This window comes from Streptomyces sp. NPDC039736 (assembly GCF_055596485.1).
In genome coordinates this window covers 1-56953 of the sequence record NZ_JBVIUQ010000020.1, presented here as the reverse complement: position 1 = coordinate 56953, position 56953 = coordinate 1, and the positions used below count along the sequence as shown (strand labels likewise).

Sequence of the window (56953 nt, the reverse complement as noted above, 5' to 3'; positions counted from 1 at the left end):
CCGCGGTCGTCCACCCCACCGCCCTCATCGGAGACGACGTCATCATCGGCCCCCACGTCCGTGTCCACGAGTTCTCTGCCGTCCGCGGACATACTGTCCTTGCGGCCGGTGTCTCCGTCGGCTTCAACTGTGAAGTCACCGCCTCCTACCTCGGCGAGAACACCGTCCTGGGGCACCGCATCGGCTGCAACCGCACCCTCCTCGGCTCCGACGTCCACCTCTCCGCGAACGTCACCATCGCCGCGATCAACCTGTGCACCGACATGCGCCGCCCCGACCGCGAAGTCCTCATGCGCCACCCCGACGGCCTCTACCGGTGCCGCACCGCTCAGTTCGGTGCGCTCATCGGCAACAACGTCCAGAGCGGCAACCACATCAGCATCGGCCCCGGCGCCGCGCTCGGAGAAGGCTGCCGGATCGACAGCGGCGTCACCCTCGCCGCCCGCACCGTTCCCGCCCACCACACCCTCAGCGCACCTCGCACCACCGAACTCCGCATCCGCCGACAACGCCCCCACTCCACCAGCCCGCCCCGCTGAGCAGACATTCACCAGTCGGCCTGCGCAACCTCGCCAGACGACTGGGAAACGGCGTTGGGCTGTTTCGTGGCTGCGGGGGCCGTAGCAGACCAGGTCGATGTCCGAGCGGGCGCCCGCGACGCCGGCCAGGAAGGAGCCGGTGACGCCGAGGACGTCGTCGGCTTTCTGATCGATGATCCAGTCGATGATGGCCAGTAGGTCCTTTCGCCGTCACCTGTGCCAATGCACCGGGAGGTGTCACGTTCGCCTGCTGATGCTCCACCCACTCGGCCCAGCAGCCCCTGTCGGGGAGAGCCGGCTCGGTCAGGACAGCCGGCTCAGGACCGACCCGCACAGACGCAGCAGTTCCCGGTTGGCGGACGCGCTCCTGAAGTAGCTGTGCTGCGGCCGGGACACTTCGTCGCGGATGCGCGGGAGTGCCGGTGCGGCCGCCGGTCCCATCCGGTCGAGGCAGGCCACGACGAGGGTCGCGGTGCAGTCGTTCTCCTCCCACGCCGCCAGGAGCGCGTCGACGACCACGGCCGCCTCGTTCTCACCCCCGACGTCCCACAGGGCGGCAGCCGCATGCACGCGGGGCCACTCGGAGCTTCGCGTCGTGATCTCCCTCAGGCGCGGCAGCGCGGGCGCGGCGGCCGGTCCGATCCGCCCGAGCACGTCGGCGGCGTCGGTTGCCATGTGGGTGCTGAGCAGGTCGAGGAGCCGTGGGACGACGTCGGCCGCGTCGCCTTCGAGCGCCCACAGTGCTGCCGTCGCGGCCATGCGGACGGAGAGGTCCTGCGCGTCGGCCAACGGCCGTACCGTCCTGAGCGCGGGTGCGGCCGCAGGCCCGAGTGCGGTGAGCGCCTCCAGGGCCGAGACGGCGGTGCGCCACTGTTCGTGTCGTACGGACTCGGTGAGCGCATGAACGAGCGCGGGCACGGCTCCCGGATCTCCCAGCCGGCCGAGCGCGGACGCCAGGGCGTGCGGGTTCGTCACGGGCCACTCCTGCGAGAAGTCGACACCGGTCAGGTAGTGCGAAAGCAGGGGAACCAACTGCCCGGCGCCATCGCTGATGCCGTCCGCGATCAGCACGACCCGCCAGGAGTCGACACCGCTGTCCAGCCCCACCAGGACGCACGGCAGCGCACGCGGGTCACCGAGGCCCGCCAGCGCCAGGACGGCCTCCTGGTGGGCGTGGCGCAACAGCGCTTTCGGGGCGGCCCACACCCCGGGGCCGTGGGTGTCGCGTTGTGCGCCGACGTACGAGGCGAGGGCCTCGCGGGCCGGTTCGGCAGCGGCGCCCAGGGCATCGAGGCACTTGGCCGCAGCGGCGGAGGTGTACGCGTCCTTGGGGTCGAGGCAGTCCGCCACCAGCAGGACGAGCGCGGTGTGGTCGCCCCGCACAGTGTTGATCAGCCGTAGGGCCATGCCGATCGCGTCGTAGCGGGTGCCGGCGTCGGGACTGCTGAGCTGTTCGGTGAGAAGCGCGGTGCGCTCGGGCACACGGCTGCCCAGCGCCTCGTGGAAGGTGCTCAGCAGGGCAGTGGTCGGTGCGTGGGTGCGGCCGTGCCGGGCCAGGTCCGTGAAGGCGGCGGCTATGTGCGGGGGTGCGCCCTGGGCCACGGCCTCCTGCTGCTCCTGCGCCGCCCGCTCGGCGTCGGAGCACGGGCAGGTACCGGATGAGGAGTGGCAGGTACCTGCCGGCCCCGCCTCCGGTTTCGGCGCCGGGATGAGACGGCGCAGCAGCTCGATCGCCGTGGGCACGGCGTCGGCGCCGATGGCCCCGGGGTCGCAGTGCGCGCGCTGTACGAGGGCGCCGAGCCGGATCGCGGTGTCCGCGGTCGGGTCGTCAGCCAGGGCGTCGAACCGGGCCACGACGGCGTCCTTCGCGGCGGGCAGCCGGAGGGCGAGGGTGGCCATGGTCTCGACGACCAGCAGCCGTTCTGCCACCTCCGGGGCCGCTTTGAGCCGCTCGCCCAGGACATCCACGGCCCGCCCGGCGTCGTCGAGGAAGAGCCCCAGCCCTTCCATGGCTGCCTGTCGCACCAGAGGGTCCGGCTCCGACGCGTAGGCGATGAAGGAGTCGGCGTGTGCGCGCATGATCGCCGCGCAGTCCGCGTACGCCGTCGCCACCTCGCCGTCCGGCCCGAACCGGAGGCCGCCGTCGTCCTGTTCGACCGCCGAGCTTCCAAGGGTGAGCAGCAGGGCAATTGTCCCGGCACGGTCCGGGGTCGCGGGGTCGTCCGCCAGGGCGAAGAGGAACGGCAGGGCGGCGGTTGTGCAGTCGTACAGGTCTCCCTGATGACTGACCGCGTGGAAGAACGCGGTGCGCGCTTCCTTCCGGGCCGAGGGTTCGGCCGAGGTCATGGCCCGCAGCAGGGAGGGGATGTGCTCGCCGTCGTCCAGGGACGCCCAGTCGACGCCGTCCAGTTCAAGATCGTTGATCATGTGCGGACTATGGCACCGGGCACTGACAACGGAGGCCTCAAGCCGACGGACCGCTTCGGCTGCCGCGCCCCTGTTTGCCGCTCCGGCGTCGTACACCGCGGCGGTCGAGCGGTGCCTTACCAGCGCGGGCATTGCGAAGTCCTCCGCCCGGATCTGCCGGATCTCGCTGACGACATGGGGATGATGTTCGCCGGTGAACCCGCGCCGACCGGGCCCGCCCGCCGCGGCGCGAAGCCGCCCGCCTTCCCCATCGCCCCGATCGACGACCCGGCTCTCCCGGAGGTCCTGGCCGAGCTAGCGGCGGCGCAGACGGACGAGATGGACGCCGGCACCGTCACCCGGATAGGCGTGGGCAGACTGATCACGGCGGTGGCACAACGCGCGGGCCCGGCACCCCCTTCCTTCCCGGCACCCCCCTCCTTGAAGGGCAGCGGGCCCGCACCTTTCCCTCAACCTGGAGCGCGCATGACAGTGGACGACCTGACAGATGCACCTCCCCCCGCCCTTGACTCCCCGATGCTGGGTGCGCCGTCGGCCCTCGGCGGCATATGGGCCGTCCGGCACGCGCAGAGCACCGCGAACGTCGCTTTCGCGACCGCGGTGCGGCCGCTGGGCGGACGGGACAGCGACGTCCCGCTCTCCGGGCGCGGCCGCAAGCAGGCGCGGGCGGCGGGCCGTTGGCTCGCCGGCGTCGCCGACGGACCGGACCTCGTTGTCTGCTCCCCCTATCTGCGGGCCCGGGAGATGGGCATCTTCGAGCTGCACCCGCCGGCCGCGATCCACGCACGCGCCCCCGAGGAGACCGCCCGCCGTGCCCTGCTGGGCGAATGGGCCTACCGGCCACCCGGCGGTGAAGCCCTGACCCACGTCGTACTGTGCGTGCGCGACCTCGTCGGCGAACTGGAACGTACAGCCACAGGACGGCGGGTGCTCGTCGTGGCCCACGACGCCGTCCCCCGATCGCCGCCCGCCGCCCTCAGGCCCAGGCGGGGATCCTCCACTGAGGGCCCGACGGTCACCGAAACCAACGATCTCGACCGCGCCTTGTTAACATCCTTACACCCTAGGTTTTAGTGAGGAAATTACAATGGTGCTTTCTAATCCAGAAATTAAACCTGCCGAGAGTCGTGCCAATTGGCGACTTGAGCCATTCAGGAAGATCGGTCCTCTCGAATTCGGGATGAGGCCGGAGATAGTAGCCTCGGCGCTATCGGAACAAAATGATTACTCAGGGGGGTGCAGCATTTTCTGGGATTCAGGGTTGACGGCCTACTTCGACGAGGGAGAACTAGCTTGTGTTGCCATCCACCCCTTCAATGGGCCGCATATAGCGGTGTCTGGGTTTCAAGTTACATGCCGCCTTCCCTCTGAAGTGGAGGGCTGGATTGATTCGGGAGGTCCTGGCGGGGACCTAAGGATTAACGCAAAGGGTGAACCTTGGTTTGACGAGTTCGGCCTACTGATTCGTGGAGAATCCGGGGGTGATTACGTTCGCACTCGGCCAGTCTTCGTCGGAAGAATATGGGAAGGTGATTTCGGGAATCCAGGAGAGGGGAGGATCCCGTTGGAAGAGTGGAATATGCACTGAGCCATTAACCCTCTGGGTGGCCACCGGTTTAGGGTGGCCACCCAGAGGATCTCTGCTTCTATGAGCTACCTACTTGTTTGCCTCTCCCCAGAGCTCAGGGAGCCCTCTAATTGTTCCGTCCTTCTCGCGCAGCCAAATCTTGAGACTAGATCCCTTCGGAAGGATTTGAGGTATCAGAACCTTGCATCCATACTTGTCTCTACAGACGTAATCCTGGTTAATTACGACTTCTGCGTGTTCTATTTTTTCGTTCCGCATGTAGGCTGCCAATTTGACTTCGGCATGATGCGAACTTCCGACCTGCTTTGCCCCCGTGTTCGCCATTCTTCTAATTGCGGCGTTAGGGGCATTCTTCAAGTAGCTCACGGCGTCAGCGTGAAGAGCACGCGAGAATGCGCTTATGTCGCTGCTCTCTGTGATAACATCCGTGATTCCGTCAGCGTCGGCACGCTTAAGCGGAGTCCCCCCCTTCCCAAAAAGCTTGCCGCTCGTTTCGTACTCTCCGTCCAGATCCACTAGGGCCTTAGCCACGTAATCCGGGCAAGAGGAATTATGGGTAAGGATCGGTGTCTTCCCTGCGAGCACGTAGAAGGTGTGCAGGTCGTCAACGGTGAGGTTGTACGTGCGGGCAAACTTGGCGAATGAGATGTTCTTGCGAACGGCGACGGTTTTCCCGTCGTATGTCCGTAGAGTCATCCCTGCTTTGAGGTCTGCTGCTTTTACCCAGTCTTTTTGAGACGGTGACCAGAAGGGATGCTCGTATGTGGCGGTGAGGGTTTCCTCACCGCTAGCGGTCTGAATGGTGAGGGTGTTAAAACGCTTGTCGTGATTGGAGACGATGAGGTTAGTGACCGCACGGGCGCCGGTGACTCCCGATATGGGGTCGGTAGCGGCTACCTGATCCCCTTCCTTGACAGACTCGATATTTTTCGTCGAGTTGTCTGCCATGAGGACCTTGGTCCCAGGGAGGAAGCACTGGATACATCCAGTCAGCTGTTCGTAGCGCGACCCCTTGAGCGCCTGCTTGAGCCCCTCTGCCCCCTTCTTGATGGCCTTGCCAGCCAGTTTGGCCAGCTTCCCCTGCGGGAGGAGTCCGGCCACTGCCATGGCGCATCCGCCGAAGCTGGGGTCCTTGATGCACGCGATGGCATCATTGACCCCGAAGAGTTCAAATACGCCCTCTTTGAGAAGTTTCAGGTCATCCAAGTCTGCGTTGATGGACTGGATTCTGTACTTGTCGGAACCCCGGGCGATTTCATACATGCACGGTGGGACGCTGTCGTGTGCGCCGTAATAGGGAGGGCAGGGAATCTTCTTCTTCTCAGCCTGCTCCTTCTTGAGTTTTTCAGCGGCTATGCGACGTGCTTCGGCCTCTTCGGCCTTGCGCTTCTTGACGACTTCGTTCCATGCCTGGCTGGCGAGTTCCTTGGCCTCGGAGGCACTCTTGTCGGCAAGCTCGGCCTTAACCTTGGCGTCGTCGGCTGCCTGGTTTGCCTTGTCGGCGGAGTCGCGTGCGTAGCTGGCGGAGAAGGCGGCCTGGGCCGCGGAGGCTTCGGCGTCGTCGGCGTCTTGCAGGGCGCGGTTGGCCGCGGCGCGGGCGGTGGTTGCGGACTTGGCAGCCTTGGCGGCGCTGGCGCTGGCCTTGTCGGCTGACTGCTTGGCGTCAGCGGCGAAGCCGTTGGCCTGCGTTTCGGCGGCCTTGGCGTCGCGTTCCGCGTCGAGTGCTTCCTGCTCCGCGCCCTTTGCGCGGGCGGCTGCCTTGGCCGCGGTCAGGCTGTTCTTGCGTGCCGTTGCAGCGACGGCATCAGCCCGCTGGAGCAGGCCTTGGACCTGGGCGATGTGTGTGTCGGCCAGTTGGTCCTTGCGGTCGGCTGTGTGCTGGCCGAGCTCGATGAAAGTGTGCAGGCGTTCTTCAGTGCCGAAGAGGGCCACCTTGGCGGCGGCTTTGACCTGGGGGCCGCCGTCGTTGAGGAGCTTGGTGGCGGCCACGCGTTCGTCGACGTTGCGGGCCCTGTGCTGCCCGTAGGTGAGGAAGGCCCTCATCGCTGCGGGTGTGCCGTCCCGGAGAGCGTTCTGGGCGGCCTCTTGAACGCTGGTGCCACCCTCGTTGATCATCTTCGTGACCAGGACGCGGTACTCGACGGCTGCGACCTGGTACTGGCCGGTGAGGTAGAAGTCCCGGATCTGTTCGGGGGTCCCCTCCAGCGCCTTCGCGGCACCCGTTCGCACTGCTTCGTAGGGGCTTTCGGCGATCAGGTCGGAGACCTGCTGGCGCACTTCCTCCTCGGTCGCTTCCTTCCACTCGCTGCGAAGGTAGTCCAGGACGCCCTCGTCGTCACCGGACAGGGCCCGCCTGGCGGCTTCCTGGCGCCAGGAACCGAAGTGCTTGAGCGCACGCACGGCCACCGCGCGGCCCCGGGGCGCCAGGGCTGCGGCGTCGGCATCCGGCTTGACGGCCTCCGCGCTCAGGGCTGCGGTGTCCTTGTCGATGGCCTGACCCTCAAGGACGGTGTTGGCCAGTTCCTTGGTGATCTCGTCGCGGGATTCCTTCTGGGTCCGGGCGATCTCGATGGCGGTGTTGGTCTGGGCTGTGAGTTCCTCGGCCTCGGTCGCCCGGGCGACCTCGTACACACTTTTAGCTGCCACGGCCGCGTTGGTGGCGACCGTCGCTGCGGCCTTTGCGGCGTTGGCGTGCTTGGTCGACTCGGCCGCCGCGGTGGATGTGTTGCCGGCCTGCCGTACCGCCTCATCGGCTGCGTCCCCGGCGTTGTCGGCGTGCGTGGCGGCAGAGTTGGCCAGATCGCGGGCCTGGCGGGCTGCGGTCGCTGACTTGCGTGCCAGCCCTTCGCTCGCGGTCGCGGCACGCTTGGCCTCGCCGGCGTGGCGGCGCGTCTGCGCGGCTGCGGTCTTCGCCTCACCGCTGTGGACTCCTGCGGCTACGGCGTATCCGTCCGCCTCGTCGGCGGCGCTCGCAGCGAGCAGGGCGTTGTCTCCGGCGCTGCCCGCCGCAGAAGCCGCCTCCGCGGACTTCAGCGAGGCGACCGCGGCCTTTTCCGCTGCCGCGGAGGCCTTCTTTGCCAACGCTGCCTCGGACTTGGCCCGCGCACCGGCCTGACGGGCCTCCTCGGCCTTGGTCGCGTCCTTGGCCGCAGCGTTGTAGGCGTTGCGGGCTTCTGTGGCGGCGTTGGCCGCGCCGACGGAGGCGGCGGCGGCCTGGGAAGCTGCCAGGGCAGCTACCCGGGCTGTGCGGTTGGCCGCATCGGCCGCGCCGACTGCTTCCAGGGATGCCTGGGCGGCAGCTGACGCCGCGTCGGCCGCCTGCTTCTGCTTGGTGCGGGCCTTGGCCGCGTCCTTGCCGGCGGCTTGCGCCTCCCGGGCTGCGTCCTGCGCGGCGTTCTTTGCCAGCGCCGAAGAAGCGACAGCCTTGTCCTTGGCCTCGATCGCGTTCTCGGTGGCGTCCTCTGCCTGCTGGCTGGCCTTCTCCGCCTGTGCAGTGAGCTGTGCGACAGACGCGTGCTCCTGATCACGGGCACGCGCTACGTGCTGACCGATCTCCAGGAACTCCGCGATGTCGTCCGGGGTCCCCCCAAGGGCCAGCCGCGCGGCCGCTTTCACATTGGTGCCGCCCGTGTTGAAGACCTTGAATACCTCAACACGGTTGTCCGACTGTTGCGCTGTGTACTGGCCCTTCTCCAAGAACTCGGCTACAGCTTCGGGGCCAGCGTTGAGAGCGGCAGTCGCCCCGTCCTTGACACCGTTGCCGGCCTTGTTGATGAGCTTGACAACCTCCACACGCTGATCGGCCTGAAGCGGCTGCTTCCACCCCTCTCGGAGGAAGCTCCGCAGAGTCTGCGGGTCGTTGACCCGCATGGCTTCGGTAGCGGCTGCGCGTACCGCAGGCCCGCCTGCGTTGATGATCTTCGCAGCCTGGATGCGGTCATCCACGCGGCGGATGCCATCGGCGTCCTTGAGGAACGCAATGATGTCGGCGTCAGTCCCCTTGAGGGCCGACTCCGCAGCCTCACGGATACCGCTGCCCCCGTCCATCCACAGGCTGACAGCGAAGCTGCGGTCGGCGTAGTCCTCGGTTCCAGGAGCCTCGTCCGCGAACGCGGGAGTGCCTCCCAGCAGCGTCGAAACCAGTGCTGTGCAGAGAGCCAAGGAACTGAATCCGTATGATACGGATCTCCCTCTACTCCGCTTTTGCCCCCCGAGGGAACGCGATTTGATTTTCATTTCTCTTTCCTCGTTCGTAGAACACCCGGCAGGTCGAGCCGAGGTGTCTAGGTCATTGCAAAAGAGGGGCGTGTCGACGGCACTCTGGCGGTCGGCACGCCCCGAAAAGGCAAACAGTCCGTGGACTGCGAGGTCTGACAGTGCTGCCGGTCACAGGCCCGAACGGTCAGGAGGCGTGTGTCGCACCACCCGCTCCTGGCGGGCGGATGGCACGTATGGCGTCAAGATCCGGTCTTCTGGAGCAATGCCAGTGCTTCGAGAGCGAACGTCAGACGATCTGTCGGACGTTGGCCCAGTTGAGGGTGCCGACCTTGGTGCTGGCGACGACGTCGCTCTTGCCGTTGCCCTTGTACAGGCGCATGCTGCCGTCGTTCCAGACGGCCATCAGGTCGGCGATGCCGTCACCGCTGAAGTCGCCCCCAGACACGAGGCGGACGGTTGTCCAGGTGCTGCCGCCGTACCCGACCGTGCTCTCCAGGACGCTGCCCTTGCCGTTGCCGTTGTAGATGTGCAGGGAGTTGTCGGTGCTCCAGACCGTGGCGAGGTCAGCGATGCCGTCGCCGTTGAAGTCGCCCGCGGTCATCTTGCCGATGCGCCACCAGCCGGCTTCGCCCATGGTGGGCTGGCCGTCCGCGAGCTGGCCCTTGCCGTCGCCCTTGTAGAAGTTCAGCTCGTTGTTGGAACGGATGCCCATCAGGTCGGCATTGCCGTCACCGTCGAAGTCGCCGGCAGCGATGTGCTTCACGCCGCCCCACGACGTACCGCCGTAGGTGATAGGCGTCTGCTCACCGAACTTGCCCGCTCCGTCACCCTTGTACAGGTGCAGGGTGCCGTCGGCCCAGATCGCCACCAGGTCGGCGATGCCGTCATTGGTGAAGTCGCCCTTGGCAAAGCGGGTCAGGCCCTTCCAACTGGTGCCGCCGAGCTGCGCGATGCGGTTGCCCGTCAAGCCGTTGGTCTTGTCGCCCGGGTAGACCTGGAGGGTGTCATCACCGACGACTGCGGCCAGGTCGGCGATGCCGTCGCTGGTGAGGTCGTCCTGGACGCGGAAGGTGGTCTTCTTCACCCATGCGCCGAGGTCGTCGGTGCGGGAGGCGACGGCGGAGGTACGGGTCTCTGCTTTGTCGGTGCCCAGGCAACCGCCCTGCCAGGATCGGCTGTTGACCCCGAGGAGCTCGGGCACACCGTCCTTGACGCGGAACGTGGGGCCGCCGGTGTCGCCCTTGCACAGCACGGACTTGCCGACACCCTTGAGGCCGAGCGCGACGCCGTCCGCGTAGTCCACGGTGAAGTCGCCGGTGTGGAGATAGTCGGGGACCCATTCGTCGTTGGTGCGGCCGAAGCCGGCGGCCTTGAGAGTCTCGCCCGCTACCGGAGGGGTGGAGCTGACCTTTACCGGCGCGATGCCCTGTACCCGCGTGGAGAGCTTGGCGAGGACGACATTGCGGTCCTCGCTCGTCGTGAGGTGCACGACTTCGCGTGTCTGCACGCCACTGCTCGCGAGATCGGAACCGCCCACGCGCACCGTCGTCTTGAGGGCGGGCTTGCCGTCTGTGAGGCCTCCGCCGGGGGTGGTGACAAAGCAGGTGCTGGCCGTGATGATCCACTGCGGATCCACGAGTGCTCCGGTGCAGCCCTGCTGGCCGCCGATGTCAACCTGGGCGGCGAAAGGGTAGGCCTTGGCCGCAGCGGGAGTGCCTTCGAGTGCGGTCGCCTGGACTGCGGCAAGCGGGATTGTCAGCGCGGCTATGAGACCGGCCGTCAAGGCGGTGCGGGTGTTTCTGCCGGACACGTTGTTCCTTCGATTCTTCTGAAAAGTTCGTGGGGGTGGTGGCAGGGGCGGTCAGGCCGCTGCCGGAGCGCGATGCTGGACGCAGGTCAGCCGGTGACGCGCAGTTCAACGAGGACTGAGCGCTTGCCCGTGTCGCCGGTCTCGCCCACTGGCGTCATGACCTCGGGCTCCCCCGGCTTCTGGGCGGGGAGGTTGACCACCGTGGTCTCCCCTTCGGCGGTCAGCTTGGCCTGTGCGGTGTGGTCCTTGTTCCAGATGCCGTACGTGTCCGGCACTTCCATCGTGAGGTAGCCGCGGTTTCCCTTGACGGTGAAGCAGGACTCCTTGAGCTGCGTGTTGATGCGGGATTCCACCTTCAGGTCGAAGCCGTTCGCGCAGTCGGTAAGGACGATGCGGCCGTCTCCGCGCTTCAGGGTGATCTTCTGCTCCGCCAGGATCTGCTCGGCGTTGGGATACGTGAAGTCTTCGATTGCGGGGGGCATCGGTACGTCGGCGCGAGCGCCCACGGCGTCTGGGACCGGCTTAGGGCCAGGTGCGGCCTGGGCCATCGTCAGCGTGGTCAGTGCGGCGAATGCCGCTGTCACTGCTACGGCACCGCCGTAGAGCATCTTGCGAGTACGGAGGAGAGGCACGAAACCACCAAAGGGCAGGAGAGATGTGCAGACTTTCTGCACATGTTATTCACGTGAGTAAAGCACATGTAAGTGCCATGTGAGTAGGCGTCAGTCGCCTGACCTGCGCAGCGAGTTGTCACGGACGAAGCGGTAAAGGTGGGTACCACGCGGGCATTTGCTGTAGGAAATAGTCGAAAGATATCCAAGAGGGTCCAGCTGATTGATCGTTCGCATATCGGACACATTTTTCGGCGTCTGAGATCAGTGCAAATGGGATGCATGTGTGAAAGGGGCATGAAAGGCCCCCGGGGTGCGCGGATGAAGGCACCTCTCGCACCTGCGGGGCATTGGGCATGCGGGTGAACTGCCAGGTTGCGGTGATGTGTACGCGGCTGCCGATGCTGCGCCCTGCCTGCTGGAGTGGGAGCTTTCCTACCCGAGGAGTGGGGCGGCGGTGAGGGCAGGCGTCGGCGGGCCGGGGCCCCGGACAGCGTTGGGCAGGGTTGAGCGCATACCCGTCGCCCGGAGATGCCCTTGTGCTTGACCCTCTCCCTATGCCTCACTATCTGTGATCACGCGAATACGGCCGATGCGGGGGGGGGCGGTGATGTCGTCGGGAACGGGTGGGGAGTACTGGGCGGACAAGGCGTTGCCCAGTGTGTTCAAGCATGATCTGTTGCGGCGGTATCTGCCGCAGTTTGGCGGGATGACGGGCACCCAGTCGCACGACAGTCGCGTCGTGTATCTGGATGGCTACGCAGGTGAAGGGCGGTACGAGAACGGAGAGCCCGCCTCGGGGGAAATCGCTCTGCGGGTGGCCTCGCACCTGCGGGCCAGGGCGGGGCTGACTCTGGAATGCTTCTTCTCCGAGGCGCAGGGGAAGTCCTACCACCGGCTGCACGAGGTGGTCCAGCAGTACCAGGCTCGAGGGGTGCGGGCCCATGCCCACCGCGGCGAGGTCGACGGCGTCCTGGACCAGGTTGTCGAGAGCGCCCTACGGGAGCCTTTGTTCCTGTTCCTGGACCCGTGCGGGCTCGTTCTGCCGCAGGAGCGCCTGGTGGAGGTCCTCGCACGCAAGCGCCCGCACAAGCGGCCTGCGACGGAGCTGCTGATGAACTTCAGCATGATGGCGGTGTGGCGCCTGGGCGGACACGTCCGCTCCCCGAAGGGGAACGAGAGGTCGCTGCAACGGTTCGACGATGTGTGCGGCGGCTCTTGGTGGCGGGAGTACTTCGCCGACGCGGTGGCCTCCCGCGGCCGCAACGGTGCGGCCGAAGACGCCATCGAGGCCGTGGCGGCCGAGTACGCCCGTCGGCTGGAACAGCGCACCGGGATGCTGGTGCAGTCGGTTCCGGTGTCGCATTCGCCGCGCCAGCGCGCCGTGTACCGGCTGGTGTTCGCGACCCGGAGCCAGTACGGACTGTGGGTGTTCGGTGATGCCGTCGCCCGGGCGAGGGCCGAGTGGTGGAAAGAGCTGGAGGACCGCGAAGAGGAAGCCCTGTTCTCCCTGGCTCCCGACCCAGAGGAAGTCGAGGCGAGGGCTTTGCCACAGATCGCCGCCAACCTGGAGAAACTGCTGGCCAGGACCCAGCGGCCGGTGAAACTGGTCGACCACACCCTGGAAATCTTCGGCTCGTTCTACGGACAGGTCACCGAAAAGGTGGCACGCCAGGCGGTGAAGGCCCTGAACGCCGAGGGCAAAACGCCCAGCAACGGAGTCGGCGTGAAGCGGATCCGGGAGATCACCGTGGCCCCCGGCTCCCTGCTTGCCTGAGATACCCGTGGCCGGGCCCTGCCTGCGGACCCGGCCACACGTGCGTCGCCCCTGCTGGTCAGACGGCGATCGGCAGCGGCATCTCGTCCCAGGTGCGGCCTTCGAGAAGTCGGCCGCCCGCCTTCGGGGTACGCCCGCCCCACTGCTTGAAGAAGAAAGCCACATCGGCTTCCTGGCAGGTGTCACGGATCGAAGTCACCCAAGCCTGGTCCAGCATCCGGTGGTTGGGCCCGGACTCACCGCCCGCGATCACCCAGTGCATGCCGTCCAGGTCGAGGCCGGGGAGCGGGCCCAGCAGCGGCTCACAGGACAGGAACCGGACGGCAGCAGGCACCTGGCGCAGGTCGTCGATACGCGGCAGCTCGGCCTGCGACTCGACAGAAACGCCCATCCAGAGGTTCGACGGCCAGTCCAGCTTCGGTGCGATCTGCCGCAGCCGCCGTGCCCGCTTGGTCAGGACTTGGTAGGTGTGCTGCGGGGTACGGGCCATGACTTCGAAGACCTGGCGAACGAAGTCCAGCGGCACACGGGCATGGAAAAGATCCGACATCGAGTTGACGAACACCACGCGCGGCGCCTTCCACCCGTACGGAACCTCAAGCGCATCCGGGTGGAGCGTCACATCGAACCCCGGCCCGGACGTACGTGGGTCCCCGTCCCTCTGATACTTCGCCGCGCCCATCGCCTTGAGCCGTTTCGCCAGCGCCAGGGCGTAACAGTTGTCGCAGCCGGACGAGACCCGGTCACACCCGGTGCTGGGGTTCCAGGTTGCCTCGGTCCACTCGATGGCGCTGCGGTCACTCACCGGTTTCCTCCTGCCATGCACGACTCCCGCACCGCCGCGATACCGCCGACGCGCTGTGCTGCCCAACGATGCCCGCCCACACAGGGAACCGGGCCCCGCAGCTCGATATTCGTAAGCTTCCAGTCACCTTTTGCCACAACAAAATTCGAACCTCCATTCGGAAATGTAATGGCCAAACCCGACACGGTCGACACCGGCACCCACCCCGCCGCCACAGGCCAGCACCTCTTCTTCCGCCGGCAACACCTACCTAAGGTGCTGCCTCCGGACGCCTGCGGCAGGGCAGGCCCCCCGTGGGCGGTCCGCATCTTCGCGGGCCCCGGCATCACTGAGCTGCCTTCAAAGAGGACCGGACTGCCTGGCGATGCGCTGCGATCGCACGGTGATACCCCTCAGGCGGCCTGCGGCGTTCCACCGCAACGGCAGGCACAGTCTGCTGCGGGCCCGGGGCGGTGGCCGATCGAACAGGGCCCGCCTTCGATGGCGCAGGAGCCAGGACGTGCAGGGTGCGGACGCTCGCGCCCTGCACCCGCTCGTTGGCCGATGCGATCAGCTTCAGGGCGCTCCAGCGCAGCTTCGTGCCGACGGCTGGGGCGTCGGGGACGACGTCCAGGCGGCCGGTGTCCGCGTCGAACGCCGTCGCCTGCACACGCCCGGCGAGCTCGGGGACGGCTGCGGCGAGGATGGCATCGAACTGGGCGAGGACGGATCCGCCGGCGGCCGGGGCAGCCATGGGCTGTCAGTGGTACCTGACATCCTCAGGAGTGGTCCGGTGGTGCCCATCTCCTGAAGCCGATGCTGCCGCCGGACCACACACGCCCAGCGGCTGTGGTCTGACCCGGGTTACCGGCTGGCCAACCCTTTTGATTCGCCCGGCGGGAAGGGGCTGCCGCAAATTACCGTCGTGCTGCAATCCCGCCATAGCAGAAAACGATGACTGATCGCCCCTACCCCTTCCCGCCGGACGAACCAGCGAATCAGACATTCCTTACTTAATCGAAACGCCCGATTTGCTTGGAGCGCTCCCACCTCGTGTCATCGATGGCAGGAGCATCCCGCCCGCATGATGATGCCGCACCCCCTTGACCATTTCTTCGTACAGATCCTCGGAACAATTCCTGTACGAATAAATAGACTGCACCCCACACCGAACTCGCCAGCGGGGGAAACCGCATGACCAACAAGAAGGCCCTGAAAGCACTCCTGAAAGCACGCAGGGAACGCATCGACCCCGAAACTATGGGGTTCATGCACATCGCCAAACGCCAGGGTCAGCGCGCCCGTGGCCTCTCCCAGTCCCAGGTCGACCGGCTCATCAACCGCGCCGACGGCGTCTACCACCGCCTCGAGACCGGCACTTAGACGGTGTCCTATGTGGGGGTGCTGGGTATCCCTGTTCAACATGGGTCAGGGAACGTGGAGTTGGATTGTCCCGGACGGGCTGTGGGAGATCGCGAAGCCCCTCACCCCGGCATCGAAAGTGCGGCCGCAAGGCGGCGGCACACAGGACACACCTGATGAGACGCTGTTCGTGGCGATCATCTACGTGCTGGTCAGCGGCTGTTCTTGGCGGGCCTTGCCACCATGTTTCGGGGTTTCGAAGTCCACGGTGCACCGCCGCTTCATGATCTGGTCGAGAGCCGGCGTCTGGGGCCGACTTCACGAAACGGTGGTGCACCGTCTCGACGATGCCGGCCTCATCGATGTCTCCCGTGTGGTGCTGGACTCCGCGCACGTGCGGGCTAAAAAGGGGGCGAACACACAGGTCCGAGCCCCGTGGACCGGGGCAAGCCGGGTTCCAAGATGCACGTCTTGTCGGACGCGAACGGACTGCCCCTGGTCGTCGGCCTCTCCGCCGCGAACGTCCACGACAGCCTCGCCCTGAAGCCCATGGTCGCCGGCCACCAAACGCGACACGACCCCCACCGGGGCCGCTACTTCAAGCCCCAGCGACTGCATGCGGACAAAGCCTATGACGTGCCCCACCTGCGTAATTGGTTATGGGGCAAGCACATCGGCGTCCGCATCGCCCGGAAGGGCATCGAGTCCAGCGAACGACTCGGCCGTCGCAGGTGGGTTATCGAGCGGACCATGTCGTGGCTGACCGGCTACCGCCGGCTCAGCCCACGCTACGAACGCCAACCCGCCAACTACCTGGCCTTTCTCGGCCTCGCCGCAGCCCTCTGCTGCTACAAGCGACTCGTCCGACTCACCACATAGGACACCGTCTTACACCAACCCGCCCTTCGACCTCCTCGCCGACGTCGCCCGCCTGTACCGCCTCGACGAACAGGAATGGGTCTCGCTGTGCCGATACGCCCGCGCCTCCGACCCGCCCGCACCCCTCTACCCCCGCTCCGGCAAGGAGGTGCCAGGCGCCTGGCAGGACGCCGTCGACGGGATCTCCCACATGGCGTACGTCACCGACTGCTCCTGGCAACTCGCCGCCCACAACACCGCGTTCGCCACCCTCTTCCCGGGCGGGACACCCCCCGAAAACACACTACGGTGGATGCTCCTGGACCCCGACGCCCGTAAAACCCTCGGGAATTGGGCCACCGACTGGGCGCCCTTCGTCCTGCCCCAGCTGCGGACCGCCCTCGCCGCACGCCCCAACGACACCGTGCTGCGCGACATCGAAACCGACGTCATGGCCGACCCTCGCACCGGCCCCCTCTACGAGCAGGACGTCGCCTACATCCACCCCGACGGCGACATCCGCCCCGTCAACCACCCCGAGCACGGACCCGGCTGGGTCACCATGTGCGCCGCCCAGCCCATGTCCGCCCCCGGAGCCCGCCTCATCGTGCTGATATTCCAGCCGGGATCCGAGCACGGCGGCCGCACCCCCATGCTCCGCGCCTAATACTCCCGGCCCAGGGGCCGGCGCCCGGCCCCCGCGGCCCGGCCCCCACCAGCAAGAAACAGCCAGCCTCCCGGCTCCCCGCCCACCCCCGCACCGGCGGTCAGACGGCCGACCAGGCAATCTCTTTCCCCATCAGGAAATATTGGCCAACTCTCACGTAAGTTGTGGCCACCCCCACGGTGCCCCCAACCTCAACCCAGTGGGAGCAGACCATGACCGGCACCTCCATCAGCCGCCCCGCCGTCGTCCTGGCTGACCACCAGGTCACCACAGAGCACCTGCTCAAGGACCTCCAACGACGCCACCACGACCACCCGCGTCTCGGCGCGTTCCTCCGCGTCGTCACGAACTGCGGCGTCCGCACCCGCTACCTGACCCGCCCCCTCAACGACCACAGCCTCAGCACCGACGCCACCGTCACCGAACGCACCACCACCGCCTTCAACGACGCCCTGGCCATGGGCGAACGAGCCGCCCGGCAGGTCCTCGACGACCACCACCTCACCCCCGCCGATGTGGACGCCGTCATCACCAGCCACACCACCAGCTGGGGCATCCCCAACATGGACGTCCACCTCACCAACAACCTGCGCCTGCGCCCTGACGTCCGCCACCTCGCCCTGACCACCCTCGCCTGCGCCGGCGGTGCCCAAGCCCTCATACGGGCCACCGACATGGTTACCGCCCGCCCCGGCACCACCGTTCTCGTCGTCATCACCGAAGCGATATCCAGCGTCTGCACCAACCCCCACGACACATCCATCGAAGCGATCATCTATCGGGCCCTGTTCGGGGATTCCGCAGGCGCCGTTCTCGTCACCAGCGACCCGCTCGGCCCCGGCCTGCGCGTGGACGACACCTGGGAGTACACCCTCCCCGCCTCCACCGACCGCTACTACGGGCGCCTCGACCACACCGGCCTGCACTTCGACTCTACGAAAGCCGCAGCGAAAGCCGCCGGCGACGTCCTCCCCCACCTCCTGGACTGGCTCGACCCCCAAGAGGTTCTGGATTTCGCGGTGATTCACCCCGGCAGCCCCCGCATCATCACCGACGTCGCCACCGGTCTCGGCCTCGACCACAACGATGCCCACCACTCCCACGCCTCGCTCGCCGAGAACGGCAACCTCGGCGGCATCGCCGTCCTCGACGTCCTGCGCCGCACCCACGACAATCCCCCCGCCGACGGATCGACGGGGGCCATAGCCGCGTTCGGGCCTGGGTTCTGCACCGCCGCCCTGCGCGGGATCTGGGCGGAGTGAAAAGTGACAGAAGCTCTTCTCTGCTCAACCTGCTTGTCAGTAATCCCCATTAGATTCCAGGCATGACAGGGCCACATATCCCAGGGTGGGATGACCAACCGGAAGAGCACGACTGCAGATTCTGCACGCTGCCAATCGATGCAGAGGGAGGCTCCGCTACTGCACACCGCATGTGCTCAGCAGCAGATCTTCGAGCCAGGGCCTACGGACTGACGCTCTGGCAGATCAACGCGATCCTCCGTGTGCAGCAGGACGGGTGCGCGATCTGCACAGACGGCCCAGGAGATCACGCCCCTGAAAGCCACACGTATTGGCAAATTAACCACGATCATGCCTGTTGTTCCGGCTGCCCGAAGTGCGTGCGCGGGCTCCTCTGCCTGCCCTGCAATACCCGCGGGGTCGCCTGGTACAAGAGCATAGGCTCGGCACAGCAGGACTGGCCTCGCATGAACGCCTATCTGACAGATCCCCCAGCTCGTCGACCAGAGGCAGCCGTCCGGCAGATCGACATGAACCGCGTGCGCGGAAGGGAATCGATTCCTATCGACGACATCGTCGAGACGTTCTTCAACAGGTACCACTCGCCCTGCCCGACCCTTACGCTTGACGAGTTCGGTGCCGACCGTGACAGCATCCGCCGTCTCGCCGCGAGCGTAGAGCGCCAGAACGGTGTAGTAGATCAGTTCGTGCACTGGACGGTAGGAGTCGTCGCCCACAAGAACTTCGACGACGTCGGAGATGTCGTCTACCGAGCGCAGCATCGCACGCAGCAGGGTCTTCTCCGCTGCCAGGTCGTGAGGGGGCTGCCCCGCCTGTAGGTCGTCCTCAGCCACGGGGCTTCTCCACACGTCAGCCCAGGGCCGGGGTGCCTCTGTGTGCACCGCAGGTCAGCGTAGCGACTGGGGGGCGCAGCGGTAGGTCGGCCGGGCCGTCGCCGCGTACAGGTGCCTCCTGGCTCGCGACGGCGACGACGTCATGGTCACCGACGAACTCACCACCGATGACCACCCGAGCGGGTCTAGGGGATCATCACGCAGTGGTTCTCGATGAACCGGCCGCCGCGGTCGAGGCCGCCGCAGACGGCGAGCCTCGGATACGCCCTGATCTCCCGGTTGACGACGAACCTCCACCGCGAGACGTTCGCCCTGCTCCCCCGGTAGTCGCCGACGAACGCACGCAGCGTCCCCGGCAGGCCGTCCCTCGTGGTGACGGTGATGTCCTGGACGTAGTCACGGCCCTGGTACGCGGTGGCGACGCAGATGTAGGTGCCGCAGGTGGACTTCACTTCGGCGCTCGCGGGCGCCGCGGCCGCCAGCAGCAGGCCGCCAACGGCCGTGAGCGCGGCCGCGACCCGGGCGACGCGCTGTCGTGTCCTTCGTACTCCGGTCATGGGTCCCTCCTCGTTCGCCTGCGCCGCCGCGCCCCGCCGTCACGGGGCCCCGGCCCGTACGTCACGGTCCGCTCCAGGCAGTCGGCCGCCGCCTCGGCCGGAGCCGCCGCTTCCACCCCGTCCGCCCGAGAGCGCCCTGCGCGGCTTCGTGCCCGCCCGCTCGGCGACGTACCGGACAGCGCGCCCCGGTCTCCGGCAGCAGCCGCCGGGCAGGGTCGGGAGCGGGCCCGCGCGGTCCTGGCCCCCGCGTCCGATGTCGTGGCTCCGGCAAGCGGGCGGTGGTCGGCAGTACACCACCAACCGGGCAGGATGCCAACCGGTACGACGACCCCGGCCGAAGCCACAGGGCACTGATTCACCCGAACGGGTGAGGACGCCGACGGTCGGCTCAGGCTTGCCCGTCCGGACGCCGACTCCCACGGCGGTCGGGCGCGGCGGGGACCGTCGTAGGGGAACAGAGCGGACCGGTCTGCCCCTGTCCGTCGTAATCTCGGGCGCGAACCTGCATGACAGCCAGGCCCTGGAGCTCCTCGTCCGCGGGATACCGCCCATCCGGTCGCGCCGCGGCCGCCGACGGCGCAAGCCTGACAAGCTCTACGCGGACACGGCCAAGTACCAGCCCGAAACCCGCGACCCTGACGGGGAAGGCCGCGACGAGGTCGGCCTGGAAGTACGTCGGAATTCCGTGCGTCCAGGCGCACGGCAGAAGCACACTGGATGCGGGCCTGATCGATCGGGGCCGGCGCATCGTCTGGCACGACAGGCGGCTCGAGGAACGCCCAGCAGGACAGCTCCCGCATCGCGGCGGTCTGCCGCTCCGCCGCTGCCGCGATGTTCGGGTCCCCCCGGGAGAGCGGCGCGGCCTGGCGGTACGCCTCGACCGCGCGCCGGTATCCGCCCGGCGGCGGTTGGCGCTCCACCGGGACGGCGGACATGGCCGGGACCGGGGTGAGGGCCGTCGAGGTAGAGCCGGTCTTCACGGGCGCGGGCACCAGGACGTGCAGGGCGCGGGCGTTCGCGCCCTGCACCCGCTCGTTGACCGTCGCGACGAACCTGCAGGTGCGGGTCACCTCCGCTCGCGCGGAGAGGACCCAAACCTGCCCGCGCACGTCACCGCCGTCGCCGGGTTACCTCCGCTCGCGCGGAGAGGACAGCTTGAACGCCCTCGTGCTCGCGCTGCTGGTCGGGTTACCTCCGCTCGCGCGGAGAGGACCTCGCCGTGGACGACATCGTCGTCGCGGAAGGCGGGTTACCTCCGCTCGCGCGGAGAGGACCCTTTGCGACCTGGTCTTTCAGGAGGGGTTTGCTGTTTCTTTGCTTTCTTGCTGGAAGGCGATGAGGGTGAGCCCGTCGAAGTCGATGGGATGGCGGCGGCGGGTTCCTGCGGTGCGGAGTTGGAAGCCTTGTTCGTTATCGCTGGGGTAGGCGAGGACGGCCATGCCGTCCTGGGTGCAGGCGGCTACGGAGGCCCAGAGTTCATCGCGGACGCGGGCGGAGACGGTGCCAATGTAGAGGGTGGGAGTGACTTCGAGAAGCCAGCGGGTGAGAGCGCCGCGGAGGTGGTCGGGGACGGCGGTGGCGGAGAGGACGATCATTGAGGCCATGGCGGCGGGGATCCTCGTCGAGGGGTGTTCAGGGGTGGGTGGCGTGGTTGGTGCCGCCAGGGATAGTGCCTGTGACGGGGTCCCAGAGGTCGACGAGTTGCTCTTCGGGGTCGGGAGTGTCGCGTGGGGTGGTGGGGTCGAGGAGCGTTTGGATGTCGGTCACGATGCGAGGGAGGAGGGCGAAGAGGCGCAGGCCGTCGCGGAAGGAGCGCCGGGCTTCCGCTTCGGGGTCGGTGGAGGCGTGGAGGGAGAACGCCAGGGGGATGGTGAGTTCGGCTTTGTACAGGTCGGCGATGTCGTAGACGAAGGCCTGCTGGTTGCCGCTGTGGACGTAGCCGAGGGCGGGGAAGCAGCCCAGGGCGAGGATCGCTGCGTGGACGATTCCGTAGAGGCAGGTGTTGGCTGAGGAGAGGGCGAGGTTGACGGGGTCCTGGGTGTCCCAGGAGGCGGGGTCGTAGGTGCGGCGGAAGCGGCCGATCTTGTATTGCTGGGCGAGCAGCCGGTAGTGGGCTTTGATGCGCTGGCCTTCCAAACCGCGGAGTTGGGTGAGGTTGGTGCCCTTGGGGACGGTGCCAGTACCGAAGCGTTTTTCGTACATCGCGGTGGCGATGGCGAGGCGCTGGGTGTCGTCGGTCCAGGCCCGCGTCTGGCGTTCGAGCCAGGTGGTGGAGAGAGAGTCGGGGAGGGCGGCGGCGTAGCAACGGACGCCGCCGGAGCCGGTGATCAGGACGGTGGTGTTGTGGCGGGCGAAGGTGGCCAGGGCGCGGGCGGTGATGGAGGTGCCGGGGCCCAGCAGGACGCAACTGAGGGCAGCGGTGGGGAGGTAGACGGTCTCGGTGCCGCGGCGTTCGCTAGTGACTTCGGCGCAGACGCCGGTGTCGTCCTGGTGGATGCGGACGATGTCGAGGTAGAGGAAGGACAGGGAGTCGGCGATGCGCGGGAGCATCGCGACGGTGGGGGCGGCGAGTCGGCGCCGTGCGTTGCTGCTCTGGCGCGGGGAGGGGCTCATGCGGCGTTGGTACGGGCGGGGGCGAGGCTGAGGAGGCCGCAGCCGTAGGCCTTGCCGCGGCCGATGCCGGTGGTGAGGGCGGTGCGGAGTTTGTCGGGGTCGGTGATGGTGGCGGTGCCGTCGAACTGGGTGCGGGCGTGGCGTACGCGTTGTTCGGTGCCGGAGCCGCGCTGGCCGCGTAGGGCGGTGGCGGCGTCCAGGGGCTGGGAGTGGAGGGTGAGGGGGGTGAGGCCGGCGTTTTCGGCTTGGCGCAGCCACCATTGGTCGGCGTGGGTGCCGCTGAGGGGAACGACGGCGGGGAGATTGTAGAGGGCGCGGGTGGTGGCGCCGGGTTTACGGACGGCGCTGGCCGTGCACCGGTAGTTGACGGTGCGCCCCTTCTGGAGGGCGGCCAGGAGGGTGTCGAGGGGGCGGCTCTGGTGGGTGCCGTAGCCGTCGGGCAGACCGGTGAGGTCGGGCTGGTGGGTGCTCTGGAGGAGGATGTGGACGCCGGTGGGGGTGGTTTCGGTGCGGTGCAGGACGTTGTAGCGGGCGCGGGGGTCGGGCCCGGCGTGGTCGGGGAAGAACGACATGAGCTGGCGGTGCATGCTCTGGGCGTTGCCGAGGTCGCGGCGTGCCGTCTTTGACCGCAGGTCGGGGACGATGCGGGTGAGCCACACGGTCATGGACGGCTCCGTTCCGGGGAGTTCAGGCGCGTGGTGAGGTAGGTGTGCAGGGCGGTCAGCTGGTGGGTGCCGAGGCCCTCGTACTGGGTGGCGGGCAGGGTGAGGGTGCGCCGGTACAGGGGGCGGGTGCGGTAGGTGCGCCGGGCGGGGTGGAAGGACTGCGGCTGGTCATTGATCTGGCCGGCGGGGTGGTTGCCGTCCGGGCCGTGCGCAGCATCCCACCCGGGGGGGACGGGGAGGCGGTCGAGGGGGCGGTCGCCGATGAACTCGATGCCTCGGGCGAGCTGCGTGCTGCTGTGCGGCTTGGGGGCGGCGAGAGGGAGGTGAAGGAGGTGGTGCAGGGCGTCGTCGCATGCCCCCAGGAGGAGGGGGCCTTCGGGCGGGCAGGCGCGCCGTCCCAGGAAGAGCGGCCACCGGGGGGTGCGCAGTGCCTGCTCCCATTCGGCGAGCTGGTCCGTGTGGGCGTCGTCGGTGGTGAGGGCGACGGTGAAGGCGGCGTCGGCGAGGTAGGTGCGGTGGGTGAGGAGGGTGGCGGTGTTACCGGTCCGCTTCTTGCCCTCGGCGGTGGTGACGGTCTGCTTGCCGGTCAGGCCGCCGCCGACGGTGTGCAGGTCGCGCAGCGGCACGCCGGGCCGGTCGGTGCGTACGGTCAGCGACAGGTGGGTCAGGTCGTCAAGGGGCTCGTCGCGGCGGCGGCCCAGGGCGGCGGCGAGCATGCCGATCAGGCCGGAGCGGGTGGGGAAGGGGGCGGTGTCGCGTTCATTGAAGTGGCTGTGCTGGCCCCAGGACTGCAACGGCCCCGTCAGCCGCAGCAGTAGGCCTGCCTCTGGTGTCGCGATGGCGGGGTTCATGCGGCGGCCTCGGACGGGCGGTGGGCGGCGTCCAGCGCGGCACCGATCAGGGCGTCGAAGGAGGCGTGCCGCTCGCCGAGCCCGGTCAGCTTCTCGGTGTCCAGGCCGGCCCAGCCGGAGGACAGCACATGCGTGGTGCCGAGCAGCGTGTGGGCAGCCTCGGCGTAACCGGCCAGGACGGTACGGGAGGCGGCGGCGAACCCGCCGGTGAGGGCGGCAGCGACGGGGCTTTCGAAGGCGGCGGCGTACGACAGCGGGCGGTCACTGCGCACGGAAAGGTGCACCAGGTCGGGGATGGTGTGCGGGGCGGTGGAGTTCTTCTTGGCCTGCGGCAGGGACAGGATGAACGCCCGCAGGAACGCCCCGGTCAGTTCGCGGGCGGCCTGGGGGTCGTCGCCGATGTTCTTGGTGAGGTCGCGCAGGTCGATGGTGGCGTACCGGTAGAAGGTGCCCGCGCTGAACTCGGCGTTGCCCATGTGCCCGCTGCCGCTGGAATCCCCCCAGGCAGCGGTGACGTCGTCCACCGCGCTGAAGTAGTCCAGCTCTACGTCGGTCTCGTGCGTGGTCAGGGCGTGCGCGACCTGGACGGCGCCGTCGACCCCGGCGGTGTCGACCTCGGCGAGCATCCGGCCGAAGACGTTGATGACGTCGTTGCGCGAGCGCAGGACCGCATCGACCCGGTCCTTGGGAAGGACGCTCTTGTCGTTCGCCTTCTTGATGTCCTTGGCCTTCTCCAGCTCCGTCCGGAACTCCTCGGCGAGGTCCGCGAGTTCACCGACCGCGGTTTCGGGGACATACACCATGGCGTTGGTGAGGACCTTGTTGACGGCCTTGTCGGACAGCTCGAACTTGATGCTGCTGGCCGCTGCCGTGTGCCCGCCGGCCCGCTCGGCCAGATCCTGCGGCCAGCCGCGCTCACCGGCCAGCAGGCGGGTGACGCGCTCGCCGATGCGGCGTGTGCGCAGGGCCGTCTGCCCGATCTGGTCCTCGAAGCTGGCACGCACGGCGCGCTTCCAGGACTGGCTGCTGACCCGGGTGCGCAGGGTGTTGCCGTACTGCACGGTCTTGACGGAGTTCGTGTCGTCGCGGTTCAGGTTGGCGAAGGGGACGGACTGCAGGACGTGGATGTCGATGAAGCGGGCGGGTGCGGACATGAGGGTCTCAACTCTCCGTGTGCGAAAGGGGGGCGGGTGTGCTGGGCGGCAGGTTCAGCTGGTGGCCGGTTCGGCGGGCTCGGGCTGTACCGCTTCCTCCGGCTCAGTCTGATCCTCGTGGTCGGCGGCATCGAGCTGCGGCTTCTCGGTCTGCCGGTAGAAGTCCTGGAGCCAGCGCCGTGAGATGCGGCCCGAGTGGCGGCGCCAGTGCTCCAGGTCACCCAGGAGCTGGGGCCAGTCCACCGGCACACCCAACGCCCGCAAATAGCCGATCGAGGAAGGCAGGTGCCGGTGCAGCCCAGCGACGCTCTGGCGGGACAGCAGGTGGAGATTTCGCTCCGCCGTGTTCGCCCGCATCTTCTTGTCCCGGTCCGGCCCTGTGCTGACGGCCGCAGCGAACGCCGTGCCGAGACTGGCCCCGTAGCGGGGCGCGACCGTGAGGCTTTCCTGCAGGGTGTCCGCGGCGGGCTCGGTGTTCTGCGTACGGGGCTGCGAGGCGATCATCGAGGCGACGGCGTAGTAGGCCCGCTCGGTGTCCACGGAGCGGCCTGTCTCCGGCAGCCACGGGGCAACGATCTTGTGCATGCGCGGCACCTTGTCCAGATCCTTGCGCAGGCCGCTGCGCAGCGCGCTCCGGGCACCGGGGTCCTTTGCGCACAACTGCTCGACCCACACCGTGAAGGCGTGGTGGCGGCTGCGGCGCTCGGTAGTCCGCGGCACGATGCCGTCGCCGGGCCACGGGGTCTGCTCGGGGGCGGTGGACGTCATCCGCTGTTCTCCTTGCCTGCGGGGGTGGCCGGGCCACCGGTGAGCTGCTTGGTGTTCTTGCGGGCACCGCCGTACAGCTCGATACGGGCTGCCGCGACGGCCCTGGCTCCGGGCAGGGTGCGGGTGGCGGGACGGGTCACCGTCTCGTACGCCTCCAGGGCCAGTTCCAAAAAGGCGCTGCGGGCCTGGGCGGCGTCGAACCCCGCGCCGAGTTCGGTTCCGGTACGGTCCAGGTGCCGGAAGCGGGCCCAGAACTCGGCCTCCGCACCCGGCCAGTACCGGGAGGCAGCCTCCGCAGCCCAAGGACCGCCGCCGGTCTTGGTGTCCCCGGTGTAGTCCGCCCATGCCTGCTTCACCGCCCGCCGCAACCGGAACCCGTACAGCTCGCCGAGCTGCCGCAGACGGCCCACCGGATGGGCGGTGCGCGGTGCGTGTTGTTCGACGAAACCCAGTACGGCCGGGGTGACACTGTCGACGAACTGGGTGTCCTTGGCCTGGCCCTCCTGGTCGAAACCCAGCGCCCGCACCCGCAGATCCGCCGAGACCTCATGGGCGTCGAGGAACACCTTCGGCTGCTGCGGCTGCCCCTCGGGCACGGTCTTCAGCAGCAAAGCATCCAGGTCCCGCCAGAGCGCCCTGGTGGAGTCGGCGGGCCGCGGATACGGGTTGCCCTGCTGGCTGATCTGCCAGATCAGGAAATCGTCGCTGCGGGGAATGCGCCCGCTGCGGTACGCCCAGGTGATGAAGGCATCCGCCACCCGACCCCCGTCCGCGCCGTCCGGCACCAGGAGCAGGGCTTGCTGCGAGCATGCGGTGAGCCGCGAACACGGGCCCGAGGGTGCAGGTGGTGCGGCATCGGGGTTGCGCAGCTCGTCCCACTCCCACGGGCATGTGTCGCTTGCGCGCCGCACCGTGCTCTCCGGGCGGACCAGTCCGGCCAGCAACGTCTCGAAAAGAGTGTTGCCCTCAGGGTGGTAGGAGAGCGAGGTGCGCAACGGACCCGCGGTGGCGCTGGCGCTCTTGACCCCGCCCACCTCGCGGGCCGAACAGCGCCCGGAGGCACCGTAGTAATGCCAGACCAGCATGTTCAGCACCGCCTCCGGGGCGGAGGGCAGATCGGGGGCAGCGTCGCTGCCGTGCCGCCACCAGGCATGGTTGTTGCCCGAAGCCCGGGTCACGATCAGTTTGTTGACCCCGGCCGTGTTCTGCGGATCACACTGCTCGGCCAGCCGGGGATCCTGCATCCACGGCCGGCCGCCGTCAGGGTCGTAGAGGAAGAACCGGGAGCGGTAGTCGGAGAAGTACTTCTCGATGCCCGCCGCCGGCAGCTCGTACGCCTCCAGAACGTCCGCCCTGCGGTCCGCCCAGTCGCGGCCGCCCGGCCTCGCCTCGTCGAGTTCCGTCACCCGGGCGGTGAGCGCGTACAGGATGCGCAGCAGCGCCGAGTGCGCGGGTGCATCAGCAACAGCGAGGCCAGCGATGTCACTGCAGCGCAGCAGCAGCTCACGCAGACCCACATGGTCGGGACGAGTGCCCGTCGCAGAGGAGGGTGGGTCCGGATTCCACTGCACCGGGATCCATGGTTCGTCGACGAGGTTGTAGGTGCTGGTGGACATGGAACTCCCTGTCAGCGGCCACAATGGGGGCGGTTCCCCGGACTGGACCGGGGGTGAGCCGCCTGCTGCCCGTAGAGGGATGAAGCGGCTTGACCTCTGCCCGCGCAAGCGGGTGACGCTGTCTCAACAAGCCTGTCAGCGGCCCGACTTGCTGAGACAGCAGCCAAAAAGTAGCGCATCGACAAAGCCTGCGGCCCGTAGATGACGAAACTTCAGCCAGAAGAGGACTCCAGCCCGACTTCCGAGATGGTGATGGTCCGGTCGCCGTGGCGGCAGCGCCACACGGAACCGTCGCGCCGCATGCGCAACAGCACCACCTCGCGGAGCAGCGGCTGCTTCTCCCAGCGCCTCGGCGCGGGATGACCCAGGGTGCCGTTACGCAGCCACCGGCCCGGCACCGGCGCTACGTGAGCCATGATCTGCATCAGTTCCGCACGGGAGAGGCCGTGCCGTCCCCCCTCAGGTACAGGCACATCCCCAGCCTCGTCCAGCGTCAGAGTGCCGCTGTCCTGCTCGTACAGGCACAGGACTCGCCCGCTGTCAGCTCCCAGGCGGGTGGTCAGAAGCTCCTCGGTCACACCGGCCGCATGCCGGCTGAGCCGGTGAAGATCACCGTTGACGTCGGCCGGAGCGTCGACGGCCACCATGGCGGCCAACTGCTCCTCCGCCATCTCACCAGCCTGCCGCTCGGCATCAAGACGCCTCAGATCCTCCTGGTAAGCGGCATCGGCGAGACCATCGACGAAATCCTCGGCATACACGGCGTCGACCAGCCGCTGCACATCACCGGGAACCTCAATGCCACCAGACTCCGCTGCGAGCAGGAGCGAGGTGCGTACCAGGAGCCCTGTGTCGTACACCCTGCCCCAGGAACGGGGCGCTTCCCTGGCGTTCTCGCTGGTGAACGGGTCAAGAACGACAAGCCGGGGCCGGTCCTCGGGCAGCGCCCAGGCGGGACGCCCATGCGGACCGCGCTCATGGCGGCATCCGCGGCCGGCCCGCTGCAGCAGCTGCGCCAGCGGGGCCAGGTCGCTGACAACGAGATCGAAGTCGAAGTCGAGCGACTGCTCCACCACCTGCGTCGCCACCAGGACGGACGCCGGCCGGGGACGGGCAGCATCCCCAAAAGTGCGGAGCTTGCCGTACGTAGCCTGACAGCCTGCGGTGATGACCTGACGGGAGTTCGCCGGATAACGCGAGTGCAGAATCCGCAAACCACCGTCACGGGCAGCCAGTTCGGGAAAAGCGGCGCACAGGTCGCGGTAGGTGCGCTGGGCCTCGGCGACCGTGGTGCAGCACACCAGAGCGGTCCCGCCATTCTCAACGACCCGCCGCAGTTCCTCACGCAACACCGCCCGACGGCCCCCGGCACGCACCGGGGACTCCGGCACATCAGCGGTGTCCCAGACGACCTTGCGCACGGCCACATCCAGGGTGCGCGAACGCCCCGTCTCCGTCGCGCGCGCCTCGGACACCACCCCTGTGGCCGAGGCGAACAGCCACCCCGGATACCGGGGCTCCACCGCCACCGGCTCGGTGAAGCCAGCCCCACGCCGGTAGGCCTCGACCAGAGAAGAGGCGGTGCGTCCGGTGAGGGTGGCGGACAACAGCACCACCGGAGCACCGAAGGCACCCAGCCACTCCAGCAACCGGACCAGCAGCTGATGCATCCACGGCCCATAGGCATGCGCCTCATCGACAACGAAGACCTTGTCGGAAAGACCGAACAGCCGCAGCACGTTGTACCGCAGCGGCAGCACCCCGCTCAGCGCCTGGTCGATGGTGCCCGCACCGAGCGGAGCCAGCAGACCCCGCTTGGACCCCCGCAGCCAGGTACCGGCTTCCGTCGCCGTCCCCCTATCCGCGCTCACCTGACCGTCCGGCCCCGGCACACCGGTGACCTGCCCATCGCCGACGTACGCGGGACTGAGCCACGCCATCGAGTGCAACAGCGCCAGCGCCCGCTCCCCCGCCAGCGCCCGCTCAGCGAACTCCTTCACCCGCGGATACATCGCATCGGCAGTCGCCATCGTCGGCAGCGCAAAGTACAGCCCCCGGGCACCCGCAGCCCGCCCCAGCACCGAAGCCGCGAACAACGCCGCCTCCGTCTTGCCCTCCCCCGTCGGCGCGGTCACCAGCACCAGCCCCGACCCGTGCGCACCCGCCAACCCCGGCAGATGCGCGGCAAGATCGGCCTGCAAAGCGTTCGGAGCGAAAGAAAACATGTCCTGGAACCGCTCGGCCGCGAACTGAGCCCGCCCCAAGCCCGCCTCCGCCACCAGCCCAGGGGCAGCCTTGCACACGGCCTGCCAGTGAACATCGACCTCACCCTCACCGCCCGCCCAGCCGGCCGGTGGCATCACCGCCTCAATCACCGCCTCCTGACTGGCCAGCCAGTCCGCCACCACCACCAGCCCGGCCACAATCACAGCCAAATGCGCCGAAAGCCCCCGCTCCGGCACCACGAACGCCCCCGTGACCCGCCGCAGCTCCGCGAAATGCGCCCGCCGCTGCACATCCCACCCCTCCTCTCCGAGACCGGGCTGGTAGACACTGCCACCCCACACCTCACGCTCCTTCAGCACCGGCCCGAAAAAGCCGTGATGCCCACCAAGCAACTGCGCAACCTGATGCCCCACCGCACCGCGCAACATCTGCCCAGCAGGCGTCCGACGCCCCTCGGGATACCCGACCTCAGCCAGCAGCACAGTCAACGCCCAATGCGTCGCCACCTCATGCCGAAACGCACGCTCCTGCTCCGCCCCCGCAGCGAACCGGTATCCAGCCTCGGCACGAACATCGGAAAAAGCCTCCGAGACCTGCGCCTGGAACGGCGGAGTGATCTTCCCCAGATCATGCAGACCAGCCCAGAACGACAACACCGCCCTCGCCTCCACCACCCCCACCCCCAGCGCGCCCGCCAACTCCCGCCGGATCCCCTCACCCAGCACGACATCCCACAAAGCCCCGAACACGGCAGCCGTATCCAGCAAATGACAGACCACCGGATACGGTCGGGACAGCCCCAACTCCTTGCCCCACAACCGGACATCCACCGGACACCCACGTCCCGGCACGCCTTCACGCTTCACCATGCACCGAGGAATAGCAGCTAGCACTGACAACGGGCCGATTCCCACTGCTCCCAAGGCCACCACCCACGGGACCGGAGCCATAGGATCCCCATCATGCGCCAACGACAGACGGCCAGACAGGCAGCTTCAGAGCCAGCGCTGGACGATCGTAAAGAATCGGCAAAGGGCCTATAGGCTTGCAGGTCAGAAAGGGTCCTCTCCGCGCGAGCGGAGGTAACCCGCCGGGCAACTACCCGTGGGGTCTGGCCCTTGCGTCCTCTCCGCGCGAGCGGAGGTAACCCGCTGCGCGAGCGATCCGGCGTCACCAGTCTGACGTCCTCTCCGCGCGAGCGGAGGTAACCCGACCTCGCTGAGCGGGTCAGGGTTGTACCGCATGTCCTCTCCGCGCGAGCGGAGGTAACCCGCCCCGGTCCGAACTTGCCACGGTCGTACCGCTGTCCTCTCCGCGCGAGCGGAGGTAACCCGGTCCAGATCCTCAGGTGCGCGGACGACCCGCGGTCCTCTCCGCGCGAGCGGAGGTAACCCGTCATCCGTGGCCGTGGTGCCGGCCGCGCTGGTGTCCTCTCCGCGCGAGCGGAGGTAACCCGCTCCCTTACACTCGGACCTAGACCTGTGCTTGGTCCTCTCTGCGCGAGCGGAGGTAACCCGGCCGCTCACCAGCGGGTTGCCGACGCCGAGCGGTCCTCTCCGCGCGAGCGGAGGTAACCCGGTCAAGGACTTCTTTACCAAGGCCGGCGAGGAGTCCTCTCCGCGCGAGCGGAGGTAACCCGTTGGTTACGGGGTGGCGGAGGACCCAGACCATGCCCTCTCCGCGCGAGCGGAGGTAACCCGCGGTCGTGCAGGCCCGCGAGGCGTTGCGGATGGTCCTCTCCGCGCGAGCGGAGGTAACCCGAGACCTACTGCGACGAATGCGCCGACCACGGCGTCCTCTCCGCGCGAGCGGAGGTAACCCGCCGCCCTCGCCCCGGGTCTCGATGAGCCCGCGGTCCTCTCCGCGCGAGCGGAGGTAACCCGGAAAACGGCCGCCCCCGGGCCCCTGCACACCCGTCCTCTCCGCGCGAACGGAGGTAACCCGGTCCGCATCACCTCCATCGAGGTCGCCGGGGAGTCCTCTCCGCGCGAGCGGAGGTAACCCGGTCCAGTGCAGAAGTCAGCCCCGGGGCGGCCAGTCCTCTCCGCGCGAGCGGAGGTAACCCGGTCCACGGGGCGTTGCCGGTGGTGGATTGCAGGTCCTCTCCGCGCGAGCGGAGGTAACCCGTCACGTGACTTTCCTCGGAACTGGGTGATCGGGTCCTCTCCGCGCGAGCGGAGGTAACCCGGTGCCGTCGGGGATGGCTTCGGCGAGGCGAGAATCCTCTCCGCGCGAGCGGAGGTAACCCGCCTCAGATGGAGGGTGTCACCGAGGCCACCGAGTCCTCTCCGCGCGAGCGGAGGTAACCCGCCGGTCCGCTACGCCGGTACCCGGCCGACGAGGTCCTCTCCGCGCGAGCGGAGGTAACCCGTGCTGTGGCTCCGCCATGCGTCCGCTGGAACCGTCCCCTCCCCCGTGGCTCGATTCGCTCGTCACGGCCGTATTCACGCCGGGCCGCCTTGCCACTACACCGCCTGCGGGGCGCACTTGCGGGGCAGGTGCCGCCACACGTCGTACCGACGCTCCTTGCACCGCCCCTTCTTGAACTCCCATCGCAGTGACTCAAGCCACCTCACCAACCGCCCGCCGGGAGTAAGGCGCCGAGGGTACGGCCGTTCCAGCTCGTTCGGCTCGGGCCCGCCGCAGCGCTGCGGCCTCAGTCGCCGCGGCCTGGCGGCGGCGCTGGGTGCGGGCCTGCTCGATCGGAGCCGACGCGTCGTCCGCGACGACGTCGGGTTCGGGGAACGCCTGGCGGGACAACGTCCGCATCGCGGCGGTCTGCCGTTCCACCGACGCCGCGACAGCCGGGTCTACCCTGGACGGCACGGTGACCTCACGGTGCGCAGCGAGCGCGCGACGGTAACCCTCGCTCGCCGTCTCTCTGGTCCTCACCGGACCAGCGAGTGCACCCGGGGCCGGGCCTACCGGAACAGCGTCGGCCGGGCCGGGCACGAGGTCGGGGCCGGGCGGCAGAACCCGCAGGGCACGTACGACGATGCGGCCCGCTGAGCGGTTGGCGGCCGCGATGACGCGGGTCCGCTCCAGACGGGTCTTCGTCGCCCACGCCGATGACTCCGGGCGCACGGTGAGCTGACCGGAGTCCGCGTCGTACGACACGGCGGCGACGTGCCCGGCAAGATCAGGGGCGATGACCGCCCACCGCTCGCGCAGGGAAGCGCCGGCGGTCGAGAGCTCCCAAGCCCGTTCGGTGACCAGCGCGCCGATCGCCGTGCCCAGGCCCGTCGGCTCGCGCCCGTCGCGCCGCACCGTACGGACCGGCCGCGGCTTCGACTTGGCCTTCTGGCCGTTGCCGTTATTACGAGCCGCCTCCACCGCGGCTCGCAGCGCGACCCGGGCCAGGTCGGCGCCGGACGTCTCGCCGTTGCTCATGCCTGCTCCCAGGTGGTATAGCCGAGGTCCAGGTGCCCGAGGTCGGCCAGGCGTCGCACCTTCGCGACGAACGCCCGGGTGAACAGGCGCTGCGCCGACAGCTCGCCGTACCGGTCGATGTGGTCGTGGACGAGCTGGTGGTCGGCGGCGGCGCGGTAGCGCCAGTCCAGGACCTGCTCCCGGGTGAGGTCCTCGAGGACCAGCTCCTGGTCGTCGTCGACGTCGGCGAACTCCGGCTCCGCGGCAGGCACGATGACGGCGGCCGGGCGCGGCGCGGGCAGTACGGCCGGAGTCACCGGTGCGGCCGGGGCGTCGTCGGCCGGCTGTGCGGACGCGGCTTCGGCGCGGGCTTGAGCTGCGGCGGCCCGCTGCTCACGGACCTGCTCAAAGCGGCGGGCCTTGGCCCACGCTTCGGCGGTCACGTCCCTGTGCAGCTGCTGCTCGGTGGCCGTACGGCGCTTGGTCTCCGAGGCGTGCGGCATCGCGGTGTCGACGGCGGCGGCGACCGTGCGGCGCTGGGCACGGCGGTCGTGCTGCCGGTCCTCGCAGCGCGGGCAGTCCCGGCCGGAGTCGAGCAGCGCGCCCTCGTCGCACCGGGGCTCGGCACACAGCTGGCGCTGCGGCAGGGCCCGGCCGATCAGCCAGCCCACCGGGTCCTCGATCGGCTTGCCTAGCCGCATCTGCTCGTCCAGGCGCCGGGCGAGCCGGTCGGCGAGGATCTGCGGCGCATTCGTGCGACCGGCGAACCCGATCACCTGCTCCAATTCGCTGCCCGCCGCGGCTTCTACCAACTTCCGGGCGACCGGACGCTCCAGGCGCGCCCAGACCCGGTTGACCGGGGCCAAGGCGGCCCGCAGATCCTTCGGCGGCAGAGGCACACTCCCCCGCTGCTGCCTGCCCTGGCCCGCACCGTCCACGACCCGCACCGGAGCACCGGCCACCGGCCCGCGACCGGTCTTCTCGCTGCTGATCGACGGGGACTTCTTCGGCTGTTCCCCGCGGAGCGGGCCGCCGTCCTCGCGCACGCACGCGCGGTCCGGCAGATCACCGGACCCACCACGGCCTTCGCCGGAAAAGCCACAATCAAGCTGCTGAGGGACGACGGGAGAAACGAGGTGAGGGTGGTCAGTGTGAAGGGCTGCCGCAACGTCGGGCTCTGCAACATCCGCCTCATCTGTCACCGGCACGCCGCTGACCTGCGGTTCCGTCTCCAGACCGGGCACCTCACCAGCCCCTGCCGCAACATCGGGACCTGAAAACTCGGACTCTGGGGCCTCCGCACGGTCCTCCTGGACGTTGTCGCCAAGCTCACGGCCGTGTGCGGCAGCGACCGCCGGCACCATCAGCCGCGACCGGTTCGGCATGCCCGAGCCCGTCTTCAGACGCACCCGCAGCACCAGCTCCCGGTCCTCCAGACGCTCCAGCACCCGCTCCCCCGCCGACGCCGTGCACCCGAGCAACCGGGCCACCGTCGCCGCGGCCCGGCCGCGCTTGGTGTCCACCTTCCCGCCGCACTGCCGCACCCGCCCGGTCTCCCGCGCCTGAAGCACCAGCAGCAGCAGCGCGAGACGATCCGTCGCCGCGCCCCGGCCGGTACGCGTACCGATCAGCCCGGCCGGGGTGACCCGGCCGTCCTTGTGGTTCCAGCCCGGCGCCATCACGGCCTCGAACAGCCGCTGGAGCGTCGCGTACTCCGTCTTCGAGAGGTTCAGCGGGTGCCCGACCACGCCCTGCGCGGCCCACAAGGGCAGCACCTTGCACATCACGCCCTCGTGCTGGCGGTACTCGCCCTTCGCCGTCTCCACCGACACGATGCCCGAGCGGCGCAGCACCGGCAGCACCTCGGACGCCGTGTACGACGCCGACGCCCCGATCCACCGGCCCAACTCCGAGGTCCGGATCTCCACCACGCCGGTCTCCGTCGGCGTCCGCGACGCCAGCACCAGCACCGCCAGACGCACCGCGTCTGACGCACCGCCCAGGCCCGCGACGCCCAGCAGCGCACGCACCGCGCCACCCAGACGGGCACGAGCGTCCCGCCCCAGCGACAGCGGGTGACCCGCCGCCCGCTTCGGAACCGGCCCGGCCGGGAGGGACGACTTCCTACGCGGGCGCGCGAAAGCGGCAGCCGACGCCGCCACGGCGCTCATCGGCCCACCGCCCCGGCCGAAGCGGTGAGGGACTCCAACATCGTTTGTGTCATGGGACTGGTGTACGCGCCAAAGCGGACACCCCCCTGAGCAGGCAAAACGCGCGCTTCGTGATCCATCCGCCGACCCTGCACCAGGCGTCCTGTGGACAGACGCCGGTGAGCCCGGATTACCCCCGGCGCTCCCGCACGGTGAGAGACGATCTTGCTTTCCGTCCCGTCCCACGGGAAGCCGCTCAAAGGACCACTGGAGCTGAGGTTGTGGACGATCTCTGTAAACGGGTGAACGAACAGGGCAGCGGGCGTTGCTACGGGAGACGGCGAGGCCATCCCGGAAACAGCCCCTTCGTTGCTCCCCGCCGAAGACCCCACTTCCTTCTGGAAGCAGGAGGAGGGCGAGGAAACGGACAGCGATTCCGTCACACGGGAAGCGCGAACAAGGCGAACATGCCCGAAACGGACATGCTCCCGCTTTTCAGCGGACACAACATCAGGCACTATGGCGATACCGACCTTCATATGGATCAACGCGGATGGCCCCCTGGTGGGGGCTCGACTCGATGGCTCATGTGGATGTGTGGGCGCCCCCTCCGTGAGGAGCGGGCACCGGACGAAGAACCAGAGGCGAGTCCTCTCTCCTTTGCGTGATTCGAACGGACGTTCCAAGGGCCCTTGCAGGGGCTGGCGGAACTGTTGTGCAGAGGCCCTCTTGCAGAAGGGCAACTGCGTTGGTGCTCGGTCCTCGCGGACCGGGTGGTGCATCGCATTGCAAAACCCAGCTCGATGAGCTGGAGCCCAGAGCCGGGTGCGAACCGGGGACTGGGTGGCCGACCTGATGGTCGGCGCGAAGGGCCGCGCGAGGCCGGAGTGGATTGCAGTCCACTCGTTTGGCGCGCGCGGCCGGTGGCGGCTACGTCACCCCGACCCCCTCGAAACCGAAGGCGGAGTCGGCGTACCCGAAACCGGAATTGAGTCAGTCCTCGTGCGGACCTCCCTGAGCAACGGCCGGGTGCTCCTTGGCCAGGCCCCGGAGGAACTCCGCGTACTTCAGGCGGTTACTGCGGTGGGGCTGCGTGCGGCCGGCTTCCCATCCGACGACGGCGAGGCGTCTGACGCCGAGGATCTCGGCGACTTCCTCCTGAGTGAGGTTCGCGGCGATGCGAAGCTGCCGACGAATGTGCGGCGGAGGCAGCGTGTCAGCATCCACTAGGGCATCGTCTCGACGCAGCGGATCCGACATGACAGCCTCCATCCCACCTGATGTTCTCCAAAACCATACATCATTGGATCTTCGTGAGGGAAGTGCCTGGCCTGCCGCCAACGAAACGGCGATGCCGACGTCACGGACAGGCGTGGTCACGAGAACCCCAGGTGCGAGTTCGCGGCGCGTGCGGCCTCCGCGAGTTCCGGCAGCTCCACAACCCCCACGCCCGCCTCGGCGAGCTGCTCGACCCCTACGCAGTCGGCGACGAACAACGGCGGTTCGCGCCAGGCGATGACAACGCGCGGGATCCCGGACTCAAGGATCCGCTGCGTGCACGGAGTGCGATCCGCGCTCCGCTGGGAGCACGGTTCTAGGGACGAGTAGATCGTCGCCGTGGCCAGCCGCAGGTCGCTCACCGGGAGCTTCGCGAGGGCGGCCTCCTCCGCGTGTTCACGCGGATCGGCCTCGCGCGAGTAGCCGGCCGCGAGCTCGGTGCCATCCTCGGCAACGATGACCGCGCCCACCGAGTACGCCCCGGCGGCCGGGGGGCACAGCGCGGCGAGCTCGATCGCGCGCCGCATCCAGCGGAGGTCCTCGTCTCGGTTGGGCGCGTACATCAGCCACGCTCCTTTGGGGCGTAGCGCAGCAGCACGACGTCGCCGATCGGGCGAGCCTCCAGCAGACGCATCCGAGAGGTCGACCCGCCCGGGTAGTCGGCAGCGTCTAGGAATTTCGGAGCGCTGGCCTGGCCCACGAGCAGCGGTGCCACAGCGAGGTGGACCTCGTCGGCCAGGTTCTGCGCCATAAGCTGGGTGTGGATCGTGCCGCCACCCTCCACCATCAGCTGCGTGACGCCGCGACGCCCGAGCTCATCGAGGGCCAGGCCCCAGTCGAGGTCGGCCCCCACGCTGACGACGTCGGCGAGGTCCCCGAGTGTCGCACGGACCTTGTCCACCGCGCCGTCGACGGTGACGACCAACTTGTCGCCGCCGTGGTGCCAGAATTTCAGGTCGGCGGTGAGGTCGCCGGTGCGGGTGACCGTGACCTTGAGCGGGTAGGCCGGCTTGCCGTCGGCGACGCGCTGAGCACGGCGTTCGTCGCTGTTGACCAACAAGCGCGGGTTGTCCCGGCGCACGGTGTTCGCGCCGATCAGGATGGCGTCGGACTCCGCGCGGACCTGGTCGACGCGGTCGAAGTCCTCAGGGTTGGAGAGCAGCAGCCGCTCGGGGCTGGTGTCGTCCAGGTAGCCGTCGACTGACATGGCGGCGGACAGTACGACGTACGGGCGGGCAGTCATCAGGCTTCCGTTTCTGTCTCGTGGGCGAGGGTGGAGTCGAAGGCGGCACGGAATTCGGAGACCGAGGCCTCGCGCTGCCAGGGGATCAGGGCCTTGTCGAGCTGGACAAGCTCGTTGGTGATCCGGCCGGAGCCGGTGTCGGCCGCGACCGTCAACGCGTGCATGCCAACCGTTGCGGCACGCTCCGGATCGCGGGTGCCGGCCAGTGCCACGGCCTGCCGCGCCATGTAGACGCCGCGATCGCGGTGGTAGTCGTCGGGCATCAGCCGGATCGCGTCGGCGAAGGCGTCGGCGGCCTGGTCGTGCTTGCCGAGGGCCTCCAGCCCCTGAGCGCGGTGGACTTCTACGTACGAGGCGTTCAGCCACACGCCCCACGGGGTGGGGTCGGAACCGATGCTGTCCAGGGCGTTGCGCACGTAGTCGATGGCGCGCTCGCTGTCGTCAGCGTCACCGCGCAGGGCGTGCCCGTACGCCTCGTAGGTGCGGGCGACGGCGGCGAGCCGGCTGCGGGGCCGGGCCATCCTCTGGGCAGCTTCGGCCAGGTCAACGACGTCGGCCAGGTCGGCCGTGTCACCGGCCAGTTGGGCCTTGCGGGCCATGACGTAGGTGGTCAGGTCGGTGTCGCCGACCGTGTACGACCACTGCATCGCCCTGTCGAGCCAGTACGACGCGGCGTCCGGGTTGCCCAGGTCCTGGTGAAGCCAGGACAGGAATTCCCCGTACTGCGTCTGGAGCTCCATCAGGTCGCGCCGGTCAGCGCCCTTCGCCTCCCGTCGCAGTTCCTTGATGACGTCGATGTAGTCGCGCGTCGCCTTGAGGGCATGGCGCGGCCCGAGCAGGTTGTCGCCGTCGATCAGCAGACGGCGGGTACGGCGCAGATGTTCCACCGGTGTCGATCCGTACGCCGACGCGGCCCGAGCCCTGCGAACCAGGCCCGACACGCCGTCCGATTCCGCAGCCGCCGGCGAACCAACGCCGACCGCCGCCGCGGCTCCCAACCCCACCCCCGCGCGCAGCAGTGCACGCCGTTCCAGAGCCACCCAAACCACCGACCCATCGCGTAGACGACACGGGACCGAGATCCCTTCACCGTCCGACGCTGCCTGGTCTGCTGCCGTCAAGGCCAGGGTGACCGCCGACTTGGCCACATGAACGGGCGGATTGGCCACATGGCCACGCTCGTCACCGATCCGCTCCCAGAGGCGGAGCAGCATCCCGCTGGCGTCCAGGGCGGCGTCCAGGAGCGCCGCCTGGGTACGGTCGGCCATACGCTCCGCTCGTTCGAATCGCCCCAGGTGGGAGTAGTCGATGCGGGCCCGCTTCGAGAGTTCACGAAGGCTGAGGCCCCGCGAGTTCCGCAGCTCGCGCAGCTGGTAGCCCCAGTTGTGGAGGGGAGACACCCAGGGCGTCAGCTCCCTTGGTTTCTGTGCCATCCCGCCCCAATCCTGTGGCTGATGTGGCCAGTTCACCCGGCCACACGTCAGATCTGGAACTTGCAGCTCCCTGGCACTAGAACCGAATCGTCGGGTCCTCGAGTCCAGCGAGGGGGTTGAATCAGTGCTTGCTTTCGGTCGGAACAACGGCGAGCTGCGGCCCGGTCCTGCGGCTGTAGCTGGAGGGGCGCTGGAACAGGGCACCGCTGCTTCGGTCGGCGGCTTCGACGGTCCGAACGTGCGTGAAGCCTCGGTCGGTGTAGTACTTCTGCAGCCCCTCGTTGGTGCGCCAGGCGTCCAGGCGGAGCAGCTGCTTGCCCTGGCTCGTAGCGTGCTGGCCCGCCCAGTCGAGCATGGCCGAGCCGAGGTCCAGCCCCGACACATCGCGGCGCACGACCATGCGGTGCACGTAGAGCGCCGGCTCGGCAGCCTCATCGGGATTCCAGAAATCCGAGTCGGCGTGCTCATCGACCGTGATGGTCGCTACGGGCGCGCCGTCGGCTTCGACGATCCAGCACTCGCCGGCCGCGATGTTGGCCTTGATGCGGTCTTCGCGCGGCGGGTACTGCCACTGATCGATGCCGCGCTCGCTGAGCCACGAGGCAGCGTGTTCCCACAGGTCGATGACCGTGCGCAGGTCCGTGGCAACGGCCTGGCGGATTATCGGTGCGGCATCGAACTGGGGGCGGCTGCGCTCGTAGGTGATGACGTGTCGGTCGCCGGGCAGCACGTTGACCACAGCGCGGACCGGACTGCCGTCTTTGGTGAACCCAGTGCACAGATGGACTGCCACGGGCGTGCCGGGACCGAGCTGCAGGCGGTCGGCTTCCTCGGGAGTCGGCATCCGCACCTGGATCTCGTCCAGCGCGCGGACCTGCTCGTATCCGAGCTCCGACAGGACGACGTTCGCACCGCGGGCGATGTCGTCCGGGTTCATGATCTCGCTGTTCTGGACCAGCGCGAGCGGGAAGTGGGAGTCGTTCGTGTTGTAGGGGACTCCGTCGACGAAGCGCACACGGCGCCGGACGACAACCAGCTCCCCCTCGTCCATGTGGAGGCGCTCGCGCACTTGCCGGGACGGCGCTTCCACCTGCACCTCGATGTGCTGGCCGGCCTCGCGTCCTTCCTCGGACATCTGCGTGAGGAACTGGTCCATCTCAGGGGACAGGGGCCGCTTCCGGAATTCGCCCTGCGGTCGATAGACCATCGGACGCCGACTGCGAACGAAGTACCCCCGCGGGCGGTCGCTGATGATCAGACCCTCGTTGACCAGCAGTTTCAGTCCCTGCACGGCGGTCGAACGGGTCGTATCCCACTCGGAGGCGATCTCAGCCTCGGTCGGCAGCCGGTCACCCGGAACCAGCGTCCCATCGGTGATCTGAGCGCGGAGTTTGTCCGCGATGCGCTGGTAGAGGGCTCGGGCCCTGCCGCTGACTGCCATGGGAGATGTCTACATGCCTGGGAATGACTAGTCAATCTAGCCGAAGGGGCTTGACCCCGCGTCGCGCAGCGTGCATGCTTCATTGCATCGGGCATTGAGTAGTCAATCTAATCTTACTAGCTAAAGCCCGTGACGTTTGACCGCGCCAAAGATCAACAGCAGGAAGCCACCGTCTCTTCGGAGGCGGGGCAGTGGGGTGAGCCGAGCTCCCCCGGCCAAGGCCCCTGTACCGAATAGCTCCACCCGATTCACCCCGACGGCGCTGCTGCGCTGTCTGTCCGCCAGGACCACCAGCCGAAAGGCCGGCCTGGCGCGGCAGAGAAGGCAGCACCCGCACCCACCCCACGTCAGGAGGATCCGATGCCCCGCATTCGCCCCGGCCGTAACCGGTCCAAGAACACCAACCGCCGTGCGCCGCTGCTGCTCAGCACCATGGCTCCGGAGGACTTCAACGTCCGTCCGGACGAGGTCAAGTCGATCGCCTGCCCCGACTGCCGGACCTGGCGCCGGATCATGGGCGACAAGGTCCTCAAGATCCGTGAGCACTGCGTTTCCGACAAGGTCGCGAACGGCGAGAAGCACACCCTGTGCCCCGGCACCGACCAGGTCGTGGAAATCGACATCGACGTCCGGCGCTGGCAGTCCCGGCAGAACCGCCTGCTGCGGGACGCGATGCCGCAGGACAACCGGCGCGCGGCGCAGCAGTTCTACAAGCCGCTCCCGGCCCCGGCCGCGCCGGTCTCCCGGATCAAGGCGGAGGTCACCCTGGACACGACGCGCCAGTCCTACCTCGCGCACCGCAAGGGCTGCATCCGGTGCGTCAAGGGCACGCACTGCACGGACGGCGGCGTCCTCGCCCGCCGCTACGTCCTCGCTCTCCAGAAGGAGCCTGCCCGCCGCGAGGCCCGCGAGCAGCTGGAGCGCCAGGAGCAGCGCACCGTGCGGAAGCAGACGGCCCCGGCCGTCCGCAAGGCGCAGTGGGCCAAGCACGGCGGCCAGGAAGTCGAGAAGGCCAACAACCTCTGCACGGCGCGGACTTCGGGATCGCTCTCCGAGTTCCGCAGCCCGGGCCTCCCGATGCTGCCGCAGGACATCGAGGCGCACGACCGGCGGCAGGCCGAACTGGGCGTGAAGTACGCCGAGAAGGCCCAGTCGGCGGCCTGACCCGCACACCGAAACGAACGACCACGGCCCCGGCCGGCCCGAATCCCTCGGGTCGGCCGGGGCCGTGGGCTGTTCGTACCGATCAACTCCAGAACGCGGTGCACTGCGAGCCCTGCGCTCTCGAGTTTCCCGCGCGAAAGCCCCTCCCTGATTCGCCCTCCCCGCCGCAGAGGAGCACGCCATGTTCAACCTCTTCATCGACGACGTCCGGATGGTCCTGGCCGTGGACGACGCCTACGAGGCGTCGGCGCTGGTCAACAACCTGCTCGACGCGGGCCACACGGTGTGCTCGGACCTGTGGTCGGCGTACGACAAGACGGCGATGCTGACGCCCGCCCTGTACGCGGCGTGCGGCGGTGACCTGCTGTCCCTGGCGCAGAGGTACTGACACCACCAACGCCCACGGCCCTGACCGACCCGAGAAGTTACCGGGTCGGCCAGGGCCGTGGCCGTTCGTAGAGATCAGCCACTCCCCCGAAACCGTGTACGGCCCCATCAGAGAGGCTCCACGATGACCGTCTCTGCCAAGCTCCCCCTGCGCTCTGTCCAGTCGATCACCGCTGAGGAGATCGGCCCTCGGCAGCCCGGCGCGATCTACCAGAACGTGAACGGCCAGTTCGAGGTCCTGGTCCTCATCACCGACCCTGCGGAAGCGGCGCAGTTGCTGCGTCGGGACGCGGCCCGGTGGGCGCTGATCGTCCGTGACGTGCTGCGTGCGGACGGCCAGCCGTACGCGATCGGCGACGTGTGGACCACCTCGGACTACCTGATCCGCCCCTCCCCCGCGGCCGCCGCGTACACGCCCGCCGCTTAGACCAGCCCAGCCCTAGAAGACGACGGCCCCGGGGCTTGCACCCCCGGGGCCGTTCCTGCAGGTCCCTTGAGAGAGGAACGACCCACATGCAGTACAGGATGACAGGTGAACAGGCCCGGTTGCAGCGACGGGAGGCCCTTCAGCGGGCGGTCGACGCGGGTGCCCGGTGCGGGCAGGTGGCGTTGGCCGGGCTCGACTTCTTCCGAGAGGAGGAAGAACCGCATGCTGAGTGGAGCGAGCGGCGGGCGGAGCTGGTGGAGTTCTGCCAGGGCTGCCCGGCGATGTACGCGTGCCGCGAGCTCGCGCTGCGGGACCGGGACGGCTACGGGAAATCTGACGAACTGGTCCGTGGCGGTCTGTCCGGTCAGGAACTGCACGCCACACGGCGACACCAGCAGGGGCAGTTGGAAGAGGCCCGCAGGCTGGACCGTGACACCGAGTGGGAGCGCCTGGTGGCGCTGACGCTGGGGCTGCGGAGGACCGCGTCGGTGCATGCGGGCGAGGGTGCTCGGGGCCGTACCGAACAGCAGACCCAGAACGCCTCTGTGCGGCGGCTCGTTGGTGAGGTCCGCGAGGTGCGCATGGCCCGCCGGGCCCGGACCGGCTGGGGGCAGGCGGCATGAGCGGCGAGGACGCGCAGTCCAGGGAGATGGACGAGATGCTGCGGCGGGCCCGTGAGGCCGACGCCCGGCGTGCGGCGTCAGGCAGTGTCCGGTGAGCGCCGATGGCACGGGCCGGGGTTCGGCACAGGCTGCTGCTGAGCTGGAGGAGGCCCGCCGCCGGGCGGCCGCCGACCTCCGCGCAGCGGACCAGGCCGCAAAGGACCTGGAACGGTGCCTCGCTCGTATCCCGGCCGGCCAGCATGGCTGACGACCTGTACCGCCGCTACATGACGGCCACCCGCACCTGGCACGAGCACATCAGCGCCTGCGGGCACTGCACGAAGGACGGCGAGCCCCGGTGCTCCGCCGGGGCTCGGTTGTACGAGTCCTTCGCCCGCCTCCAGGACGCCTACGTCGGGCGACAGCGCCGGGCCCGCTGAACGGGACGCGCACCCAACTCGCCGCCCCTCCCACGCTCCTCTCCCTCACGGGCCGTCCGTCATGCGGGCGGCCCGCTCTTCGATGCGCCCCAGCCGGGGCACACCCCGCCCCATGCCCTCAACGAGGAGGACCCCATGCCCACCACCATCACCCTGGCCGCCAGCGTCCCGACGTCTGCGGACTACGACCACTACGAGGACCTCGCCGCCGCCGCGCACCCGGCCTTCGCCGCCGCGCACCAGGCGGGCCGGGTCGTCACCGCGGTCACCGCGCAGGGCGTCACCGTCTCGACGGTGGAGGAGGTGCGCGTGCACGCCGCCCAGTGGGCGCAGCACCTGTCCCTGGCCTGACCGGTCTGCCGGTTGCCTGATCCGCCCGCACCGGCCGCCTCTGACTTCGGCGGCCGGGACGGGCGGTGAGGGGGAGCCGGACAGCCCGGACTCGCCTCCTGGGAGACAGGACAAGACATGCGCGGAAACCGCATCACCCTCACCGCAGACATCGAGGCCCTGGGCACCCGGCACCGTGCCGGAGAGCAGGGGACTGTCGAGGAGGTGCACACCGGAGGCCACCTGACGGTCCGCATGGACGACGGCCGCCGCAACTTCCCCACCCGCGACGAGGTCGCTACCGGCCCGCAGTGACGGGCTGTCAGTTGCCTGGTCCGCCCGCACCGGCCGCCGCCATGCTGCCCGCCCGGCGCTGACCGCACCAGCACAACGGCCCTCCGAGTCCCCGGCATTCAAGCTGTCGGGGCCGCGGAGGGCCTGGTCACGACCCTACCCACCGCCGCTGTTCCACGGTGCCCCTTCTGTACGGAGGCGCCCGGAAGAAAGGACGCCCCCGTGGCCACCAAGCCCGCCACCCGCCGCAGGCGCCAGAACCCCGCGAAGACCCGCGCCAACGGGCGCGCCAGGGCACAGGCGTCTGCCGTCGTTCCCACCCAGGCCGCCGCCCTCGAAGACACTGCGCCGCTGGTGTACCCGGAGGCCGACTCGGTCCTGGCCGACGCCGCCGACCGCGCCGCCGACCTCCGGGACCAGGCCGCCGACGACGTCGCGCGGATCCTCGCCGACGGCCAGGTGCTTGCCAGCGAGCTGCTGGACGGTGCCCGCGCCGAGGCGGCCTCGATCACCGAGGCCGCCAGCGCGGAGCAGTCCCGCCTCCTGGCCGACGCCGCGACGGACGCCGACCGGGTTCGCACGGAGGCCGCCACCACCGCGGCCGCCGACGCTGACCAGGTCCGTGCCGACGCCGAAGCCACGGCGGAGCAGCTGCTCGCCGACGCGCGCACGGAGGCCGACACCGTCACGGCGACGGCGGCCAGTGAGGCCGACCAGGTCCTCGCCGGTGCCAGCGCGGCTGCCGAGCAACTGCTCGCCGACGCCCACCGCCAGGCGCAGGAGGTCGCCGCCACGGCGGCCGCCCAGGCGGAGCAGGTCCGCACCGAAGCCGAGCAGACCGCCGCGAAGGCCCTCGCCGACGCGGAGACCGCGCGCATCGAGCTGTTCGCGGCTGCGGAGCGCACCGCGGTGGAGACCCGCACCCGCGCCACCACCGACGCCGACCAGCTCCTTCAGCAGGCTCGGGGCGAGGCCGATCGGTTGCGCGAGAGCGCGGGCGCCCAGGCCGCGCAGGTGAAGGCCGGGGCGGAGAAGGCGGCAGCCGAGCTGCGTGAGGACGCTGCCCGCGAGCGGGAGGCGTCGCGTGCGGATGCGGCGCGTACGCGGACGCTGGCCAAGGAGGACATCGGCCGGCTGCGGGCGGCGGCGGCCGAGGACGCGGAGCGTCTGACCCGCACCGCCCGCGAGGAGGCCGACCGCATCGTGGCTGCCGCCCGCGCCAAGCGGGACGCGGACCTCAAGGAGGCCGAGCAGGCCCTGGCGCAGGCCCGGCTGCGGGAAGCGGACGCGGATGTCACGTTGAAGGCCGCCGACGACATGGTGGCCGAGGCCGCCGCCCGGATGAAGCGCGCCACCGACCGCACGGAGCGGGCGCTGGAGCGCAAGCGCCTCAAGCTCGAGGCCAAGGGGGAGCGCCGGGACGCGAAGGAGGCCCGCAAGGCGAAGGTCCGGGAGCTGCGGGCTGCGGACCGCGCCGGGAAGCCGGCGGTGTCCGACCGCGTGAAGCGGTTCGTGAAGGTCAACGCGGAACGCCTGATGGTGATCGGTCCGATCACCGCCCCGATGGCCGTCGCATGGACGGGCCAGGCCGGGTTTGCTGAGGACATCCTCGGCTGGGTCGTCCCCTTCACGATCCTGTTCGCCGCCGCCTGGGAACTCAGCACCGCGTTCGTGGGCTGGATGTACCACCAGGCCCGTCAGGGCGGTGACGCCGGAACCCTCTACCGCGTTTCCACGTGGATCTTCGCCCTCGGTGCGGCGGTCATGAACTTCTGGCACGCCTCCGGGATGCCGAAGGAGGGCAGCCGGGTCTGGGATGCGAAGAAGGAGATCTGGACGGAGCAGATCACCTACTGGCACTTCACCCCGAAGGCGGTGGCTTTCGCCGCGATGAGCATCGTGGGGATGGTGCTGTGGGAGCTGTACGCCTCGCTGATCCACCGTCGCAAGCTCCGTGAGGACGGCAAGGTCGCCAAGGCCCGCCCGTCGATCGGGGCGGTCCGCTGGTTCCGCTACCCGGTCCACTCCTTCACCGCGTGGTCGCTCGCGATCACGGACCCGCGCCTGACCACTTTGGACCGGGCCTGGACCGCAGCGGGCGCGGAGCTCGCAGACCGCAAGGCGGCCCGGACCGGTCTGGCCCTGCACCGGGTCGTCGTTCCCCGCCTCGCGGCCGACGACCACGGACCGGCAGCCATCCCCACCGTCCTCACCCTGACCCGCATGGACCGGCCCGGGCCGCTGGACAGCCTGGTTCCGGTCCGCCCGGTCCAGCACGGCGGGTATCCGGTCCGGTCCGGTCCGGGCGACCGGAACGCGGTCCACGGTCCGGTCCGGACCGCTTCAGCCGCGGACCGGACCGGTGGACCGGCGCGCGCCCTGGAGGCCGGTCCGGCCGGACCGCAGGGCGCTGACCTGCTGACCGGTCCCGGTCCAGGCCGTAGGTCCCGGACCGTGCCCGCCGCCCAGGGCCCGGCGGCCGACCGGGGGGTGACGGTCCGGACCGCCGATGTCGCTCCCGGACCGCTGGAGTCGGACCGCACCGGACCGGCCGACCAGGAGGACCCGGAAGGTGTCTCCGGTCCGGACCGTGGCGAGGACGGAGGTCCGGACCTCACGGTCATCACGCTCACGGACCAGGAGCGGACCGCGCTGGACCGGCTCCGGACCAATGGTGAGCCGCTGAACCGGGCCAACATCGCCAAGGCGGTCCGGACCGAGGGCGGCACCATCGCCACGGACCGCGCCGGACAGATCGCGGTCGCCCTCAAGCAGCACACGGTCCGCTGACCGGACCGGATCGGCCGCACATGGTCGCCCCCGGTCCGCGCTCGCACCCCGAGCGCGGGCTGGTGACGGCCACGGCCGGCAGGCCGCTCGCCCGCACCCCGCCCCGAGCGGGTCGCGGGCCCGCTCGTACGCACCACCAGCCCCGCGCAACAGCCTCGGGGACGGACTCCTCCTCCCCAACCCCCGAGACCTGGAGGTCTTCTCGCATGAACAGCAACGACCCGAACTACTCCCCGCTGCGCGACGTCGCGCAGAGCCCGGAGGCAACCGCCCGGTACCTGGCCGACGTTCAGCGGGTCCTGCTGGACATCGGCAAGAACCTGGAGACCCTCGCGATGGAGACCCGCGTGCACCTGCGCGGCACGAACGTGGAGGGCGACCGCTGGTATCACGCCAGGCTGCGCGCGATGCCCGTCGAAAAGGCCCTCGGGAACGTGCTCAAGAATCTGAACAACCTGACCGAGGGCCTGGAAAAGAGCGCCTATAAGCGCCGTGCCCACGACGAGACCGTGGTGAATACGGCGAAGGGAAGGAAGGAAAAGGAGATCGAAAAGCAGCGGAAGAAGAACTCGCCGACCCTCCAGGCTGCGCCCAACCCGCCGCAGCAGGGGGGACAGAGCCAGAATTCCGGGTATGGTGGTCCCACGTCGATTTACGACCTCGGTAAGAGGGAGTCGGCGTGACGCGCCCCCTCAGCAGCGTCGAACGCTCGGTTCGAGGGCGGAACGGCTGGCTGCAGGAAGAAGAGCGCAAGTCGATCGAAAGTCGCGGGGAAATCGGCCGGATGGAATTCTGGCTCCGCGTTACTCGGTCCGAAATCACCAGGGAAGTCAAAGCCGGTCGCGGTGATGTCATCACCGCGTTCACGCTGGTCTGCCGCCTCTTCAAGCTGGTCTTGGAGAAGCGGCAGGCGGGCGACCCGCGGCTGTTCGACCACCTCATGCAGTACGCGGACACCGTCCTGAAGCAGCACGGCCCGCGTCACTGAGCGTCACCCACGAAGGCCCCGCTGGGCTCCGGCGGGGCCTCGCGCGCGTAAAGCGTGCACACGTGCACGTGCACGCGCGTGCACACGAGACCCCACTGTCTGTCAAGCCCCCAGGAGGGAGGTGCCCCGTGTCCGACGAGTCCGACGACACCGGCGGCGGAACCCTGGTCCACGGTCCGTGGAGCGGCGATTCCACCTACACGCTGCCGCCGATCCCGGATTTCATCGACACCATTCCACCGCCGCCGGAAGACATTCCGGCGGCTCCCCCGGAGAGCCCGGAGGAGACCACGATGGAACTTCCCGCGATTCCGGCCGCTCCCAACCCGGCTACGGCGCTGCGTTCCGAAGGAATTGCCGCGCCGGAAAGCGGTGAAGAAGAAGGCGAATATGAGGAAGGCGAATACGAGCAGCCTCGTTCTCTCGCTGACCGCCTCGGTGACTGGCTGGAATACCGGCTGGAAACGGCGCGGTACAACCGTGAAAGCGAAGCCCCTTTCCGCGAGGCTGAAATAGCACGGAAGGCGGCGCTGCTGGAGGGCCGCACCGCCCAGGAAGTCGCGATGATGGAGCAGAACGGAAAGCTCCACGCCGCGATGATGAAAGCGAAAGGCGACAAAGCGGCGGCGCGCGGAAAGGCGGATGCCGACCGTACGAAGTCGTCTTCCTCCGGCCTGGGGGCGGACAAGGGCCGCTCGAAGGTCGGCGGCGGGGGCGGGTCCTCGCGCGGCGGTGGCAGCACCGGGCCGTCCCGCAACAACTCGGGTGCCGGGCCGAAGGGGTCCGGAGGCTCGCGCGGCTCCAACTCCGGCGGCCCCGGCGGCCGTTCCGGCTCCGGTTCATCCGGGGGCAGCGGAGGCGGCAAGGGCCGCACGAAGGACTCCCCGGCGGGCTCTGGCGGCCGTTCAGCCGGTTCCGGGCGCAGCGGGTCGTCCGGGGGCTCGAAGGGCTCTCAGGCGGGCCCTGGCGGCTCCGGGCGGGGCAACTCGAAGGACGACAGGGCAAGTCAGTCGTCTGGCGCCCGTACCGAGCGGGCCCGCGACCGCCAGGAGCGCGCCGGGGCCCGCCAGGCCGGGCGGCAGGAGCGGCGCAGCGCCGGGCACGCCGCCAGTGTCGCGGACCGGTCCAAGGACCGCGACCAGGGCCGCGCGCAGCGGCAGCAGGCGTGGGAGGACCGCCGGGCCAAGCGCCAGGAGCGGGACGCGGCGCGGAAGGCGAAACGGGAAGCCGCGGCGTCGGCCGACTCGGGACGCACCACGCTGGGCAAGGCCGTCGGCGAGGAGGCTCAGCGCCGCTTCGACAAGCGCCGTGCCGACGCGAAGGCCGCCGCGGACGCCAAGGAGGCGAAGGCTGGCACCGAGAAGGTGAGCCTGACCAAGGACAAGGACTCCAAGGCCAAGGGCACCGGCGGCAAGGATGCCAAGACCGCCAAGGACGTCCCTGACGGGGCCTCCAGCGCCGCGAAGGACGGCACGGCGGGTGATACGCCGGGCACCGACTCCATGGCCGGGGACGGGACGTCTGACGGGGGGAAGAAGCAGCGCCGGTTCCGGCGCCGGCGCACCGGCGCCACCGGCGCAGCCGGTCGGCGCGGACGGTCCCGCCGCGCCGGTCGTACCGGCCGTACGGGACGCGGCCGTACGGGGCGTACCGGTCGGCGCGGCCGTGCGGCGGACAGCCCGTTCGGCGAGGAGGACTCCACCCCGACGGTGGAGTGGCCCGACCGTCCCACCCGCCCGCCGCACACCGAGGCCGCGGGCGGCGACGACATCGTCGACGCGGACATCGTCCCCGACGCCCCCGGAGCCCTCACGACCGGCGTACGGGGCCTGCCGCCCGCGCCGGAGCAGCACACCGCACGGCCCGGCACCAGCCGGCCGACCACCACGGAAGGGAGCAGCGTGAGCAGCTCGCAGGTCAGCAGGCCAACCGGCGCGGGCGGTCTCGGCGCCCAGCACCGCACGGACATCACGTTCGACGACTACCTGATGGACATGGCGAACATCGCCATCCAGGCCGCCTGTGACCAGGAGCGGGCCGAAGCCCTCGTGAAAGCCCTGGACAAGGTCGCCGACGCCCTGCGGGACATGGCCACCGACCTGGTCGGCGACCACAACGTCACCACCGAGGTCACCGAGCTGATCTCGGACCTGGCCGACTCCGCGGCCCGCATGAAGCAGCAGGCGGAGCGGTGCGCGACCGAGTGCGGGCTGGCCCTGGAAGCCGCCAAGCTCGCGGCCGCGATGGTCGCCCGCGTCTACGGCGAGGACATGGCCGCGAAGGAAGACGCGGGCCTGGCGTACGCGTCGGCCGCAGCCCACCACGACTAGAAGCAGGGAGAAACCCGCTGATGAGCAGCGATCTGACGCCCCGCCCCACCGCCGCGGCACCCGCCGTGGCCGACGGCGACAACCGCTACAAGGCCGTCCAGGCCAAGCTCGACAAGCTCGGGCGCGCGCTCGACGACGCCGGGCTCGGCCTGGAGGAGCTCATGCGCAGCATCCGCAAGAACGCCAGGCGTGCCGAGGACGCGGCCCGCGACGTCGGCAACGCCGAACTCGACCCGAAGTTCGTGGAACTGACCAGCAACGTTGGCGTCGCCCTCGGAGGTGCCGGGGTGCAGGTCAAGAAGCTGCACGACACCGCGCAGGAGACCGCCGACCTCACCCACGAGACCAAGCGCACCCACTCCAAGCTCTACGGCGCGCTGGACGACCTCCGCTCGGGCCGCCGCGAGAAGACACCCAGGCCCGGGTTCTTCAACCGCTGACCCCTCCCCCCCACCCCGCCCCGGGCGGCCCCGCACACCTCGCGGGGCCGCCCGCGGCTGTTCCCGAAGGAGAAGCCGGTGACCACGCCGCGCAGCGTCGCGCTCGAACGACTCGCCTACACCCTCGCCGCGCCCGTGCTGGCCGTGGTCCCCAACCTCTACCCCGACAGCCCCGTCAACCAGGTCGTGCAGCTCGCCGGCGCGGCCGGGATCGGCGGCTGGTTCCTCGCCGCCAAGAGCGATGCGCCCGGCGCCGGACGCAAGATCCTGCGCTGGAGCCCGCTGGTCCTGGCCGCCGCCATCGACATCGCCGCCGGGCACACCGGCGGCTTCGGCCCGTACGGGATGGACGGGCTGCTCGCCGCCACATGGGCGGCGGCCGGCTACCTGGTGATGCCCTTCTCCCGGCACACCCGCCGCCGTCACCGCCCCGCCCTCGCCGCGCCCGTCGCGCAGCCGGCGCCCGCCGAAGTCCTCGAGGAGCCGGTCGTCCAGGACGACGGAGCCGACCTGCTCACCCGCGACGCGCGGATGCTGTGGGAGCAGGCCGGAATGCCCGGCCGCACCTACATCGTCAAGGCCACCCGGCACCCCGGCCAGCAGCACGACATGACGATCCTGCTGCGCGCCTCGGAGACCGGACGCCCGATCACCGGCCTCACCGAGGCCGCGGTCGCCGCCCCGTTCGAAGTGCCCGCCAGCGACGTCGTCCTGGCGGAGGTCGCCATCCAGCCCGGCCGCCAGGGCGGCCCCGGCTGGCTGGAGGCCCACATCACCCCCGACGCCAACCAGCGCCGCCGTGCCAAGCCGACCGACCAGGAGCGCTGGACGGACAAGGTCGGCTCGCCCAAGGGCGGCGCCCCCGGCTCCGAGCTGGTCCACAAGCGCCGCGACGAGGAACGCGGGGTGACGTTCTACCGGGCGAGAATGGCCGATCCCACCGACGCTCCGCGTATCGACCTGCCCAAGCTGTGCCGCGCCCTGGGCCTGCCCGAGGACGACAGCCGCGTCTTCGTGCTGGTCGAAGGAGCCGAGTTCCTGGTCAGCATGTTCGACACCCCGCCGCTGTCCCCGAGGTTCCCCGCCACCCGCGAGTTGCTCACCCCGGACGCCAAGGGCAAGTACGTGTGCGGGTTCAGCATCACCGGCCAGCCGGTGCACAACTTCGTGTTCCAGCACGACAAGAACGCCGCCAAGCACGGCCTGGTCCTCGGCGTCACCCGCGGCGGCAAGACGCAGTTCTTCGCCGTCACCATGGTGGCCGAGTCCAACGCCGGACAGATCGTGTGGCTCTCGTCCTGCTTCAAGGACGAGAAGACGACCGCCCTGGGCGAGTACATCGACCGCCAGGGCATCACCCCGATCTACATGGCCCGCCAGCTGCGCGCGGCCAAGGCCCTGTGCCAGATCCGGGCGGAAATGCCGTGGGGGCACGACGGGAAGCCGCACGACTACAAGCCCGGCGACCCACGATGCCCCTACAAGCAGCTCAATGTCTACGCCGACGAGTTCATGACCGCGAGCCAGGACTCCGACTACGGCGAGTTCATCCAGGCCGACGGCGACGCCCTGACCGTCATGGGCCTCAAGTACGGCATCGGCTTCAACCCCGCTGGGCAGTCGCCGTTCGCGCACAACGGCTTCTCCACCGAGATGAAGGACAACCTCCGGCAGAACTCGAGGCCGGTCATCTTCAACATGGGGTCGCCCGGCGCCACCCGCAAGGCGGCGGAGGGCACCATGGAAAACGCCTACGACGTCCCGACCATCCCCGCCCGCTACGCCCCTAAGGAAGGCAGTGCGATCGAGCGGGCCATGGCCGGAGAGGCCGAACCCGAGAACGGCGTCTCCACCGGCGGTGTCGCGGTCGTGGTCCTCGACAACGGACGGGCCGTCCTGATGAAGGCGCTGTACGTGGACTTCGACGACGACCTGGCCGACCTGTTCCCTAGCGAGATCAACCGGCTCACCGACTACGAGATCAGCGAGCTGACCAAGCTCGGCCTGTGGTTCGACTGGAGCGAGCCCGAGCCGCGGCCCGGCGAGTTCTGGCCCGAGCCCAAGGATGACGACGAAGGCGGTGACGGCGGCTCCCGCCGCCGTGGCGGCGGAGGCGGCAAGGGCGGCGGCGGCCGCGGCTCCAAGGGCGGCAGTCGCCGCGAGGAGGTCGTCTCTGCCCGCAAGGCACTGGAGGCCATCAAGAGCCTCACCGACGCCTGATCACACCCACCCATCCCCGGGGCCGGCCTGCCCGAGCGCGGCCGGCCTCACCCGATCCCCTGTGAAGGAGCACCACCACCATGGCCCTCTCCATCTCCGCCGCCGTGCTGATGGGCATTATCGTCTTCGTCCTGGTCAAGGGCGGCCATGTCCGCGTCGGCTCCGCGCTGGCCTGCACGCTGTTCGGCTTCACCCTCGCCGCGACCGGCCTGGCCCCGGCCATCAACAGCGGCCTCGCCTCGTTCGCCGGACTGATCTCCAGCTTCTGACTACGCCTCTTCCCAGGGCGGGTCCGGCGTGTAGTTGAGACCTTCGCAGAAGCGGCAGTCCCACTCCGAGGGCACCTCCCACTTGTCGACCCAGAAGCCGACCTGCTTGCCCACGAAGAAGTTGTCTCCGTCGCACCACCCGCACTGGAAGACGAACTCCACCCCAACCCCTTCCCGACGCCTGTTGGTCCGAGGATGCCCGCAGCGCGTAGGCGGTGCCTACCCACCCGCCAGCCCCAACTCCCCTGCTACGCAACGCCGAAGGGCGCCGCCGGACACGCTCCGGCGACGCCCTTCGACGTCGCGCGCCCCTCCCCCACGCGCCCTCCCGGCCACCACGGCCAGGAGGACGCTCCCCTTCCGCGTGATCGGAGAACACCCCATGGACCCCCTGCACACCCAGCACGGCATGCCCGAGTCCGAGGCCGCGGCCGAAGCCCGCCGCCTGATCGACGCCTGGGCGGTCAAGCCCGTACTCCACCACCCCACCTCGTTCCGCGACGAGACCGAGCCGCCGGCCTTCGGCACCACCCCGGCCGTGCGGCAGGAGGACAGGCGGATCGTCCCGGCCTGGGCGGCCGGGATCGCGGTGGCCTCCATCGGCGTCGGCGCCGGGATCACCGGCATCGGATGCGGGGCCTGGCTCGTGCTCCAGGGCCTGGCCTCCGTCACGTTGAACAGCGTCCTCATGGTCACCCTGCCGTTCGCGGGCCTGGCCATGGCCGCCACCGCCATCGGCGGTGCGATCAGCAAGGCCCGCGCGGCCGTCACCAAGAACGTCTTCGAGGGTCCGGTCACCCACCACACCGAGATCCACAACAACAGCACCACACGCGGCGCGTTCTTCGCCCGCACCCGCAACGAGATCCGCTGACCCACCCCACCACCGCCCCTCCCGCAGAAGGAGCAGCCACGCCATGACCCACAACGACAAGCCCGTCAACGGCCAGGACAACCCGTCCTTCCTCGACCTCCTCCACCAGCTGCCGCCAGTACCTCCGGCCCCCGAGCTGGGTGCCAAGCACGGCACCGGGCGGCTCGCGTGGCTGCGCGCCGCGTGGAAGGAGTCGTGGGAGGAGGGCGGCTTCCTCTACCAGCGGTGGGAGGAGGTCTTCCAGGCCCGGCACGGCAGCTGGCACGAGGCCGCCGCCTGGATCAAGGCGGCGGCACTGATCGGCGGGCTCAGCCTCATCGTGCTGATGCTGGACGCCGCCGGCGACATCGCTTCCGCCGCGCTCAAGGGCCTGTCCGCCCTCCCGGCCACGAGCGGCGGCGACGGCCAAGGTCTGTGGAACACGGTCGACCATCCCGTTCGCGTGTTCCTCGCCGACCAGGCCGCCCACCTGGCGGTCGCCCCGGCCGCCCTGTACGCGTTCTGGCAGCTGACCGGCTTGCTCGGCCTAGTCGGCGGGTTCTTCGGGAACGCCGGCGCCCGCATTGCCTGGGCGCTGTTCGGCATCGGGACCCTCGCCATGATCTGGTCCACTGCCCCGGTCGGAGGGCGCGCCGCCGCCACCGGGCTCGCCGCCCTCATGTGGGCTCTGGCCAGCATCTTCGCCCTGCGCGGCCTGTCCCTGCGGCCCATCGTGCACAACCACCCGCCGCAGTACCAGTTCAGCCCCACGCTCCACCTGCACGCCACGATCCCCGCCCCCGCCCCGGCGGGCGACGACTTCGGCGACACCCCCGACAACGTCCAACCGCTCCAGCACTGACCCGGTCGCTCCGCCTGGTCCTCGCCCCACCCCGCCACCGCGGGGCCGGGCGAGAGCCGGACAGGCCGACCGGCCTCACGCACCACCCGACCTGTCCCCGACCGAATGGAGAACACGTGGCCGTCATAGGCGTGCTGACGGAACCAACCCCGCCCACCTGGTGGAAAGCGAACCGGCACAAGGTCTACGGCACCGGCGGATTGCTGATCGGCTACCTGATCGGCACCCATCTGCACGGCGCCCCCGACCCGCAGCCCCAGCACCCGCGCCCGAGCCACACCACGCCGGCCCCGACTCCGCCCGGCGCGCACCGCACGCACACGCCCGCCTGAACCTGCCACCCCGCCGACACATTTGACGTCGGCGGGGTGCGGCGCTGTGCACCGACCTCTGGAGGAACCGCCCGTGCTCATCCCCCGCCCGCGCCGCCGGATCGACCGGCCCCGCCCGCAGCGCCCCGGCCCCCGCTACCCGCAGCACCCGCACCGCCTCCCGAATCCCTGGAGCCGGTGATGCCCCGGCGCCGCAAGAAACGCCGCAGGGAGGTGTCCCGGGTGCCGCGCAGTGAGGCGGCGCTGCCCGAGTACGACCGCAGCGCGGTGCCCGAAGGGCTCGTGACCCGGCGGCAGTTACGGGAGATGCAGCTGAGTCCCGGGAGCAACGTGGGGCCGGTCGCGATCCTGCGGTGCAGGCCGTGCGCGAACCGCCCGCAGTGGTCCTGCCGCCATCCCACCCGCGGCTTTCTGCCCCGCGCCGGCCGCAACAATGCCCGTCTCGCACTGGCCACAGACCTGCCAGCGTCCGTCCTCGCCGACTTCACCGACACGAGCATCAGCAGCGCCACCCGCTGGACCGGATACGCCAGACGCGACTGGCTCTCGACTACATCGCGTCCCGCAGGCAGATCTGACTACTCCCACGGGCGGCGGCCACGGCCCAGAGAGACCACCACGAGATGGTGGTGGTCATAGCGCCTCGGCGCATTCGTTGACGAACGCGCAAAGCCTACGAATGAGGCTCAGAAAGTGGGGGGTGGGGTCCGTGTCGGCCTGCTGGTGAGGCGCTTCCCGGAGCCACTCCTGCCACAAACCGCCCGGTTTCCGGAAGCGGTCGACCTGGCCACCTCCAAGGTTCAGGTCGATGAACTGGAGAGCACCCATGACGACGGCCTGGTCGTATCCGAGGTCAGGACGGCAGAGATAGCGATCAAGGTAGGCGGCGAGCAGGTCAGCGTCCCGCTCTGTTCCGAAACTCGCCAGGGCCACGCTGTAGGCCAGTCCAACGCAGCAGACCTCGCTGGCCAGCAGGAGTTCTCCGAGACGCTCACGGAACTCGGTCCGGCGGGAGACAGCTACCAGCCAAGCAGCAGTTCTTCGCTCTCGCCAGCTGCCCTCAAGGAGCGCGGCGATCTCTTCCGGGGTGACAAGTCCCGCGTCCTCACAGAGATCTTGCATGAATCGGTCGTACTCAGGACTTTCCATGCGCAGCAAGTTGCCGCTGAGCTTCAAGTAGCGCCGTCCGGGGGTGACATAGCGGCGCACCAAGGCCAGCAGTTCCGCATCGTCATGGGGATCGCGTATCACGTGACCGATCTTGCCTTGCAGCTGCGGAGCGAGGCCAGTCTGTTGGGTGGCCTGCTTGTTCGAGGACAGGCGATGGTCCACATGGCTTCTGGGGCGGTTCGGCACTGGCATACCGCACCCACGGATCAAGTGCACTCTGCCAACAAAATGACGCTAGGTCAGCCAGTGTTCGATACGGCCCCACGGATGGTGATCGCAGTCAGTATCGGATCGACAGAGGGCACCAGTTCCTTTGCGGCGACCTTCGCAAGATGATCCGGAACAATGTCGTCTTTCAAGGCGCCCACATACTCGATGACCTCGGCAAGGGACAGCACAGGCAGTCTCTGACGCAGGGTGTGCATGGCATGGATCCACCCACGAGCAGCCGCAACACCACGGACCTCATCGTGTAGATCATCCACCGCGGTCCGCGCAGCCTGGCCTCGGATGCGGGTTCGGTAGTCCTCTTGCCACCCGTCGGTTACCGCCGAGACGACACCGATCTGGTGCAGGCTTCCGTCAAGTCGATCGACCAAGTAGGGCCCGTTCCCGGCAAGCATGAAATCTGGATTCCGGGTGCGCAGATACTCCTCGGACGTCCAGGAAACGATCCACACCAGCTCGTGCTCTTCCACGCCAGCGACTGCCAAGAGCATCGATTCCAGGCGCAACGCGCGGTCTGCCTTGTAATCGCGCGCCAGCTGTTCTTCAACGATCTGGACTGCGGTTTCTCGATCAATCATGTGTGCAGCATCGCGCACTGCCTCGCACGGAGACCAGCCGATTTCGCCTCGCTAAGACGGTGTCCTATGTGGTGAGTCGGAGGAGCCGCTTGTAGCAGCAGAGAGCTGCGGCGAGGCCGAGAAAGGCCAGGTAGTTGGCGGGTTGGCGT

Annotated in this window: 49 protein-coding genes, 4 pseudogenes and 1 CRISPR repeat array (1 of these 54 cut by a window edge); of the genes and pseudogenes, 26 read left to right on the top strand and 27 right to left on the bottom strand. The window is 69.2% G+C overall.

Annotated features, from left to right (window positions below):
• Nucleotides 1-539: the 3' portion of an LbetaH domain-containing protein gene (locus ACZ56L_RS35255; protein ID WP_471069263.1), read on the top strand. 169 nt of this gene lie to the left of the window's left edge; the window shows 539 of its 708 coding nt (coding positions 170-708); its start codon lies off the left edge, out of view; it ends in the stop codon at nt 537-539.
• A gap of 75 nt (nt 540-614) precedes the next feature.
• On the opposite strand, the pseudogene ACZ56L_RS35250 reads toward ACZ56L_RS35255, so the two are convergent.
• Nucleotides 615-713: pseudogene (locus tag ACZ56L_RS35250) on the bottom strand (nucleotidyltransferase domain-containing protein); the annotation flags it as partial.
• Between the two features lie 129 nt (nt 714-842).
• Complete coding sequence (locus ACZ56L_RS35245; protein ID WP_471069261.1) at nt 843-2966, bottom strand: HEAT repeat domain-containing protein; 2124 nt, start codon at nt 2964-2966, stop codon at nt 843-845.
• 516 nt (nt 2967-3482) lie between these two features.
• Between ACZ56L_RS35245 and ACZ56L_RS35240 the strand changes: the two genes are divergently transcribed.
• The gene (locus tag ACZ56L_RS35240; RefSeq protein WP_471069283.1) at nt 3483-4040 is read left to right on the top strand and encodes a histidine phosphatase family protein; all 558 of its coding nucleotides are present in this window, start codon (nt 3483-3485) and stop codon (nt 4038-4040) included.
• Between the two features lie 583 nt (nt 4041-4623).
• On the opposite strand, the gene ACZ56L_RS35235 is transcribed toward ACZ56L_RS35240, so the two are convergent.
• From ACZ56L_RS35235 to ACZ56L_RS35225, 3 genes are all read right to left on the bottom strand, one after another.
• Nucleotides 4624-8715 carry a polymorphic toxin-type HINT domain-containing protein gene (locus ACZ56L_RS35235; protein WP_471069259.1) on the bottom strand — a complete coding sequence of 1364 codons (4092 nt, stop codon included), beginning with the start codon at nt 8713-8715 and terminating at the stop codon, nt 4624-4626.
• A 343-nt stretch (nt 8716-9058) separates the two neighbouring features.
• The gene (locus ACZ56L_RS35230; RefSeq protein ID WP_471069257.1) at nt 9059-10582 is read right to left on the bottom strand and encodes an FG-GAP-like repeat-containing protein; all 1524 of its coding nucleotides are present in this window, start codon (nt 10580-10582) and stop codon (nt 9059-9061) included.
• Between the two features lie 86 nt (nt 10583-10668).
• A complete protein-coding gene (locus ACZ56L_RS35225) occupies nt 10669-11064 on the bottom strand; it encodes a hypothetical protein (RefSeq protein ID WP_471069255.1) in 396 nt (131 codons plus the stop codon).
• Between the two features lie 790 nt (nt 11065-11854).
• Here ACZ56L_RS35225 and tcmP point away from each other — a divergent pair.
• Nucleotides 11855-12970, top strand: a complete 1116-nt coding sequence (tcmP, locus tag ACZ56L_RS35220) for a three-Cys-motif partner protein TcmP (protein WP_471069253.1) — start codon at nt 11855-11857, stop codon at nt 12968-12970.
• A gap of 58 nt (nt 12971-13028) precedes the next feature.
• On the opposite strand, the gene ACZ56L_RS35215 is transcribed toward tcmP, so the two are convergent.
• Both ACZ56L_RS35215 and ACZ56L_RS35210 read right to left on the bottom strand, forming a co-directional pair.
• Nucleotides 13029-13775: a DUF5131 family protein gene (locus tag ACZ56L_RS35215; RefSeq protein ID WP_471069251.1), complete on the bottom strand. Its 747-nt coding sequence runs from the start codon at nt 13773-13775 to the stop codon at nt 13029-13031.
• A gap of 325 nt (nt 13776-14100) precedes the next feature.
• A complete protein-coding gene (locus ACZ56L_RS35210) occupies nt 14101-14508 on the bottom strand; it encodes a hypothetical protein (protein WP_471069249.1) in 408 nt (135 codons plus the stop codon).
• Between the two features lie 440 nt (nt 14509-14948).
• On the opposite strand from ACZ56L_RS35210, the gene ACZ56L_RS35205 reads away from it, so the two are divergent.
• The 5 genes and pseudogenes from ACZ56L_RS35205 to ACZ56L_RS35185 form a co-directional block, all read left to right on the top strand.
• Nucleotides 14949-15137, top strand: coding sequence for a hypothetical protein (locus ACZ56L_RS35205; protein WP_471069247.1), 189 nt, complete (start codon nt 14949-14951; stop codon nt 15135-15137).
• A gap of 40 nt (nt 15138-15177) precedes the next feature.
• Nucleotides 15178-15995, top strand: a protein-coding gene (locus tag ACZ56L_RS35200) for an IS5 family transposase (protein ID WP_471069245.1) whose coding sequence is annotated in 2 segments (ribosomal slippage) — nt 15178-15520 and nt 15520-15995 — 819 coding nt in all. Because the reading frame shifts where the segments join, the coding sequence is not laid out codon by codon here.
• 148 nt (nt 15996-16143) lie between these two features.
• Nucleotides 16144-16641 (top strand): MmyB family transcriptional regulator, encoded by a 498-nt coding sequence (locus ACZ56L_RS35195; protein ID WP_471069243.1) that lies wholly within the window; start codon nt 16144-16146, stop codon nt 16639-16641.
• Between the two features lie 212 nt (nt 16642-16853).
• On the top strand, nt 16854-17903 hold the full coding sequence (locus ACZ56L_RS35190) for a PhlD (RefSeq protein WP_471069241.1): 1050 nt from the start codon (nt 16854-16856) through the stop codon (nt 17901-17903).
• 62 nt (nt 17904-17965) lie between these two features.
• A pseudogene (locus ACZ56L_RS35185) lies at nt 17966-18241 on the top strand (hypothetical protein); the annotation flags it as partial.
• A gap of 264 nt (nt 18242-18505) precedes the next feature.
• On the opposite strand, the pseudogene ACZ56L_RS35180 reads toward ACZ56L_RS35185, so the two are convergent.
• Together ACZ56L_RS35180 and ACZ56L_RS35175 are read right to left on the bottom strand one after the other, a co-directional pair.
• Nucleotides 18506-18736, bottom strand: a pseudogene (locus ACZ56L_RS35180) (DnaB-like helicase N-terminal domain-containing protein); the annotation flags it as partial.
• A 185-nt stretch (nt 18737-18921) separates the two neighbouring features.
• Nucleotides 18922-19293 carry a hypothetical protein gene (locus ACZ56L_RS35175; protein WP_471069239.1) on the bottom strand — a complete coding sequence of 124 codons (372 nt, stop codon included), beginning with the start codon at nt 19291-19293 and terminating at the stop codon, nt 18922-18924.
• A 409-nt stretch (nt 19294-19702) separates the two neighbouring features.
• Between ACZ56L_RS35175 and ACZ56L_RS35170 the strand changes: the two are divergent.
• Nucleotides 19703-19897, top strand: a pseudogene (locus ACZ56L_RS35170) (IS5/IS1182 family transposase); the annotation flags it as partial.
• Between the two features lie 688 nt (nt 19898-20585).
• Here the strand turns inward: ACZ56L_RS35170 and cas2e are convergent.
• The 15 genes from cas2e to ACZ56L_RS35095 form a co-directional block, all read right to left on the bottom strand.
• Nucleotides 20586-20897 carry a type I-E CRISPR-associated endoribonuclease Cas2e gene (gene cas2e / locus ACZ56L_RS35165; protein ID WP_471069237.1) on the bottom strand — a complete coding sequence of 104 codons (312 nt, stop codon included), beginning with the start codon at nt 20895-20897 and terminating at the stop codon, nt 20586-20588.
• Between the two features lie 28 nt (nt 20898-20925).
• Nucleotides 20926-21843, bottom strand: a complete 918-nt coding sequence (cas1e, locus tag ACZ56L_RS35160) for a type I-E CRISPR-associated endonuclease Cas1e (RefSeq protein WP_471069281.1) — start codon at nt 21841-21843, stop codon at nt 20926-20928.
• A 59-nt stretch (nt 21844-21902) separates the two neighbouring features.
• A complete protein-coding gene (cas6e, locus tag ACZ56L_RS35155) occupies nt 21903-22571 on the bottom strand; it encodes a type I-E CRISPR-associated protein Cas6/Cse3/CasE (protein ID WP_471069235.1) in 669 nt (222 codons plus the stop codon).
• Entirely contained in the window at nt 22568-23422 is an 855-nt protein-coding gene (cas5e, locus tag ACZ56L_RS35150) for a type I-E CRISPR-associated protein Cas5/CasD (protein WP_471069232.1), read from the bottom strand. Before cas5e ends, cas6e begins: the two co-directional genes overlap by 4 nt.
• Nucleotides 23419-24576, bottom strand: a complete 1158-nt coding sequence (cas7e, locus tag ACZ56L_RS35145; RefSeq protein ID WP_471069230.1) for a type I-E CRISPR-associated protein Cas7/Cse4/CasC — start codon at nt 24574-24576, stop codon at nt 23419-23421. The genes cas5e and cas7e overlap by 4 nt, the downstream gene beginning before the upstream one ends.
• A 54-nt stretch (nt 24577-24630) precedes the next feature.
• Nucleotides 24631-25344, bottom strand: a complete 714-nt coding sequence (gene casB / locus ACZ56L_RS35140; RefSeq protein ID WP_471069228.1) for a type I-E CRISPR-associated protein Cse2/CasB — start codon at nt 25342-25344, stop codon at nt 24631-24633.
• The gene (casA, locus tag ACZ56L_RS35135; RefSeq protein ID WP_471069226.1) at nt 25341-26960 is read right to left on the bottom strand and encodes a type I-E CRISPR-associated protein Cse1/CasA; all 1620 of its coding nucleotides are present in this window, start codon (nt 26958-26960) and stop codon (nt 25341-25343) included. Before casA ends, casB begins: the two co-directional genes overlap by 4 nt.
• 212 nt (nt 26961-27172) lie before the next feature.
• Nucleotides 27173-30055, bottom strand: a complete 2883-nt coding sequence (cas3, locus tag ACZ56L_RS35130; RefSeq protein WP_471069224.1) for a CRISPR-associated helicase Cas3' — start codon at nt 30053-30055, stop codon at nt 27173-27175.
• 192 nt (nt 30056-30247) lie between these two features.
• Nucleotides 30248-31557: direct repeats of the CRISPR family, unit length 29 nt; unit sequence GTCCTCTCCGCGCGAGCGGAGGTAACCCG.
• A gap of 191 nt (nt 31558-31748) precedes the next feature.
• Nucleotides 31749-32576 carry a DciA family protein gene (locus tag ACZ56L_RS35125; RefSeq protein ID WP_471069222.1) on the bottom strand — a complete coding sequence of 276 codons (828 nt, stop codon included), beginning with the start codon at nt 32574-32576 and terminating at the stop codon, nt 31749-31751.
• Nucleotides 32573-34585 (bottom strand): hypothetical protein, encoded by a 2013-nt coding sequence (locus ACZ56L_RS35120; RefSeq protein ID WP_471069220.1) that lies wholly within the window; start codon nt 34583-34585, stop codon nt 32573-32575. Before ACZ56L_RS35120 ends, ACZ56L_RS35125 begins: the two co-directional genes overlap by 4 nt.
• A 1113-nt stretch (nt 34586-35698) precedes the next feature.
• Complete coding sequence (locus ACZ56L_RS35115) at nt 35699-35965, bottom strand: helix-turn-helix transcriptional regulator (protein WP_471069219.1); 267 nt, start codon at nt 35963-35965, stop codon at nt 35699-35701.
• 116 nt (nt 35966-36081) lie between these two features.
• On the bottom strand, nt 36082-36546 hold the full coding sequence (locus tag ACZ56L_RS35110; protein ID WP_471069217.1) for a dCMP deaminase: 465 nt from the start codon (nt 36544-36546) through the stop codon (nt 36082-36084).
• Complete coding sequence (locus tag ACZ56L_RS35105) at nt 36546-37226, bottom strand: RibD family protein (protein ID WP_471069215.1); 681 nt, start codon at nt 37224-37226, stop codon at nt 36546-36548. Before ACZ56L_RS35105 ends, ACZ56L_RS35110 begins: the two co-directional genes overlap by 1 nt.
• A complete protein-coding gene (locus ACZ56L_RS35100) occupies nt 37226-38659 on the bottom strand; it encodes a helix-turn-helix domain-containing protein (RefSeq protein WP_471069213.1) in 1434 nt (477 codons plus the stop codon). Before ACZ56L_RS35100 ends, ACZ56L_RS35105 begins: the two co-directional genes overlap by 1 nt.
• Before the next feature lie 121 nt (nt 38660-38780).
• Nucleotides 38781-40100 (bottom strand): GNAT family N-acetyltransferase, encoded by a 1320-nt coding sequence (locus tag ACZ56L_RS35095; protein ID WP_471069211.1) that lies wholly within the window; start codon nt 40098-40100, stop codon nt 38781-38783.
• Between the two features lie 360 nt (nt 40101-40460).
• On the opposite strand from ACZ56L_RS35095, the gene ACZ56L_RS35090 reads away from it, so the two are divergent.
• From ACZ56L_RS35090 to ACZ56L_RS35025, 14 genes are all read left to right on the top strand, one after another.
• On the top strand, nt 40461-41264 hold the full coding sequence (locus ACZ56L_RS35090) for a hypothetical protein (protein ID WP_471069209.1): 804 nt from the start codon (nt 40461-40463) through the stop codon (nt 41262-41264).
• Between the two features lie 181 nt (nt 41265-41445).
• Complete coding sequence (locus ACZ56L_RS35085; RefSeq protein ID WP_471069207.1) at nt 41446-41652, top strand: hypothetical protein; 207 nt, start codon at nt 41446-41448, stop codon at nt 41650-41652.
• A gap of 123 nt (nt 41653-41775) precedes the next feature.
• Nucleotides 41776-42078 carry a hypothetical protein gene (locus ACZ56L_RS35080; protein WP_471069205.1) on the top strand — a complete coding sequence of 101 codons (303 nt, stop codon included), beginning with the start codon at nt 41776-41778 and terminating at the stop codon, nt 42076-42078.
• A gap of 86 nt (nt 42079-42164) precedes the next feature.
• Nucleotides 42165-42701 carry a WhiB family transcriptional regulator gene (locus ACZ56L_RS35075; RefSeq protein ID WP_471069203.1) on the top strand — a complete coding sequence of 179 codons (537 nt, stop codon included), beginning with the start codon at nt 42165-42167 and terminating at the stop codon, nt 42699-42701.
• A 239-nt stretch (nt 42702-42940) separates the two neighbouring features.
• Nucleotides 42941-43120, top strand: coding sequence for a hypothetical protein (locus ACZ56L_RS35070; protein ID WP_471069201.1), 180 nt, complete (start codon nt 42941-42943; stop codon nt 43118-43120).
• A gap of 135 nt (nt 43121-43255) precedes the next feature.
• Nucleotides 43256-43471: a hypothetical protein gene (locus ACZ56L_RS35065; protein ID WP_471069199.1), complete on the top strand. Its 216-nt coding sequence runs from the start codon at nt 43256-43258 to the stop codon at nt 43469-43471.
• 117 nt (nt 43472-43588) lie between these two features.
• On the top strand, nt 43589-43765 hold the full coding sequence (locus tag ACZ56L_RS35060; RefSeq protein WP_471069197.1) for a hypothetical protein: 177 nt from the start codon (nt 43589-43591) through the stop codon (nt 43763-43765).
• A 201-nt stretch (nt 43766-43966) separates the two neighbouring features.
• Nucleotides 43967-46534, top strand: coding sequence for a hypothetical protein (locus ACZ56L_RS35055; protein ID WP_471069195.1), 2568 nt, complete (start codon nt 43967-43969; stop codon nt 46532-46534).
• A 206-nt stretch (nt 46535-46740) separates the two neighbouring features.
• Nucleotides 46741-47217 carry a hypothetical protein gene (locus tag ACZ56L_RS35050; RefSeq protein WP_471069193.1) on the top strand — a complete coding sequence of 159 codons (477 nt, stop codon included), beginning with the start codon at nt 46741-46743 and terminating at the stop codon, nt 47215-47217.
• Entirely contained in the window at nt 47214-47522 is a 309-nt protein-coding gene (locus ACZ56L_RS35045; RefSeq protein WP_471069191.1) for a hypothetical protein, read from the top strand. Before ACZ56L_RS35050 ends, ACZ56L_RS35045 begins: the two co-directional genes overlap by 4 nt.
• 128 nt (nt 47523-47650) lie before the next feature.
• The gene (locus ACZ56L_RS35040) at nt 47651-49852 is read left to right on the top strand and encodes an ATP/GTP-binding protein (protein ID WP_471069189.1); all 2202 of its coding nucleotides are present in this window, start codon (nt 47651-47653) and stop codon (nt 49850-49852) included.
• A 20-nt stretch (nt 49853-49872) separates the two neighbouring features.
• Nucleotides 49873-50292, top strand: a complete 420-nt coding sequence (locus ACZ56L_RS35035) for a conjugal transfer protein TraB (RefSeq protein WP_471069187.1) — start codon at nt 49873-49875, stop codon at nt 50290-50292.
• Between the two features lie 78 nt (nt 50293-50370).
• Nucleotides 50371-52512 (top strand): chromosome segregation protein ParM, encoded by a 2142-nt coding sequence (locus ACZ56L_RS35030; protein ID WP_471069185.1) that lies wholly within the window; start codon nt 50371-50373, stop codon nt 52510-52512.
• 80 nt (nt 52513-52592) lie between these two features.
• Nucleotides 52593-52781, top strand: a complete 189-nt coding sequence (locus ACZ56L_RS35025; RefSeq protein WP_471069183.1) for a hypothetical protein — start codon at nt 52593-52595, stop codon at nt 52779-52781.
• On the opposite strand, the gene ACZ56L_RS35020 is transcribed toward ACZ56L_RS35025, so the two are convergent.
• Nucleotides 52782-52943, bottom strand: a complete 162-nt coding sequence (locus ACZ56L_RS35020; RefSeq protein ID WP_362910330.1) for a hypothetical protein — start codon at nt 52941-52943, stop codon at nt 52782-52784.
• A gap of 220 nt (nt 52944-53163) precedes the next feature.
• On the opposite strand from ACZ56L_RS35020, the gene ACZ56L_RS35015 reads away from it, so the two are divergent.
• The 3 genes from ACZ56L_RS35015 (at nt 53164) to ACZ56L_RS35005 (ending at nt 54828) form a co-directional block, all read left to right on the top strand.
• Complete coding sequence (locus tag ACZ56L_RS35015) at nt 53164-53655, top strand: hypothetical protein (protein ID WP_471069181.1); 492 nt, start codon at nt 53164-53166, stop codon at nt 53653-53655.
• A gap of 43 nt (nt 53656-53698) precedes the next feature.
• On the top strand, nt 53699-54496 hold the full coding sequence (locus ACZ56L_RS35010) for a hypothetical protein (protein ID WP_471069179.1): 798 nt from the start codon (nt 53699-53701) through the stop codon (nt 54494-54496).
• A gap of 116 nt (nt 54497-54612) precedes the next feature.
• Complete coding sequence (locus tag ACZ56L_RS35005; protein ID WP_471069177.1) at nt 54613-54828, top strand: hypothetical protein; 216 nt, start codon at nt 54613-54615, stop codon at nt 54826-54828.
• Nucleotides 54829-55461: 633 nt separating this feature from the next.
• On the opposite strand, the gene ACZ56L_RS35000 is transcribed toward ACZ56L_RS35005, so the two are convergent.
• Both ACZ56L_RS35000 and ACZ56L_RS34995 read right to left on the bottom strand, forming a co-directional pair.
• Nucleotides 55462-56079 carry a DUF6000 family protein gene (locus tag ACZ56L_RS35000; RefSeq protein ID WP_471069279.1) on the bottom strand — a complete coding sequence of 206 codons (618 nt, stop codon included), beginning with the start codon at nt 56077-56079 and terminating at the stop codon, nt 55462-55464.
• 158 nt (nt 56080-56237) lie between these two features.
• The gene (locus ACZ56L_RS34995; RefSeq protein ID WP_471069175.1) at nt 56238-56804 is read right to left on the bottom strand and encodes a YrhB domain-containing protein; all 567 of its coding nucleotides are present in this window, start codon (nt 56802-56804) and stop codon (nt 56238-56240) included.
• Nucleotides 56805-56953 lie beyond the last annotated feature (149 nt).

Coding starts and splice junctions, on each gene's coding strand:
- ACZ56L_RS35245 (WP_471069261.1), bottom strand. CDS start 2,966: ATGATCAACGATCTTGAACTGGACGGCGTCGACTGGGCGTCCCTGGAC.
- ACZ56L_RS35240 (WP_471069283.1), top strand. CDS start 3,483: ATGCTGGGTGCGCCGTCGGCCCTCGGCGGCATATGGGCCGTCCGGCAC.
- ACZ56L_RS35225 (WP_471069255.1), bottom strand. CDS start 11,064: ATGCCCCCCGCAATCGAAGACTTCACGTATCCCAACGCCGAGCAGATC.
- ACZ56L_RS35210 (WP_471069249.1), bottom strand. CDS start 14,508: ATGGCTGCCCCGGCCGCCGGCGGATCCGTCCTCGCCCAGTTCGATGCC.
- ACZ56L_RS35205 (WP_471069247.1), top strand. CDS start 14,949: ATGACCAACAAGAAGGCCCTGAAAGCACTCCTGAAAGCACGCAGGGAA.
- ACZ56L_RS35190 (WP_471069241.1), top strand. CDS start 16,854: ATGACCGGCACCTCCATCAGCCGCCCCGCCGTCGTCCTGGCTGACCAC.
- ACZ56L_RS35175 (WP_471069239.1), bottom strand. CDS start 19,293: ATGACCGGAGTACGAAGGACACGACAGCGCGTCGCCCGGGTCGCGGCC.
- cas2e (WP_471069237.1), bottom strand. CDS start 20,897: ATGGCCTCAATGATCGTCCTCTCCGCCACCGCCGTCCCCGACCACCTC.
- cas1e (WP_471069281.1), bottom strand. CDS start 21,843: ATGCTCCCGCGCATCGCCGACTCCCTGTCCTTCCTCTACCTCGACATC.
- cas6e (WP_471069235.1), bottom strand. CDS start 22,571: ATGACCGTGTGGCTCACCCGCATCGTCCCCGACCTGCGGTCAAAGACG.
- cas5e (WP_471069232.1), bottom strand. CDS start 23,422: ATGAACCCCGCCATCGCGACACCAGAGGCAGGCCTACTGCTGCGGCTG.
- cas7e (WP_471069230.1), bottom strand. CDS start 24,576: ATGTCCGCACCCGCCCGCTTCATCGACATCCACGTCCTGCAGTCCGTC.
- casB (WP_471069228.1), bottom strand. CDS start 25,344: ATGACGTCCACCGCCCCCGAGCAGACCCCGTGGCCCGGCGACGGCATC.
- casA (WP_471069226.1), bottom strand. CDS start 26,960: ATGTCCACCAGCACCTACAACCTCGTCGACGAACCATGGATCCCGGTG.
- cas3 (WP_471069224.1), bottom strand. CDS start 30,055: ATGGTGAAGCGTGAAGGCGTGCCGGGACGTGGGTGTCCGGTGGATGTC.
- ACZ56L_RS35125 (WP_471069222.1), bottom strand. CDS start 32,576: ATGAGCAACGGCGAGACGTCCGGCGCCGACCTGGCCCGGGTCGCGCTG.
- ACZ56L_RS35115 (WP_471069219.1), bottom strand. CDS start 35,965: ATGTCGGATCCGCTGCGTCGAGACGATGCCCTAGTGGATGCTGACACG.
- ACZ56L_RS35110 (WP_471069217.1), bottom strand. CDS start 36,546: ATGTACGCGCCCAACCGAGACGAGGACCTCCGCTGGATGCGGCGCGCG.
- ACZ56L_RS35105 (WP_471069215.1), bottom strand. CDS start 37,226: ATGACTGCCCGCCCGTACGTCGTACTGTCCGCCGCCATGTCAGTCGAC.
- ACZ56L_RS35100 (WP_471069213.1), bottom strand. CDS start 38,659: ATGGCACAGAAACCAAGGGAGCTGACGCCCTGGGTGTCTCCCCTCCAC.
- ACZ56L_RS35095 (WP_471069211.1), bottom strand. CDS start 40,100: ATGGCAGTCAGCGGCAGGGCCCGAGCCCTCTACCAGCGCATCGCGGAC.
- ACZ56L_RS35090 (WP_471069209.1), top strand. CDS start 40,461: ATGCCCCGCATTCGCCCCGGCCGTAACCGGTCCAAGAACACCAACCGC.
- ACZ56L_RS35085 (WP_471069207.1), top strand. CDS start 41,446: ATGTTCAACCTCTTCATCGACGACGTCCGGATGGTCCTGGCCGTGGAC.
- ACZ56L_RS35080 (WP_471069205.1), top strand. CDS start 41,776: ATGACCGTCTCTGCCAAGCTCCCCCTGCGCTCTGTCCAGTCGATCACC.
- ACZ56L_RS35075 (WP_471069203.1), top strand. CDS start 42,165: ATGCAGTACAGGATGACAGGTGAACAGGCCCGGTTGCAGCGACGGGAG.
- ACZ56L_RS35070 (WP_471069201.1), top strand. CDS start 42,941: ATGGCTGACGACCTGTACCGCCGCTACATGACGGCCACCCGCACCTGG.
- ACZ56L_RS35065 (WP_471069199.1), top strand. CDS start 43,256: ATGCCCACCACCATCACCCTGGCCGCCAGCGTCCCGACGTCTGCGGAC.
- ACZ56L_RS35060 (WP_471069197.1), top strand. CDS start 43,589: ATGCGCGGAAACCGCATCACCCTCACCGCAGACATCGAGGCCCTGGGC.
- ACZ56L_RS35050 (WP_471069193.1), top strand. CDS start 46,741: ATGAACAGCAACGACCCGAACTACTCCCCGCTGCGCGACGTCGCGCAG.
- ACZ56L_RS35035 (WP_471069187.1), top strand. CDS start 49,873: ATGAGCAGCGATCTGACGCCCCGCCCCACCGCCGCGGCACCCGCCGTG.
- ACZ56L_RS35025 (WP_471069183.1), top strand. CDS start 52,593: ATGGCCCTCTCCATCTCCGCCGCCGTGCTGATGGGCATTATCGTCTTC.
- ACZ56L_RS35015 (WP_471069181.1), top strand. CDS start 53,164: ATGGACCCCCTGCACACCCAGCACGGCATGCCCGAGTCCGAGGCCGCG.
- ACZ56L_RS35010 (WP_471069179.1), top strand. CDS start 53,699: ATGACCCACAACGACAAGCCCGTCAACGGCCAGGACAACCCGTCCTTC.
- ACZ56L_RS34995 (WP_471069175.1), bottom strand. CDS start 56,804: ATGATTGATCGAGAAACCGCAGTCCAGATCGTTGAAGAACAGCTGGCG.